Origin of the sequence: Actinomyces acetigenes (assembly GCF_031296635.1) — a bacterium.
Lineage (GTDB): Bacteria > Actinomycetota > Actinomycetes > Actinomycetales > Actinomycetaceae > Actinomyces > Actinomyces acetigenes.
On the sequence record NZ_JASPFC010000015.1, the window covers coordinates 1 to 57,671 of the forward strand.

Below are 57,671 nucleotides of genomic sequence, written 5' to 3' on the forward strand. Positions count from 1 at the left end.
GATGTCATGACTTCTCAAGACATCGGCGGGGTGGGTCTGCCGGAGGGGAGAGCTGCTGCTTGGGCCTGTCGGAGAGGGGCCGGCCCGGTCACTGTGATGGCTGCCGGTGTCGTCTGGATGTACTGCACGAGGGTGGGGTGCTACTGGAGGAGGGTTGGGGGTACTTCGGGTAGGTGGGGCCTTCGTGCAGTACGCACAACCATTGGCCAGTAGATCCCGACCCTCGTGGAGTAGGCCGACTCGGGGCAGGAGCGGGGCGGAGCCGGCTCGGTGCGGGCGGGGTCGGCGTTGAACCATGGCCTGCGGGCCTTCGTGTGGGCGCCGGATAGAGCTCGATGTTTGAGGTCATGACGTTGGTGACGTGTGATGGGCCCCGGGTGGCGGGGCTGGGCGCGGCAGACGACGCAGGGTCGGAGGCAACTGTGGCGGTGGTTCCACACCGCGACAGCGCCGGGCTGTGCCACCAAGAACCCCGCGGACTCACTCCCGCACAGCCCGGTGTCCACAGCGCTGACATCAACGATCCAGCCGCCGAAGCACCCCGTGGGGATCGTTGGAATCCTGCGGTTCTTCTTCGGCGCGCGGCGCCGGTGCGCCTGTGATGTCAGCACCATGGACACCCACACCCCGTCATGCCTCGCCTTGAGGCCACCCTCGCCTCCAGGACCACCAGCACCATCCCGGAATCTTGTCTGAGTGAGTGCCTCAGAAGTCATAACCCCCACATGTCTCAGAAGTGAGGAGACAGCACACCTCACCGGGGATTCGAGGCGGACGCAGATCGCGGGCGCCCTCGGACTCGAGGACGCCCGCGATCGGGAGGCGGGCGAAGAAGCCGTTCGCGCGGATCAGGAGGTCAGGACCGCCCCGCGGGTGTCGATTCCGGGGCTGAGTACGCTCCAGCCGTGGTTCTCCAGGGCGAAACGGGTCTGGTCGGCCAGCGTGGACAGGACCAGCACCGTGGGGCCCGCACCGGAGATGACGGCCGGGTAGCCCTGCTCGCGCAGGGAGTCCATGACCGCCATCGAGGCGGGCAGGACCCCGCGTCGGTACTCCTGGTGGAGCCGGTCCTCAGTGCCGGCCATGAGCAGGTCGGGGCGTCCGGCGAGCGCCAGCATGAGCACGGCGGCCCGGGAGGTGTTGAACAGGGCGTCCTCGCGCGGAACGGAGACCGGCAGGACCTGACGAGCCTCCTTGGTGGACAGGCGCGTCGTCGCCGGCGGGATGAGCAGGCTCACCCCGAGGGTGGCGTCCACGGGCATGGGCGCCATACGCGGATGCCCGCCGCGCTCGACCCAGGCGACGGTGGCGCCTCCGAACACGGCGGGAGCGACGTTGTCGGGGTGGCCCTCGAAGTCGGTGGCCAGGGCGAAGATCCGGTCGTCGCTGAGGGCCTCCGGCTCGGAGATGAGGCCGCGCGCCAGCATGAGTCCGGCCACGGCGGCGCTGGCGGACGATCCCATGCCCCCGCCGTGGGGGATCCGGTTGACGCAGCGCATCTCGAAGCCGGCCTGTGGGGCTCCGACGGCGTCGAGGCCGGCCCGCAGGGCCTGCACGACGAGGTTGTTGTCATCGGTGGGGACCGTCTCTGCGCCCACGCCCTCGACGATGACGCGGGTGGTGCCGGTGATCGGCCGCACCGAGACCTCGTCGTAGTAGCGGAAGGCCATGCCGAAGGAGTCGAAGCCTGGCCCCATGTTCGCCGTCGTGGCCGGGACCCGGACGGCCGCGCGCTCGTAGACGATGCGCATGTCACTCACCCTCGACACGTTGGATGGAGACGACCTCGGCGACCCGGTCCGAGACTCGTAGCCCCTCGACCGCGGCGTCGAGGTGGAAGACGGGGGCCGGGTGGGTCACGAAGGTGACGACGGCCTGGTCCTGGCTGCCGTCGGAGGTGACGTAGGCGCTCTGGCGCACCGAGTTGATGGAGACCCCGTTCTCGGCGAAGACGGAGGCCATTGCGGCCAGGGAGCCGACGGCGTCGTCGGAGCGCAGCTGGATCTGGTAGCGGGTGACGGCGGCCTCGGGGCCGAGGACCGGCAGGCTCGCGTAGGAGGACTCGCGGGGGGCCTGACCTCCGTGGACCCGGTGGGCGGCGGCGGCGACGACGTCGGACAGGACCGCGGAGGCCGTCGGGGCTCCCCCTGCTCCCTGACCGTAGAACATGAGGCGCCCGGCGCTCTCGGCCTCGACCAGGACGGCGTTGTAGGCGCCGTGAACGCTGGCCAGCGGGTGGTCGTTGGGCACGAGGGCGGGGTGGACCCGCACGGAGACGCCTTGTGCATGCTCGTCCTCGCGGCGCTGGGCGATGGCGAGCAGCTTGAGCTCGCAGCCCGAGGCGTGGGCCTCGCGGATGTCGTCGGCGGTGACCTTGCGGATGCCCTCGACGGAGACGTCGTCGAGGCCCACCCGGGTATGGAAGGCGAGGGAGGCGATGATGGCGGCCTTGGCGGCGGCGTCCAGGCCGTCGACGTCGGCGGTGGGGTCTGCCTCGGCGTAGCCGAGCTCCTGGGCGGTGGCCAGGGCGGTCTCGAAGGACAGGCCCTTGGTGCTCATCTCGTCGAGGATGTAGTTGGTGGTGCCGTTGACGATGCCGAGCACGCTGGTGACGCGGTCGCCGGCCATGGACTCGCGCAGCGCGTAGACCACGGGAATGGCGCCGGCGACGGCGGCCTCGTAGTAGAAGTCGGTGCCGGCGGCCGCCGCGGCGGTGTAGAGCTCGGGGCCGTGGGCCGCGATGAGGGCCTTGTTTCCGGTGATGACGCTGGCCCCGGCCTTGAAGGCGGCCAGGATGAGGGTGCGGGCCGGCTCGATCCCGCCGATGAGCTCGATGACCAGGTCGTTCCCGGTGGCGACAGCGGTGGCGTCATCGGTGAGGAGGTCCCGGGGGACGGCGAAGTCACGCGGCGCGTTGACATCGCGGACGGCGACGCCCGTGATCTCAAGACGCGCGCCGGAGCGGGCGGCGAAGTCGTCGGCCTGCTCGGTGAGGAGGCGAATGACCTGGCTGCCGACGGTCCCGGCGCCGAGGACGCCGACGGTGAGTGTGCGCTGGGCGGGTGAGAGGTCTTGAGCCACGGAATGACCACCTTGCTGTGTGTGCTGTGTTGCGTGCCGCGCGTGGGCACTTCGACTGCGTCATGCGATGGGCCGATCGGCAGGCGCGGTCAACCGACCGCTCACCGGCGATGACCATCGCCGCGGGCCAGCATAAGGGCCATCGACCGTGGAGCGCTTGCGTGTCCGCCTGTGGACACACGGCAGGTCCCGTGCTCCCCGGCTGATGGGCCCGGGCAGGTTGCTTCCGGCGCCCACCTGTGACGGTGCGCGAAGTAAAGGCGCTCAACGCCGCCAGATGATCTGCTTGAGCAGCCGAGTGATCACCCGGCCCAGGCCCATGGACGTCGGGGCGGCCGCGCTGTCGGAGTACCCCCAGGCCGGAGGCGGCTGCTCCAGGGAGGAGAGGAAGGAGGTCAGTGTGGACGGAGAGGAGGAGGTTGTTGCGCTCATGCCTTCAGGTTAGAAAGCAGCGCTGCGATAAGCGCCCCTCAGGAGAACGATTGGCGAGGAGGGCTCCTCCTCCCTACGGCTGAGACGATCGGACGAGGATCTCCTGCTTCCGGCAGGTACCTCGAGCGGAGCCTGCGGGATACCGACCGGCCCCCTGGGCACAGACGGCCAGTGGCCCCGACCCGGTTGAACCGGGTCGGGGCCACTGGATGGGCTCTGATGACAGAGCGTTCAGGCTCGAGAAGCGGTTACCCGCGTTCAGGAGGCGTTGCGGCGACGAGCCACCAGGAGGGCACCGCCACCCAGGCCGGCGCCGGCGAGCAGCACGAGCGCAACAGCGTTAGCACCGGTGTGCGCCAGCGGCGGAGTGCCACCGTTCGGCGTCTTCGGGGTGGAGGTGGGTGGCACCGGAGCACCCGGGGTGCTCGGCGGGGTCTGCGTGGTGGTCGGCGGGGTCGCAGGCGGCGTGGTCACCGCGGGCGGGGTCTGCGTGGTCGTCGGCGGGGTCGCAGGCGGCGTGGTCACCGCGGGCGGAGTCTGCGTGGTCGTCGGCGGCGTCGAGGTGGTCGTCGTCGTGTTGGTCAGGGAGACCTTGACGAGCTCCTGGTCGCGGATGGTGAAGGTGTTGGTCTTCTGGCTGTCGATGGTGAAGACCGGCTCACCCCAGCTGAAGCCGGAGGCGGCGGGCTGGGCCTTGGAGGTGTCCTCGGTGAGCGTGATCTTGGTGCCCACGGGGAAGGTGCCGTCGAAGGCGACCGGCTCACCGGGCTTGACCGTGACGGAGGAGGTTCCGGTGCGGCCCTCGCCAGTGGCCTTCTGGCCCTCGGGAGCCTTCCAGTCCGGGTAGGAGCTGGCAGCGGCCGGCAGCTCGTAGGCGACGTCGACGACGAAGCTGGAGCCGGCGGCCTTCGCGGCGGCCTCACCCTCGATGACCTTGGTCACGTTGAAGCTGCCGAAGCCGGGCTCCATCTGGACCGAGATGTCGAAGTACTGGACGTAGGACTGCTTCTGGGTGCTGGTCAGGTCCGTGCCGTTGAGGTTAACGGTGTTCTCGTAGGAGGTGCCCCGCGTGGCGGCGACGGCGTTGCCGTTGGCGTCCACGAAGGAGACGGGGTACTCCAGGGTGAAGTTGGTGCCGTTCTGGAACGGACCGGTCACCTCGTAGGTCGCAGTGCGTCCGTCCTGGGAGTAGGTGACCTTGACGTCGTAGTCACCGTACTGGGTGGTGGCGTCCTGGCCGGCGGCGTTGGTCAGCGGGATGGACTTGCCGTCAGCCGGGCGCAGGTTGAGGACCGTGCGGGTGGCGTCGGCCTGGTTGAAGGTCATGCCGCCACCGAGGGTGTCGGTGAAGACGATGCTCTGGCGGGAGCCGTCGAAGGTCTTGCCGAGCTTGCCACCAGTGGTCTGGTTGGTCCCGAAGTTCACACCCCAGGTCAGCTCCTTGTAGTTGTTGTAGAAGCTGGAGGCCCACTTGGTGAGCTCCCAGTCGCTCTCCTTGGGGCCGCCGATGCCGCCGCCACCGGGCAGGGTGACGGTGGTGGTGACGCCGTTGACGGTGAAGTCAACGGACTGCTCGTCGGTGGCCTTGGCGACGGACACCAGGGCGGAGCCGGAACCCTTGAAGTTGTGGAAGCCGGCGGCCTTGAGCTCGTCAACCTTGGAGTTGAAGGTGCAGGTGACGTCCTTGACGGTCAGGGTGCAGGTACCGACCTCGACATCCTTGCCGCCGTACTCGACGGTCATCGGGTGGGTCTCGCTGTTCTGCAGGTTGGTGAAGTACTCACCCAGACCGATCGTGAAGGAGTCGCCGCTCTTGAGGTTGGCGTCGACGCCGCTCCAGTCGAAGCTGAGGCGGGCGAGGTCGTAGGTGTTGAGCTTCCCTTCCTGCTCAATGTTGTTGCCGTCCACCCGTGTCAGAGACAGGTTGGTGACGTTGACGCTCTTGTTCTGCTCAGCGCTCGCCTGAGGAGCGAACTGAGACAGGATCGCGACAAGGAAGAGAGTGAGGATGGCGGCGGCCCCCCTCACCGCCCCTCGTGTGAGGGCCGGCCGAGAGGCGGCGCCCGTGGACATGGTGTTCATGGGTTCTCCGGATTCCTGGCATAGATGACAAGGGTCTGCCTTGTGAAGCATCACCGAACGTTCCCACTGTCTGTTCAGGAGAGGGAAAGCCGCCCCGTGATGACCAAGACCACTGTGTCACAAACCGACTGTTTGGGAATAGGGAACACTCAAAACACGCACGACGTCACAGTCTCATCACAACTGAAACTGACGTTCTAACCAACTTGACGCCATAATATTTGTAGATACTCTACAAAAAATGTGTCGCGAGACTGTGCTGACACTGTGCGTCCCCCACGAGGAGGGCCGCGCTTCGGTTGTGCTAGCCCTCCACACAGGGAGCCTTCAGGTCCCCTCCTGAGGCGCGACTCCGTTCAGAGTTCTCCCAGGTCAGCACGCTTCTGGCTCAGGCGCTTGAGGTTCTCCTGAGAGGTTGACACGTCCTGCTGAGCCTGCGGGGTTCCCATCAGGTCATCCAGCTCCCGCCGGATCTCCAGCGACTCCCGGTAAGCAGCCTCAGCCGCATCCCAGTCACCCCGCGCCCAAGCCACCCGACCCACATTGTCCAGCGAGACCGACAGGTCACGGCGAGCCTCCGGCGTCCCCAACGACTCCACCAAACCCCGAGCCAACCCCAGTGACTCCCGGTAAGCGGCCTCGGCCGCATCCCACTCACCCCGCGCCCAAGCCACCCGACCCACATTGTCCAGCGAGACTGACAGGTCACGGCGAGCCTCTGGAGTCCCCAACGACTCCACCAAACCCCGCCGAATCTCCAGTGACTCCTGGTAAGCAGCCTCAGCCGCATCCCACTCACCACGAGCCAGGGCCACCTGCCCCACATTGTCCAGCGAGATTGACAGGTCACGGCGAGCCTCTGGAGTCCCCAACGACTCCTCCAGCCCCCGAGCCAACCCCAGTGACTCCTGGTAAGCAGCCTCAGCCGCATCCCACTCACCACGAGCCAGGGCCACCCGACCCACATTGTTCAGCGAGACTGACAGGTCACGGCGAGCCTCCGGCGTCCCCAACGACTCCACCAAACCCCGAGCCGAGCGTTCGCGCTCCCGAGCGGCCGGTGCAGCGGCGTCGACAGCACCAAAGGTCATGGCAATGGCCAGAACCGCATCCGCCACCTGGGAACGGAGAGGGGCCGGAAAATCAGCAAGGGTCTCCAGGACGGCCTTGAGATTCACCTCCACAGTGACAGTGTCGTCCAGCAGCCCGCCGATCTCCGCGCGGGTCAGCCCCCTGAAAGCCACCGCCAGTGGGGACGGTTCCTCGGGCAGAGCATCTAGAATCTCTCTGGCCCTCCAAGGCTCAGTAGGCAGCAGACGCCGGGCCCGGTCCGTCTCTCGGATGGTAACAGCCAGCTCGGGGGTCCGTTGATCCGGTGGAACCGTGATGCTCCAGGTCGAGCGGTACCGAGAACCGTCACTTGCTCCCACGGAGCGAGACCGGTCGTCCTCTTCGCGGCGCTGCGGTCGGTCCACCAGATCGCTGGAACTGGAACCGATGACGCAAGTCAAGGACCGAATGGACCACAGGTCCGCTGCCTCACGGGCCGCGTCACTAAGTAGGGCGATAGGCCCGCAAACCATGACGCATCCGCCCCCGGGGCGAGCCAGGCGTATCCGCATCTCGTTGAGAATGTGCAGAACCCTGCGGCGCACCTCGTCATCCCACAGATCTAGGAAGAGAACGCCGGGAACGGGAAGATGGCGGCTCAGCCACAAGCTCAGAAGCTGTTCTGGCTCCGGTTCGCTCCAGGGCTCATGAGTCCGTCGGCACCACAGTGCGGCACGTTCCTTGAGGTCCTGGGTCTGGGCTCGGGTCTGTGCCGCAATCATCACGACGGTGGGCTCATTCCTGGTCCACTCCAGGTGGCGGCGCAGATCCGACCAAGCTTGGTCAATACTCACCGTCGAGGGGGCAGTCGGGACGCGCATGCTAGTCCTCGTCGAGGAGGGGCTCCAAAAGGGGATTCACACCCCACCAGTCAACGGTTCCGTTGCGGTAGCACAGCACGTACCCGAGGGCCTGGAGGGTCCAGGCCTCCGAGGTCAGCTCTCGCGGCACGATAAGCTGTTGGGTCTCCTTCACCTGGCGAAGGATCTCCCACTGCTCCTGAGTCAACCCGACGACAGCCTGCGAGCGCTGTTGGCGCTCCACCTGGTCGACATCCTCGGGTCTCACGGGAAGCGGGCCGTTCTTGAGTAGGAGGCCCGCAACCAGGCGGAACAGGTCACGGAACAGGCCACCCGAGGCCCGGATCACCCGGTCCGTCTCCGCACCCAGGAGTCGTTCCACATCGCCATTTGGGGCGCGTTGAGCCAGCACCTGACGCAGCAGGTCGATGCCCTCCTGGCAGTCCTCGCCGCTGCGCTCCCGCACCTTGACGTTGAGGACGGGCCAGACCTCCCCGCCCCATCCTGTAGGTTTGACGTACACCGGCACCGTGTAGACCACGTGCATCCCGGGCAGGGCCAGCTCTGAGGCGTAGTGGGAGAACAAGGTCTCCACGGAGTCGCGGACCTCGTCGAAGGTGGAGGACCGCCCCCGGTAGTGATCAATGGAGTCGACGATGAAGACCGGTGTCTTGTTCCCGGGCAGGCTGTTCGCCAGATCGTTGAAGAAGGCGTGCATCTCCTCCTTGAAGGTCTTGCGGTTGGAGTCGAGGGCGGCCTTGACCTGCGCCCGGAAGCTCTCGTCGTCACGGAACCTCGCCCTTAGGTCAAGAGAGGCCGGCCCCCCGCTGACGGAGGCACTGAGCTCGGCATCGATGTCGAGTCGCTGGAAGAATGTCTGAACCCGGCGGTACAGGCTCTGCTTGAGCCCGTCGATTTCCTCGCAGTTGTCAACGAAGCCGGCGGCGAGGCCGACGAGAAAAGTCGCCGCTTCGAGTGGAAGCTCAGGGTTGAAGTAGTCCTCGATGTCGAAGTAGACGGGGAGGTAAACCTCACGGTCGAGTTCCCGTTTGAGGCGCAGGAGCTCAGTGGTCTTTCCGGCGCCGCGATAGCCGGAGAGCAGCTGAACAGACCCTCCGGCGGTGAAGTCGATCGCCGTGGCGATCTCCGCGACCAGATCCGGCCCAGCCGGGCCGTCGGACTGGGCATAGATCGGGACGTAGTAGCGCTCGAACTCCTCTTCCTCGCTGAGCATCTGAGCGCCTTGATGGACGTTCAGCGCGCGGTAGAAGTCCCTGCGGCAGTCCCGGTCACTGTCACCCATGCCCGGAGTCTATACAGGGACTCAACCCTCAAGGCGCAGGAGGTCCTCGATGGTCTCAGGGCGCAGGACCCAGCCCGACTCGCGCTCTCGCACCCAGCGCACGCCGGGGCGGGTGAAGAGGTTGTAGTTGGAGGCCATGGAGCGCCCGTAGGCACCAGTGGCGGGAACGGCCAGCACGTCGCCGACGGCCAGGTCGGCGGGCAGGTCCACGTCACGCACGACGACGTCGCCGGACTCGCAGTGCTTGCCCACCACCCGGCTGCGCACCAGCCCGGCCTGCGGGTCGGGGCGGCGGTTGGCAACGAGGGCCGTGTAGGCGGCCTCGTAGAGGGCGGGGCGGATGTTGTCGCTCATGCCGCCGTCGATGCTGACGTAGAGGCGTGAGGCCCCCTCCTCCAGGTCGACGTGCTTGAGGCCGGTGACGGTGTAGAGGGTGACCGTCGTCGGGCCGGCGACTGCGCGGCCGGGCTCGATGGAGACGGTGGGGACCTCGTCTCCAAGGCGCTCGCAGGTCTCGCGCACGGCCTCGGCCAGGGTACGGGCGACCTGCGCCGGGCTGGGCGGCACCGGGTCGGCCCCGGTGTAGGCGATGCCGTAACCGCCGCCCAGGTCGACCTCCGGGCACAGGTGCCCGGTATCTGCGGCGACCTCGTGGCGCAGGGTGAGGACGATGCCGACGGCCTCCCGGAAGCCGGCCAGGTCCAGGATCTGGGAGCCGATGTGGGAGTGCAGCCCGTGCAGCTCAAGCTCGGGGGCGGCGATGATTGCGTCGATGGCCTGCCGGGCGGTACCGGCGTGGACGGAGAGGCCGAACTTCTGGTCCTCGTGACCGGTGGAGATGTACTCGTGGCCCCCGGCGTGCACACCGGTGGTCAGGCGCACCATGACCTTGCCGGTCTCCTCGGACCCGTAGACGCCGCTGGCGCGCAGCTCTCGCACGGCGCGGACGGCGAGGTCGACCTCCTCGAGGGAGTCGAGGACGAGGTGGCCCACGTGGTGGGTGAGGGCGACGGCGATCTCGGCCTGCGTCTTACCGTTGCCGTGCAGGCCCAGACGGGTGGCGTCCGTGGCGGCCTCCGCCCCGTCCACCTCCTGCAGGGCGGCCAGTCCCACGGCGAGCTCGCCGCGGCTGGCGGTGTCGATGCCCATGCCCTCCTCGAGGACCCACTGGGCGACCTTGGTGGTCAGGAAGGCCTTGCCTGCGTAGAAGGCCTCTCCCCCGGCCATGCCGTAGCTGGGCCAGAACTCCTCGTGCATGGCGGCGGCCCAGGAGGCGGCGCGGCCGCGCAGGTCGGCCTCGTCCAGGACGAAGACGGGGCTGGGGGCCCCGGCGAGAATCTCGGAGACGGTCAGCCCGCCCAGGGCGAGCTCGCCATCATCCGTGCGCCGCGCCGTGGTGGGCCACAGGTCGGGACGGTCCTCGGGCTCCGGACAGGCCAGCGCCCCCAGGGGCGGCTCACCGGCGGGAATCTGGTCGGTCATCGACTCTCACATCCTCTCGGGCGCGCTCACGCCCAGCAGGTCGAGCCCGTTGGCCAGGACCTGACCGACGGCGTCGTTGAGCCACAGGCGGGCCACGTGCCCGGCGCTCACGGCGTCGTCCCCACGGGGGGTGACGCGGGTGGCGCCGTACCAGGCGTGGTAGGCGGCGGCGAGCTGCTCGAGGTAGCGGGCTACTCGGTGCTGCTCGCGCAGCTGTGCGGCCTGGGCCACGGTGGCGGGGAACTGGGCCAGGACCCCCAGCAGGGCGGCGTCGGCCGGATCGTCCAGGGCACCGGGCTCGAAGGGCGCCTCGTTCGGGTCGCGGCTCACACCGTGCTCGGCGGCGTTGCGGGCCACGTTGCGGGTGCGAGCGTGGGCGTACTGGACGTAGTAGACGGGGTTGTCGGAGGTGGAGGAGGCCAGCAGGTCCAGGTCGATGTCGATCATGGAGTCCATGGAGGAACGGGCCAGGGCGTAGCGGGCGGCGTCCACGCCGACGGCGTCGACCAGGTCCTCCAGGGTGACGATGGTACCGGCGCGCTTGGACATGCGCACCGGGACACCGTTGCGCACGAGGTTGACGAGCTGGCCGATGAGGATCTGCATGTTGGTGCCGGGGGTGTCCCCGAAGGCCGCGCACATGGCCATCATCCGGCCGATGTAGCCGTGGTGGTCGGCCCCGAGCAGGTAGAGGGCGCAGTCGGCACCACGCTCGCGCTTGTCCAGGTAGTAGGCGAGGTCGGCGGCGAAGTAGGCGGCGTTGCCGTCGGACTTGATGAGGACGCGGTCCTTGTCGTCCCCGAAGTCGGTGGTGCGCAGCCAGGTGGCGCCGTCGCGCTCCTCGATGACGCCGCGCTCGCGCAGGCGGGCGATGGCGCGCTCGACGGCGCCAGAGGTGTGCAGGGAGTCCTCGTGGAAGAAGACGTCGAAGTCGGAGCGGAAGGCGTGCAGCTCGGCCTTGACGGCGGCGAACATGAGGTCGACGCCGCGGGAACGGAAGACCTCAGTGGCCTCGGCGTCGGGCAGGGTGGCCGGGTCGGGGCGGCCGGCGGCGAGCTCGTCGGCGGTCACCTGCTGGGCGATCTCGCTGATGTAGGCGCCGCCGTAGCCGTCCTCGGGGGTCTGCTCGCCGCGTGCGGAGGCCAGCAGGGAGCGGGCGAAGCGGTCGATCTGGGTGCCGTGGTCGTTGAAGTAGTACTCCCGGGTGACCTGGGCACCGCAGGCGGACAGGATTCGGGCCAGGGAGTCGCCGACGGCGGCCCAGCGGGCGCCGCCCAGGTGGACCGGCCCGGTGGGGTTGGCCGAGACGTACTCGAGGTTGATGTGCTGGCCGCTCAGGGAGTCGTTGCGGCCGTAGGCCTCTGCGGCCTCGACGATGGAGCGGGCGAGCTCGCCGGCGCTGGCGGCGTCGAGGCGGATGTTAAGGAAGCCGGGGCCGGCGACCTCCACGGAGGCGATGCCGTCGAGGGCCTCAAGGCGCGGGACGAGGAGCTCGGCGAGATCGCGCGGCTTGGTGCCGGCCTTCTTGGCCAGCTGCATAGCCACGTTGGTGGACCAGTCACCGTGGTCGCGGTTGCGAGGGCGCTCGACGCGGGGGACGGGAATCTCGGCGGAGGGCAGGGCGAGGGAGCCCTCGGCGGAGGCCTCCTCCAGGACGGTGCGGATGGCTGCGGCAAGCTCTTCTGGGGTCACGCGCGTCAGCGTACCGTCAACGGACGGGCCGGATCACGAGGGAGGCCGGCAGCTGCCGGGCATCGTGGGACATGTCGCAGTCTCGTGCCGGTTTCGCACCGGGACCGGGACGCTGGTACAGTCACGCCTCGGGCCCCGGTAGCTCAGTGGATAGAGCGTCTGCCTCCGGAGCAGAAGGTCGCAGGTTCGAATCCTGTCCGGGGCACCACCTCCGAGCCCCCGTCGCCACCCGCGGCGGGGGCTTGCTCATGTAATTCGAGGCATGACAACGGAACAGGAACAACGTGTGTCCATCGCTCAGACCGGTCATCATGCGGCTGGCGTGTTCTCATGGGAAAGATAAGCCTCAACGGCATCACGAATGACGGCACTGGCGGTAGTGCCGTGCTTCTCGATGTAGGCGTCAAGAGCCGCGTTGGTGTGCTCGGGTAGGCGGACCTGGCGGCGTGGGGAGCGTCCGCGACCGGTGGCGTGGGCCTGTCCGAGACCTGGGCGGCCACGGAGGATGGCATCAAGATCTGTGTCGCTGATGCGTGAGCCGTCACGGCCGGCTCCGCGTCCGACGGTGGGCACGCGGCCCGCGGTGACGTCCTCATCGAACTGGTTGTAATAGGCCTGCTCAGCATCAGTGAAAGGGGCGCGTGTGGAATCAGGAGACATAGCGGCTCTATCTGGTCGGTCAGTGGTCGACGGGTGGAACAAGGTGACGGTAGAGATCAGTGACCTCCATGACATGGAAGATGGTGCGTCGACCACGACCGTCAACGGCGACGCCGACTTCGAGGTAGCGCAGTGCCTGCGGGTGGGGCCGACCGACGAACATGAATGACTGCTCACCTGCACGGCGGGGTTGGAGGATCTCGTAGTCGACGTGATGCATGACGGCGTACTCCGCATCGGAGCGGGGCACGCCATGCTTGTCTGCAGAATCGCTGAACTCGAACCTCACCATATTATGGTAGTACCGAGGATAGAGGTGAGCAAGACTCCTTACACCGCTGCTCAGCGGTGCGACCCCTATCGCCCAACGTTATCCCAAAGTCTTCAGGGCGAGGCTGGGGACGTCGGTCATAATGGCGTCCACGTTGAGGTCGGCCAGGTGGCGCATCCGCTCGGGGTCGTCCACCGTCCAGACGTGGACCTCCAGGCCCGCGATGTGCGCGGAGGCGACGAAGCGGCGGGTGACCACCGGGACGCCGTGGTAGCTCTCCGGCACCTGGACGGCGTCGACCCTGCCGCGGGTCCAGCCCCAGCGGGTCTGGGGCAGGGGGACGGCCGCCTCGCTGCGCAGCATGAGGCCGAGCACGTCACTGACGCCCAGTGAGGTCATGGCCCGTGGCTCCTGGCGGCGCAGCACGGCCAGCCGACGAGCGGAGAAGGAGGCGAACCGGACTCGGTCGAGGGCCTGGGCGTCGCGCACCGTCTGCAGGGCGGCCTGGACAACGCTGGAGTCCTTCAGGTCAATGTTGAACTTCATCGCCGGCTGGGCGTACAGGGCGTCGTCGAGTCGGACGAAGCCGCGCCCGTCGCCGGAGTCGAGGTCGGCAAGCTCGGCCCACATGACCTCGCCGACGGTGCGGGGGTCGTTCGCGGTGCGGTACAGGTCCTCGTCATGGCTGAGCACGACGACGCCGTCGGCGGTCAACCGAAGGTCGGTCTCCATCCACTCCAGCCCGAGCGCGGCCACGTGCTCGACGGCGCTCCAGGTATTCTCAGGAACCTCGCGTCCGCCGCCGCGGTGGGCGATGACGGCAGGGCGGCGGGTTCGTGACGCGGCAGGCGGCACAGTGGGTCTCCCTCAGCTGCAGTTGGTGGTGAGCTCGACGGCGTTGTGCTGCTTGAGCCAGCCCCACGGCTCCACGGTGGACTCGTCGGCGGTGTCGTCCTTGGTGCGCACCTCGAAGTGCAGGTGAGAACCGGAGGACCGGCCTGTGTTACCCACTCCGGCGATCATCTGGCCGGCCGTGACGGTGTCACCGGCCTTGACGTAAATACCGTCCTCGTACATGTGCAGGTAGCTGGTGTACCAGACCTGGCCGTCGATCTCGTGCTTGATGGTGATGGTTCCGGTGCCGTCGACCATGCCGGCGGTGGTGACGGTGCCGGCGGCGGCCGCGTAGATGGGTGTCCCCACGGGAGCGGCCATGTCCTGCCCGGCGTGCAGCTTGCGGTAGCCGAGGGTGGGGTGGGTGCGGTAACCGTACTCGGAGGAGATCTCGTAGGTGCCCGGAAGCATCGGGTAGAACAGCTGCGGCTTGGAGCTGAAGGCGCTGGTGTCGCCGGAGGCGCCGGTGGCTGAGGAGCAGGTCTTGGCAGCGTTCTGGTAGGCCTCGCGGATCCTGGCCCGGGTGGCGGCGTCGGGCACGTTGGACAGCTGGGTGTCGGAGTCGTCGTCCAGGTCGTCGCTGCCGAGCACGGAGCTGGCCACGGAGGAGGCCTTCGTCCCGGCGACGGCCGGACTCTGCGTGGTGGAGCCGCTGGGGTGCATCTTCATGGCGGCCGAGGCCAGCGGGGTGTTGTCGAGGTGGCTGGACAAGGGGGCGAGCACTGTGGCCATGGCCAGGACCGACAGGACGGCGGTGCGCCCCAGGATCCCGGAGCCGGTGCGGCGGCGGACGGGACGGGCTGGGGCGGGGCCGGTTGAGGAGTCGCGGTGCGTGTCCGGCTTCGATGCTGCCTTGGCCCTGACCGACGACGTCGGGGCGGCGGCCTCGTCGGCTGCCTTGCCTCGCTTGGTCTGGGCGGCCGTCCGCACGGACTTGGTCTTCCTGGCGCTCCGGGCGGCCTTGATGGCGTGGATGGTCTCCTCGTCCGCGAGCGGCACCCCGGCTTTGCGGGCAGCCATGATCTTGCGGACCTCGGGGACCTCGATGGTCTCGGCGCCGCGGAAGTCCGTGATCCGCTGCGAGAACCGGATCTCATGGGGCGTCTCGGGTGCGGAGGGCGCCTGAGGAGCCAGCTCCACGGGCGCTGGCGCTTCGGTTCGCGGCGTCTGGGTGGCGGCGCCGTCCGTCTGCGTGCCGGGGACGCCGAAAGAGGCGGCGTGGTGGGGCGTGGAGGCAACGACAGGGTTGGTCGAGGCGGTCGAGGCGCCGGCGGGGGCTGCCGAGGCGCGTTGCCGGCGGCGGCCCGCGGGTCGGGAGGCAGGTTCGGAGGTCGCCCCGGCTTCCGGCTCGGCGGGGGCGGTCTGCGCGGCTGCGTGACGGTGACGCTGCGTGTCACTGGGCGAAGCTGAAGCCGTGTCGCTAGCGGCCCACCACGGCGTGGCGCCGGTGGGGTGAGCAGATGCCGGCTCAAGCCCTGAGGTGGACTCGGCCAGTGAGGCCGCGACCAGGGGCGACAACGCCGAGGGCGTTGATGGTGCCGCTGCGGGCGCGGCCTGGTGGGCACGATGAGAGCGGCGCTGGTTGTGGCGGCTCTCGGGGCGGTGAGCCTGGGGCTGCGCAGCACTCTCGACGGCGGGGTTCTCCCGCGTCTGCTGGGTATCCTCGAAGACCTGGGCGGTCCGCAGGTCTTTGCGGGAGCGCCGGGTGGGGCGAGTGTCGCCGGCGACCTGTGCTGAGGGGGAGAAGACGGACGGGGCCGCAGATGCGGAGCTGTACCCCTGAGGCGCCGAGGCCTGCGACTGCTCGGGCTGATGCGAGGTGGGCTCGGGCTGTTCAATGGCGCTCTGACGCCGACGAGCCATCCGGCTCATTGGTGCGACGGGCTGCGACGGCGCCGGGTCTCCGAAGACCGACGGCGCCGCATCGCTCCCTGGGCGCGCTCCCGTCCGCGTGTCTGACGCCGCTGCCGGCGCCACGGGCCGCTGCGGGTGGTTCTGCTTCTGCGGGGCAAGCGGAACGTCGGGGAGAGCCGACGGGTTCGGAGCGGTGAGGGGACTGGAGGCGGCGCCGTTCTCGGCGTGGAGGTCGCGACGTGAGCGGCGAGTGGCTCCGGCGACGTGAGTGGTGTGCGTCGTCGACGGTGACGACGGCGCGGCTGCGACCTGTGCCTCAGCGACCTGGCGAGCGGCTTCGGCAGCACGTTCCGCCTCGCGACGCTGGCGTCGACTCATGGGCTGCGGGGTCACGCGGGAAGCCTCCAGATGGCTGAGTGTCATAGGGAAGTCGTCGCTGCCGACAAACCGGCAGTCACGACGTGGCGGCTGCCAGGGCGACAGCCTGGGTTGTACTCGGTTAAAACAGTAGCGGTCTCCTGTGGGTCTTGCCAGGAGAACCAGCACACCTTTGTGTGACCTGCACTTCTTACGCAAACCCTGCAGTTCTATCCACGCAGCCGGCCCGACACGAGGATCCCGTGCCATACGAACGAATCAGCACCTGTGCACCGCTGTCTGCTCAGCGCTCGACAATGGTCGCCCGAGACGGCCCATGTTGTAAGTATCCGCCGACTCCACCCGTTAAATCACGATTTAGTCACGGCGCTGGTGCTCCTCGCGCTGCATGGCGTCGTTGACCTCGCCGACGAGCTCTTCGAGGATGTCCTCCAGGAAGAGGACCCCGATGAAGCGCCCTTGCGCGTTGCGCACGTGCCCGAGGTGGGCCCCTGAGCGCTGCATGGCCGCCAGCGCCTCCTCGACCTCGTCGTCGTAGCCGACGGGAACGAGTGCGCGAGCGCGCCAGGCGGGTACCGGCTCGGTGCGCTCGGCGCCGTCGGCGTAGAGGATGTCCTTGAGGTGCAGGTAGCCGGTGATGACGGGCTCCTCCCCCTGGTCAACCGCGGCCTGGTCGGCGACGAGCGGGAAGCGGGAGAAGCCGGTGGAGGCCACGGCCCGCTCCACGTCCTCCGGGGTGCAGTCCTGGGGCAGGGTGATGAGCTCGCTCAGGGGCACCATGACGCTGCCGGCGGTCTCCTCGGAGAACTCCAGGGCGCCGCTGAGCAGGCCGGTGGAGTCCTCCAGGACGCCTTCGGCGGTGGAGCGCTCGACGATGGAGGCGACCTCCTCGGCGTTGAAGGCGGCGGCGATCTCCTCCTTGGCCTCGATGCCCAGGACTTTGAGGGCCCCGTTGGCGAAGCCGTTGAGAGCGTTGACCACGGGGCTGAAGACGCGCGAGCACCACACCAGGGGCGGGGCGAGCCAGCGCACGGCCTTCTCCGGGGAGGCGATGGAGATGTTCTTGGGCACCATCTCCCCGGCGACGACGTGCAGGCCCACGACGATGACCAGGGCGATGACGACGGCGACGGCGTGGGAGCCGGCGTGCCCGACGCCGACGGTCGCCAGCAGGGGCTCCAGGGCGTGGGCGATGGCCGGCTCGGCGACAACGCCCAGTCCGGTAGAGCACAGGGTGACGCCGAGCTGGGCGGTGGCCAGCATGCGCGAGATGTTCTGCAGAGCCCATAGGGCGGTGGCGGCGCGGGCGTCGCCGGCCTCGGCCAGTGGCTCGAGCTGGCTGCGGCGCGAGGAGGTGACGGCGAACTCGGCGCCGACGAAGAAGGCGTTGCCGGCCAGGAGGATGACGGTGATCAAGAGGGCGATTGGCGTACTCATCGGCGCTCCCCCTCTGGTCCTTGGCTTCCGGGCGCGGTCTCAGGGTCCTTGGGGCGCACGTGGAGGCGGGTGACGCGGCGCCCGTCCATGGCGTCGACGGTCAGGGAGGCGTGGGGCAGGTCGACGACGTCGCCGACGGCGGGGATGCGGCCGAGCTCGGTCATGACCAGGCCGCCGAGGGTCTCGTAGGGGCCGTCGTCGGGGACCTGGATGGCGGCGCGGGTAGCGAGCTCGTCGGGGCGCATCCACCCGGGGACGACCCAGTGTCCGGAGGGGTCGAGGTGGGCGCCGGCGCGGCGGCGGTCGTGCTCGTCGGCGACGTCCCCGACGACCTCCTCGACGGCGTCCTCGAGGGTGACGACGCCGGCGGTGCCGCCGTACTCGTCGACGACGATCGCCATCTGGGAGCCCTGGGCACGCAGCTCGACGAGCAGGTCGGCCAGCGGCATGGTCTCGGGGACACGGGGGGCGGGCGTCATGAGGGAGGTGGAGGCGACCGGTACGTCGGCGCGCCGCTCGTAGGGGACGCCGATGGCACGGCGCAGGTGGACGATGCCCATGACGTCGTCGACGTCGCGGCCGATGACGGGGAAGCGGGAGTGGCCGGTGGCGCGGGCCAGGTGCACCACGTCCTCGGCGGAGTCATCGGCCTCAAGGGTGTGGAGGCGGCCGCGGTCGGTCATAACGTCCACGGCGGTCAGCGCCCCCAGTCCGATGGAGCGGGTGAGCAGGGTGGCGGTGGAGGCGTCGAGGGTGCCTTCCTCGGCGCTGTGGCGCACGAGGGAGGCGAGCTCGCCGGCGCTGCGGGTGCCGCTGAGCTCTTCGGCGGGTTCGATGCCCATGGCGTGCAGGACGGCGTTGGCGGCGCCGTTGAGCAGGACGATGAGGGGCTTGAGGAGGGTGGTGAAGCCCATGACGAAGGGGATCACGAGGCCTGCGGCGCGCATGGGGTCGGCCAGGGTGACGTTCTTGGGGATGAGCTCGCCGATGACCATGGAGAAGGCGTTGACGACGACGAGGGCGATGACCACTGCGGCGCCGGTGGCCACGGAGGCGGCCAGCCAGTGGCTCATGAGGCCGGTGAGCAGGTTCGCGAGGGCAGCCTGCATGGTGTAGCCCAGGAGCACGGTGGTCAGGGTGATGCCGACCTGGGCTCCGGACAGGAGGGTGGACAGGCGCCCCAGGGCTCGCTGGACGGTGGTGGCGCGCTTGTCGCCGGTGGCGGCGCGGGTCTCGACGGTGGAGGGGTCGAGGGCGACCAGGGAGAACTCGCCGGCAACGAACAGGGCGGTGCCCACGGTGAGGACCACGCCGACGGCGATCATGAGCCAGTCGGTCATGCGGGCCCCTCCCCCACGTGGAGTGCGGCGTGGGCGCCGGAGGCGGACGAGTCGGGGTGGGGGTGGTCAGAGGCGGGCGAGGAGGCGCGGTGCGTGCGGGTGCGGCGCCTTGAGGCCCGGCGGAAAGCCGATCGCATAGTGACCGAACGGTACCACCGCGGTGGTACTGCGGCCGAGGCAGACATCGGGTCTCACGTAACCATTACTGAAGTCACTGATTTCTCACGACTCAGGTAGCCTACGTCACAGACCGAGTGAGCACGGAGGTTGCGATGTCGTCACGGAAGCCACAGAAGGCGGTCCACTCAACTGATCCGAGCCAGTCCGGCTGGTGGCTCCTTGCGCCAGCTGGAGGCATCGTCGCTGGCGCCGCGATCCCGTACTTCGCAACACATAGCGCAGCATGGACAACAGGAGGAGGCGTTATCGGGGCCGCTGTTGGAGCCGCAGCGGCAGCGACACCCCAACTCCGTGACTGGGTCTCCATGCGCTCCCGCAGGCGACAAATCGCCGATTCAGCAGGAGTGGCAACTAACATAAGCGAGGAACCTTTAGAGTCACTGCGAGTACACAGCTCGGATCGTGATATCACCGAGTTCGTTCCTCGCGACATTCAGCACCAGCTGCTGGAGCACCTCAATAACGGAATACCCGTCCTCATTGAGGGACCATCCATGTCCGGGAAGACTCGCCTGGCATTAGAGACGATTCATTCCCACTGGCCGGAGACCCCGCTCTGGTTCCCAAGAGACGACGGCGACATCGAGAAGCTTCTCAACAGCGACCAACAGCCATCACCCAAGACCATCATCCTCCTGGATGACATCGACAGATTCCTATCCAATCAGAGCTTGACACTCGGACTGCTCAACCAGTGGACAAGTAGTTCCTGCACCATCATTGCTACGATAATGCGCTCCCAATACAACGAATACGGAGATCGCGCCAACGAGAAGGTTGTGGGGTGGGACACAATCAATCGCTTTAAAAAAATCACACTCAACCCCACGCTATCAAAAAACGAACTCAACGCAGTAAAGCTCACCTCTTACGCAAATCAACTATCACAGATCGAAAGTATCGGCTTAGGCCCCCTACTCGGGTGCGCCGAAGCAGTGCGCGCCACATTCGCCGACGAACTTGAGAAGCACTCATGGTGCGGGACACTGGTCAAAGCAGCAGCAGACTGGCGTCGCTTCGGCCTAGGAGCCGCCACAAAAAAGCAACTAATATCCTTCTCTTCAACATATCGAGACAACAGCGAAGAAATAGCCGATTGGGACAGCGTATGGTCACAAGCCATTAGGCCGATAAAAGGCTCCGTTCCACTCCTCAAGCAGGCAGGTGAAAATAAGTGGGAGGTGATCGACGTCATCGCAGACGACAAAACCACCTGGCCATTAACAATCGATACGTTATTAGAGTTAGGAAAAATGAGTCTTCCAGCACATCAACTATACCGAATGGCAATGATAATAGACCAAGACGCGCAACTATCGCCATCCCCTAAGCATATTTTTGAAGAAGCTCTCAAAAATAGCTCAAACGCCGCCTCGATTCTCGGCAGCTACGCCAACTACCTAGGGGACACATGTCATAGCATGGCTGATGTATTTCAAGCCCAAACGATATACGAGCAAGCCATCTCCGCAGAGCCCCATAACGCCCGATTTACAAAAGATTACGCGATATTTTTAGACGTGGTTGTCGGCGACACAAATCTAGCCATCACCATGTATGAGAAAGCTATTATCCTCGACCCTAACGACACATTCATCCTAGTATACTACGCTGAACTTTTAGCGAGCGCATCAGATAACACGCATCGCGTAAAGGAGGTGTACGAGCGAGCCATTACCCTCGACCCAAGTAACGTAAAAAACCTTCGTTCCTACGCACGCTTCCTGCACCAACAGGGAGACGAGATAAAATCACAGAAATTGTACAACCAAGCCAATTCCATAGACCCCAAAAGTGCACATCAATTATACGATTGACCACATTCCGTCCTCAACGGCACGAACAGACATTCGTCTTCAACCTCACCAGTCGATCGACAACTTCGAGCATAACTATCTATGAGCGCAGCCCCTGAAGCAGAAACATTAGGATCTTGCGGGAGACGGCGACACGTCCCGGCTCGATGCCTTCGAGGAGTGGCGAGACCTGTAGGTCGCCGCCATCGGGCCGGCCGCCGGGCCGGGGCCGCGAGCGTGTCACGCCCGGGACACGCATGTGTCTTTGGTCCCGTATTTGCTCGCATGAGACGCCCTTCACCTTCTAGGATGTCCGATGAACGCCGCCGTTCCTCCCCCGGGGTCCCGCTGAGGCTCCCAGTGTCGGAACGGGAGACTGACGAGCCCCGAGGAGACCCCGACGTGCCCACGCAGGACCAGATCAGCCCAGGTTTCGGTGCCAACGAGTGGATGGTGGAGGAGATGCGGGCCGCCTGGTCAGCGGATCCCTCCTCCGTGAGTCCCCAGTGGCGCGAGCTCTTCGAGACCGATCCCAGTGTCGGCCTGCATCAGCCGAGCCCCGCCACCTCCATGGGCTCTGCGTCGTCGGGCCCCGGTGGGCCGCGCCGGGCCACCATCACGCCCCAGGCAGCCTCCACCCTGCGCCGCTCCTCCGCCGTCCAGGACGTCACGCGCTCCGACCTCCCACCGGCGCCGCCGTCGGACACCGCACCCCCGACCTCCCCCTACGCCCAGCGCCAGGCCGCCCACCCCGCGCACGACCAGGACGGTGACGCCTGTGAGGACCGCACCACCAGGCTCAAGGGGGCGGCGGCCCGCACCGCCAAGAACATGGACGACTCCCTGTCCATGCCCACGGCCACCTCCGCCCGGGCCGTGCCCGCCAAGGTCCTCATCGAGAACCGCGCCGTCATCAACAGCCACCTGGCCCGCACCCGCGGCGGCAAGGTCTCCTTCACCCACCTCATCGGCTGGGCGGTGGTCGAGGCCCTTTCCGAGATGCCCTCGATGAACGTCTCCTACGGGGTTGACGAGGCCGGCAAGCCGGTCCTGCACGAGCCCGCCCACGTGGCCTTCGGCCTGGCCATCGACGTGCCCGGCGCTGACGGACAGCGCCGCCTGCTGGTGCCCTCCATCAAGCAGGCCGACCTTATGAACCTGTCCCAGTTCGTAGAGGCCTACGAGGCCCTCGTGGCCAAGGCCCGCGACAACAAGCTGGACCTTGACGACTTCCGCGGCACCACCGTGACCCTGACCAACCCGGGCATGATCGGCACCCTGCACTCGGTGCCGCGCCTCATGCCCGGCCAGGGGCTCATCGTGGGGGTCGGCGCCATGGACTACCCGGCCGCCTTCGCCGGCGCGAGCCCCGACACCCTGGCCCGCCACGGCATCGGCAAGGTCGTCACCCTGACCTCCACCTACGACCACCGCGTCATCCAGGGCGCCGCCTCCGGCGAGTTCCTGCGCCTGGTGGAGCGCAAGCTCCTGGGACTGGACGGCTTCTGGAACCGAGCCTTCGAGTCCCTGCGCATCCCCCTCGAGCCGGTCGCGTGGATGCGTGACACCACCTACGACCCCGAGCTGGAGACCGGCAAGCCGGCGCGCGTGGCCGAGCTCATCCACGCCTACCGTCAGCGCGGCCACCTGGCCGCCGACAACGACCCGCTCACCTACCGCCTGCGCCGCCACCCGGACCTGGACATCACCTCCTACGGGCTGAGCCTGTGGGACCTGGACCGCTCCTTCCCCACCCGGGGGCTGGGCGGGCGCGATCGGGCCACCCTGCGCGAGATCCTCAAGATGCTGCGCGACGCCTACTGCCGCACCGTGGGCGTGGAGTACATGCACATCCAGGACCCGGCCCAGCGCGTCTGGTGGCAGGAGCGCCTCGAGCGCGACTGGGAGGACATCGGTGACGAGGAGCGCCGTCGAATCCTCACCAAGCTGGAGCAGGCCGAGGCCTTCGAGACCTTCCTGCAGACCAAGTACGTGGGCCAGAAGCGCTTCAGCCTCGAGGGCGGGGAGTCCCTCATCGTGGCCCTGGACCGCCTGCTCGACGCCGCCGCCCACGACGGCCTCGACGAGGTCGTCATCGGCATGGCCCACCGCGGCCGCCTCAACGTGCTCACCAACATCGCCGGCAAGTCCTACGGCCAGGTCTTCGACGAGTTCGAGGGCAACGGCGTCATCGAGGGCGCCGGCACCGGGGACGTCAAGTACCACCTGGGCACCGTGGGCGTCTTCTCCGGGACCGACGGCGTGTCCACCCGCGTCTCCCTGGCCGCCAACCCCTCCCACCTGGAGACGGTCGACGGCGTCGTCGAGGGCATCGTGCGCGCCAAGCAGGACCGCATCGGCCTGGGCGAGAAGGGCTACACGGTCATGCCGGTCCTCGTCCACGGCGACGCCGCCTTCGCCGGCCAGGGCGTGGTCTACGAGACCCTCAACATGAGCCAGCTGCCCGCCTACCGCACCGGCGGCACCGTCCACATCGTCGTCAACAACCAGATCGGCTTCACCACCGGCTCAGCCTCGGCCCGTTCCACCATCTACGCCACCGACCTGGCCAAGGGCCTGCAGGTGCCGATCTTCCACGTCAACGCCGACGACCCCGAGACGGTGGCCCGCACCGCCCGCCACGCCTACGAGTACCGACGCACCTTCCACAAGGACGTCATCATCGACCTCATCTGCTACCGGCGCCGCGGCCACAACGAGGGAGACGACCCCTCGATGACTCAGCCGCTCATGTACCGGCTCATCGACTCACTGGACTCCACGCGCGGGGTCTACACCGCCGCCCTCGTGGGACGCGGCGACATCACCCCGCAGGAGGCCGGCGAGATCGCCAAGAGCTACCAGGACGAGCTGGAGCGGGTCTTCACCGAGGCCCGCGTCCAGGTCACCGGGGGCACGGGCTCCGGCGGCGCCGGGGACGCCACCGACACCTCCACGCAGGACCTGTCGGACCCCACGAAGGTCGGCGTGCCCCTGTCCTCCCTGGAGGTCCCCTACTCCCAGCGGGCGGGCACCGGCATGATGCTGGGCTGGGCCTCGGCCGTGCCGCGCGACGTCGTCGAGCGCATCGGCGACGCCCAGGTCGCCTGGCCCGAGTCCTTCACCGTCCACCCCAAGCTCCAGGCCATGCTCTCCAAGCGCCGCGAGGCCACGCGCGAAGGCGGCATCGACTGGGGGCTCGGAGAGCTCATCGCCCTGGGGAGCCTGCTCATGGAGGGCGTGCCGATCCGCCTGGCCGGCGAGGACGCCCGCCGCGCCACCTTCGCCCAGCGTCACGCCGTCCTGCACGACCACGCCTCCGGGCAGGAATGGACACCCCTGAGCTTCCTGACCCCGGACCAGGCGCCCCTGGAGATCTACGACTCCCTGCTCAGCGAGTACGCCGCCCTGGCCTTCGAGTACGGCTACTCCGTGGAGCGCCCCGAGGGACTGACCATGTGGGAGGCCCAGTTCGGCGACTTCGCCAACGGCGCCCAGTCCGTCGTCGACGAGTACGTCACCTCCGCCGCCCAGAAGTGGGGGCAGCGCTCCGGCCTGGTCATGCTGCTCCCCCACGGCCAGGAGGGGCAGGGACCCGACCACTCCTCGGCCCGCATCGAGCGCTACCTGCAGATGTGCGCCCAGGACAACATGCTGGTGGCCCAGCCCTCCACGCCCGCCAGCTACTTCCACCTGCTGCGCGAGCACACCTACACCCGTCCGCGCCGCCCGCTCATCGTCTTCACCCCCAAGCAGCTGCTGCGTCTGAAGGCCGCCTGCTCGCCGGTGGAGGACTTCACCTCCGGCACCTTCAAGCCGGTCATCGGGGAGACCGACGACGCCGTCCTGGCCGTAGCGCGCAAGCAAGACGTGGACCGGGTGCTGCTGTGCTCGGGGCGCGTCTACTACGACCTGCTGGCCCACCGGACCAAGACCGGGGACACCAGCACGGCCATCGTCCGCCTCGAGCAGCTCTACCCGCTTCAGACCCAGGACATCGCCGAGGCGCTGGCCCCCTTCAGTGGGGCCGAGCTCGTGTGGGTGCAGGACGAGCCCGCCAACCAGGGCATGTGGCCCTACCTGGCGCTCCACCTGCCGACCGACCTGACCGGTGGTGTCCTACCGACGCTGGTCTCCCGGCCCGAGGCCGCCGCCCCAGCGGTGGGCACCGCCGGCGTCCACCGCGCCCAGCAGGAGGAGATCCTCCGTCAGGCCTTCGCCCGCCACTGAGAACGGGCTGATCGTTTCCGACTCATTGCAGGCCAAAGCCTCCGAAATGCCGTCAGCCTCCACCGTTACAACCCAAGGTCACGATAATGTCAAGACAGCATGAGGGATCATGAGGCATGAGGAGGCGCTGCCATGCGTGAGACGAGGCTGAGCTTCATTGGCGACGAGCTGGTGGCCGGTCATGGTGACGGGCGCGCCCTGGGATGGACGGGCCGGGTCATGGCCCGCACGCCCCGGGACGCCGACATCCTGTGGACCTCGCTGGCGGTTCCCGGTGAGACGACGGCGCAGATGTCCGACCGCTGGGGCCCCGAGGTGGCCCGGCGCTCCACGCACACCGGCATCAACCGGCTCGTCGTGGGGCTGGGCGTGGCCGACGTGCTCGCCGGCATCTCCTACGCCCGCTCACGCCTGGCCCTGGCCAACATCCTCGACACTGCCGCCTCCGACCACCGCGAGTGCTTCGTGGTCGGGCCCCCTCCCCTGCCCGAGGCCGACCCCGACGCCACTGCCCAGCTCTCCCAGGCCGCCGAGGAGGTGTGCCTGAGGCGCAACGTGCCCTACGTGGACGCCTTCGAGCCGCTGCGCAACCACGAGCAGTGGACGGCCGACGTCGCCGCCGCCGGCGGCACGCACCCGGGCCAGGCCGGCTACGGTCTGCTGGCCTGGCTGGTGCTGCACCGCGGCTGGTACGAGTGGCTCGGCGTCGAGCGCCCCGAGTCCTGACGCCTCGATACCCGCCGGTCAGGCAGGCGCCGGAGAGCCTTCGTCAGACGACGACTCGAAGGCGGCGAAGATGTCGCCGCTGATCCCCACCAGGCGGTTGGAGACGTGGTTGTTGAAGAAACCGACGATAGGGCCGATGAAGAAGCCCATGATGACCGTGCCCAGGGCGACGATGCCCAGCGAGAGGTCGAACCTGATCAGGAGCAGGGCCAGGAAGATCGTGATGATGTCCTGGACCAGCCGGTAGGCGCGGTAGCTGTAGCGCGGGAAGTGCCGCCTGAGCGAGGGAGCGATCCCGTCATAGGGGCACTGGCCCAGGTCGCAGGTGATGTACATGGAGACTCCCAGGCAGAACAGCGGCAACCCGATCGCCAGGTGGAGGAGCATGCTGCCGACGGAGTACTCGACGTGGAAGAAGCTGCGGTAGATCGGGCGGAAGTAGTCCACGAGGACACCCACGACGGTGAAGTTGATGACCGTCCCCAGACCGAAGATGGACCGGTCGAAGGGGAAGACGAGGATCAGCATGATGATGTTGACGATCGGGACGATCGCCGCGAAGGAGATCCCGGAGACGTGGGAGATGCCCTGCAGGAAGGCGGTGAACGGGTCGACGCCGCTCTTGCCCTCCAGGCAGATCGCGATCCCGACTGCCGTAATCACCTCCCCCAGGAAGCACACGAGGATGCGCCGCAGGAGCGAGTTGTCAGAAAGTGTCCACTGGTCTGGTGCGGTCAGGTTCCTCAGGTTCATGTCACACCGCCGTCGTTGAGGAGGAGCCGGCAAGGCCATACCTACGAGACACCACCGGGTTCCTCGGTGAGAGGCTGGACAGTGCCCCTCACCACGAATCAGGCCGTGTTCCGCGGCTCACACCTCAGCGTCTCATCACCGTCAAGGCCATAGGACCCAAACTGCGAGCGCGAACCGGCGCCTGACCAGGGCGGTTCCGGAACGGCTCAAGAACGGCGTCGGCCGGTCACCGTGGCGGTAACCGGCCGACATCTGCTATGTCTCAGGGCGTTGCGCTCAGCGCGCCACCCGGCTCAGGCGTTGGGACGCTTGCCGTGGTTGGCGCTGGACTTGGCGCGTGCACGACGCTTACGACCGCGCTTGCTCATCACTGCCTCCTCGTGTCTTGACTCGCCCCACGAGGGGGCACGGAACGCCGCCGATTCTCGCACACGGCGGCGCGCCTGGGCCAGTCTCGTGCCGCCGACCAGCCGGTGAAGGCGACCACACGTCAGCGCACGTCACTGCCTGCGGGGCCCGGCCGCGTCCTCAGTCGCGTTCGAAGCGGACGGTCCGGGAGGACTCGACCCGGGACTCCACGACGCGCACGACCCGCCCGGAGGCGGAGGACTGGGTCCGGGTCGTGGTCGACGTCGTCGTCACACTCACCGCGGTGGCGCGCAGGGCCGACAGGCGCCCCAGGACGCGGGCGCGCAGCTCGGGAGGGGCCTGCTCGGCGCACCGCGAGCGCAGGATCTCCCGCAGGTGGGTCTCGGCGTCGGCGAGGCGGGAGCAGTGCGAGCAGGTGGCCACGTGCTGGGCGAGGCGCTCGGCCAGGTCGGCGGTGCACTCGCGGTCGAGGAAGGCCTCCAGGTGGGCGCGGGCCTCGGCGCAGGAGCAGTCCTGGGAGTCGTCCGCCGTCTTGGGGCTCTTGACCGGCTCGGCGCTCTTGTCGCCGTTGGTACCCGGTTCCATGTGGTCTGTCATTTCTCCTCCTCCCCGTATCCGTACTCTCGGGCGTAGTCGGCCAGCAGCTCGCGCAGCTGGCGGCGCCCTCGGTGCAGCCGGGACATGACGGTCCCGATGGGCGTGTCCATGATCTCGGCGATCTCCTTGTAGGAGAAGCCCTCCACGTCCGCCAGGTAGACGGCCAGGCGCCGGTCCTCGGTGAGCTGTCCCAGGGCGTCCTTGATGTCGGAGTCCGGCAGGGCGTCCAGGGCGAGGTTCTCCGCGCTGGGCAGCCCCACCGAGTCGTGGGAGGCGGCCCGGTGCAGCTGCCAGTCCTCGACCGCCTCCGCGTCGGACTGGAGCGGCTCGCGCTGCTTCTTGCGGTAGGAGTTGATGAAGGTGTTGGTCAGGATCCGGTAGAGCCAGGCCTTGAGGTTGGTGCCGGGCCGGTACTGGTGGAAGGAGCCGAAGGCCTTGGCGTAGGCGTCCTGCACAAGGTCCTCGGCGTCAGCCCGGTTACGGGTCATGCGCAGGGCGGCGCCGTAGAGCTGGTCCAGGTAGGGCAGGGCCTCGGCCTCGAAGCGGGCGGCCCGGGCGGCCTCGTCCTCACCGGCCGGCGCCCGGTCCAGATCGCGTACGTCATCGCCCGGATCGATCACCTCATCCAGGGCGAGCTCATCTGTGTGGTCGTCGATGTCCGTCATCAGCCACGAGCCTAACGTGCTCCTGGGGTCCTGGGCCTCACCGACGCCACGAGCCTCGGCCATTGTCTCGGTCATCATCTCGGTCATCCTGGCCGGCCGTCCCGACGGGACACGGTGCCGACGGCGCCGGTCCTGCCGGCCGGGCCGCTCACGGCGGCCTCGTGGCCCGCTCGGTAGTGCGCCCCGCCGGCGGGCGGTCCGTCTCGATGGCGGCGCGGTCGGCTGCTGAGTACTCATGTCCTGACCAACGCGATAGCGGCCAGGATTCATTCCCCGTCCGCGCCCAGCGAGGCACGCGCCACGTTCGAGCGGCGATATCGCTGGCCCGAGCCGCCCGTGTAGGTCAGGATGGGGGCATGAACATTCTGCGCTCCTTCGTCCGCCCCATGCTCGCTGCGCCCTTCATCGTCGATGGACTCGACGCCATGGTGCGCCCGTCGCGCCACGTGGAGAAGTTCGAGAAGGTCGCCCCCACGCTGGAGCGGGCCGGCCTGCCGCCGGTGCTGACCTCCGACGCCCGGCTGCTCACCCGAGCCTCGGGCGCCGTGAGCCTCGTGGCCGGGCTGGGGCTGGCCGCCGGCCGGGCGCCCCGCACGAACGCCACCATCCTGGCCGCCCTCAACGTGCCTCTCACCGTGGTCAACAACCCCGTCTGGGCGGTCAAGGGGACGCAGGCCCGCAAGGAGGCCCTCTCCGGGCTGCTGCGCGGGGCCGCCCTGGGAGCCGGGCTCGCGCTGGCCGCCGTCGACCGTCAGGGCAGGCCGTCCCTGGCCTGGCAGGTGCGCAACGCCCGCCAGCAGCGCGAGGCGATGCAGGCCGCCCAGCAGGCCGCCCAGCGGCGCTACGTGACCGCCTGAGTCACCCTCGCCGGCCCCATAGCCCGTTGGTTCCAGGCCCGGGCCCGACGTCGGCCCATCGCCGTCACCGCTCGGAGCGCCCCGGCACCTGTCACCTGGGCGACACAGGCGGCGGCTACGCTCGCCCCGGTCCACTTCCGACCGGTCGCGGCGCCCTGAGGCGCCCGCACCACCGACCACCACGCGCAGACACGTCATCGACACGCTAGGGAGCACTCATGACCGTCCAGTCCGCCCAGCCGGCTCAGGCAAGCCAGTCGCCCCAGTCGGAGCAGGCTGCACAGCCCGACATCGTCTACACCTGGACCGATGAGGCCCCGATGCTGGCGACCCACTCCTTCCTGCCGATCGTGCGCGGCTTCGCCCAGCGGGCGGGCGTGAGCGTGGGCACCGCGGACATCTCGTTGGCGGGACGCATCCTGGCGGCCTTCTCCCTGGCCGACGACGACCTGGCCCGCCTGGGTGAGCTCACCCAGTCCCCGGCGGCCACGATCATCAAGCTGCCCAACGTCTCGGCCTCCCTGCCCCAGCTCAAGGCCGCCATCGCCGAGCTCCAGGCCCTGGGATACGAGATCCCCGACTATCCCGACTCCCCCGCCACGCCCGCCGAGCAGGAGGCGCGCGCCGCCTATGACGCCGTCAAGGGCAGCGCCGTCAACCCCGTCCTGCGCGAGGGCAACTCGGACCGGCGCGCCCCGGCGGCCGTCAAGGCCTACGCCCGCTCCCACCCGCACTCGATGGGGGCCTGGTCACCCGAGTCGCGCACCCGCGTGGCCACGATGGGATCGGGCGACTTCCGGCGCAATGAGCGCAGCGTCGTCGTGCCCGAGGCCGGTACCCTGCAGATCCGGTTGCGCCCGGCCGACGGCGGCGAGCCGATCGTCCTGCGGGAGTCGCTGCCGGTGAGCGCCGGGGAGGTCGTGGACGCCACCTTCATGAGCGCCGCCGCCCTGGATGAGTTCCTCGCCGGGCAGGTGGCCGCCGCCAAGGACGAGGACCTGCTGCTGTCGGTGCACCTGAAGGCCACGATGATGAAGGTCTCCGACCCGATCATCTTCGGTCACGCGGTGCGCGCCGCCCTGCCGGGCGTCTTCTCCACCTATGGGCGGGTCCTGGCCGAGGCGGGCCTGCGGGCCGAGGACGGGCTGGCCTCGATCCTGGCGGGCCTGGACTCGCTGCCCCAGGGCGAGGAGATCCGCGCCGCCATCGAGGCCGAGCTGGCCGCCGGGCCGCGCCTGTCCATGGTGGACTCCGAGCGCGGCGTCACGAACCTGCACGTGCCCAGTGACGTCATCATCGACGCCTCCATGCCCGCCATGATCCGGGCCGGCGGGCACCTGTGGGGGCCGGACGGCCAGACCGCGGACACCCTCGCCGTCATCCCGGACTCCTCCTACGCCGGGGTCTACCAGGCCGTCATCGATGACTGCCGCACCCACGGCGCCCTGAACCCGGCCACCATGGGCTCGGTGCCCAATGTGGGCCTCATGGCCCGCAAGGCCGAGGAGTACGGCAGCCACGACAAGACCTTCCTCATCCCGGCCGACGGCACCGTGGAGGTCGTCGTGGTCGAGGGCGCGGGCGCCGAGCCCGGTGCGGTGCTGCTGTCCCACGAGGTGGCCGCCGGCGACATCTGGCGGGCCTGCACCACCCAGGACGCCCCCATCCGCGACTGGGTGCACCTGGCGGTCACGCGGGCCCGAGCCACCGGCGCCCCGGCCGTCTTCTGGCTGGACCCCGAGCGCGGGCACGACACCGTCCTCATCGACCTGGTGAACCGTTACCTGGCAGATGAGGACACCGAGGGCCTGGACATCCGCGTCCTGGACCCGGTGGCGGCCACGCGCCTGTCCCTGGAGCGCGCCCGCCGCGGCGAGGACACGATCTCGGTGACCGGCAACGTGCTGCGCGACTACAACACGGACCTCTTCCCCATCCTCGAGCTGGGCACGAGCGCCAAGATGCTCTCGGTGGTGCCGCTGATGAACGGCGGCGGCCTCTATGAGACCGGGGCCGGGGGCTCGGCCCCCAAGCATGTGCGCCAGCTGCTTGAGGAGGACTACCTGCGCTGGGACTCCCTGGGCGAGTTCCTGGCCCTGGCGGAGGCCTTCCACCACGTGGCCCAGGTCAGCGGCAACGAGCGCGCCGAGGTCCTGGCCGACGCCCTGGAGGCCGCCACGGCCCGGCTGCTGGAGGAGAACCGCTCCCCGGCACGCCGCCTGGGGCAGATCGACAACCGCGGCTCGCACGCCTGGCTGGCCCTGTACTGGGCCCGCGAGCTGGCCGCGCAGGAGACCAGTCCTGAGCTCGCCGCCGTCTTCTCCCCGATCGCCCAGCAGCTCGAGGCCTTCAATGACACGATCCAGGCCGAGCTGCTGGCCGTCCAGGGTTCCCCGGTGGACATCGGCGGCTACTACCGTCCCGATGAGGCCCTGACCGACGCCGTCATGCGTCCCTCGACGACCCTCAACGCGGTCATCGAGGCCCTCGCATGACCGACGCCCCCGGCGCCGGCGACCCTGGCGTCCCTGCGGCCCTCTCGGCCGGATCGGCCGAGCCGTGGCGGGCACCGGTGGCGGCGGGGGCGCCGGAGGCCGTCGTGGAGCTGCCGGGCTCGAAGTCGCTGAGTGCGCGGGCCCTGCTGCTGGCCGCGCTCGCTGACGCACCGACCACGCTCACCGGGCTCCTGCGCTCGCGCGACACCGAGCTCATGCTCGCCGCCCTGAGCGTGCTCGGTGCCCGCTTCGAGGACCTCGACGAGACCGGCACTCGCCTGCGCGTCACGCCCGCTCCCCTGCCGCTGCACGTGCAGGCCGGATCCGACGGCGTCGGACGCATCGACGTCGGCCTGGCCGGGACCGTCATGCGCTTCGTGCCCGCCCTGGCCGCGCTGGCCGACGCCCCGGTCGTCTTCGACGGGGACGAGGCCGCCCGGCGCCGCCCCATGGCGCCTCTGCTCGACGCGCTGGCCGCCCTGGGCGCCGAGGTCACCCACCTCGGTGAGCCCGGTTTCCTGCCCTTCCGAGTCGGCCCCGGCGGCGGCGCCCTCCTGCGAGCCGAGGGCGCCCGGGTGGCGATTGACGGCTCGGCCTCCTCCCAGTTCGTCTCCGCCCTCCTGCTCCTGGGCGCCATCCTGCCCGGCGGTTTGGAGGTTACCCCCACCGGGCCGGTGCCCTCGCTGACGCACGTGGCCATGACGGTGGCGACGCTGCGCGAGCGGGGCATCGCCGTCGACGAGCCCGCCCCCGGTGCCGGTGACGGCGAGCGCACCTGGCGGGTCCACCCCGGCCGCCCGCTCGGAGGGCAGGTGGCTATCGAGCCGGACCTGTCCAACGCCGGCCCCTTCCTGGCTGCCGCCCTCGTGGCCGGCGGCCGGGTGAGTATCCCCCACTGGCCGGCGGCCACGACCCAGGCCGGCGACGCCTGGCGCGAACTCCTCCCCCGCCTAGGCGGGGAGGTGACACTCACCGACGGGACCCTCACGGCCCGCGGCACCGGGCGGCTGACCGGGATCCACGCGGACCTGTCCGACGTCGGCGAGCTGGCCCCCACAGTGGCGGCCCTGGCAGCGCTTGCCGGAGCCCAGGGCCACACCAGCGCCCTCACCGGCATCGCGCACCTGCGCGGGCACGAGACCGACCGCCTGGCGGCCCTGGCCACCCAGATCCGCCTCCTGGGCGGGGACGCCGAGGAAACCACTGACGGGCTCATCATCCGCCCCGCACCGCTGCACGGCGCCGCCCTGCGCTCCTACGCCGACCACCGGATGGCGACCTTCGCCGCCATCATCGGCCTGAGCGTCGAGGGTGTGAGCCTGGACGACGTCGAGTGCACCTCCAAGACGCTGCCCGGCTTCACGGACCTGTGGGCCGCCATGCTCGCCACCGCCCGTGAGTGCGGTACCGGCCCCGCCACGGCGTCGCACCGCGATCCGGCGACCCCGGGAGATGGTGCCTGATGGTCCGCCGCGACATCGGCACCGACGACCCGCGCGTGAGAGTCCGCCCCGGCCGGGGCTCGCGCCCGCGCACCAAGCAACGCCCCAGCCACGCCGACGCGGCCCTGGGCATGGTCACCCGCATCGACCGCGGCCACTACCGGATCCGCCTGGACGACCCAAGTCTCACCGAGGACTCCAGCGGCAACATCACCGCCATGAAGGCCCGCGAGCTGGGTCGGGGCAAGGTCGTCGTCGGCGACCGGGTTGCCGTCGTCGGGGACACCAGCGGCCGCAAAGGCACCCTGGCGCGCATGGTCCGCATCGAGGAGCGCACCACCCTGCTGCGCCGCAGTGCCGAGGACGGGGACGGAGCCGGCACCGAGAGGGCGATCGTCGCCAACGCCGGCAAGCTCGTCATCGTCACCGCCGTGGCCGACCCCGAGCCGCGCCCGCGCATGATCGACCGATACCTCGTGGCCGCCTACGACGCCGGCATGGAGCCGCTCATTGTGCTCACCAAGACCGACCTGGCCGACGCCGCCCCGTTGACGGACCTTTACAGCCCCCTGGGCGTGCGCTGCCTGGCCACGCGACTGAGCCCCCACGGGCCCGAGGCCGCCCCCTCCCAGACCGGCGGCGAGCGGCCCGACGACGGCGTCGAGGCGGTCCGCCAGGTGCTCGACGGAGCCGTCTCAGTCCTCGTGGGCCACTCCGGGGTCGGCAAGTCCACGCTCATCAACGCGCTCGTGCCGGGCGCCGACCGCGCCACCGGGCACGTCAACGAGGTCACCGGCCGGGGTCGCCACACCTCCACCAGCCTTCAGGCCCTCGAGCTGCCCGGGGGCGGCTGGGTCATCGACACCCCCGGCGTGCGTTCTTTCGGGGTTTCCCACGTCGGCAGCGCCGACGTCCTGCGGGGCTTCCCGGACCTGGCTCGCGTGGCTGAGGACTGTCCACGCGGGTGCACCCACGAGGACGGCGTCGTCGACTGCGCCCTGGATAAGTGGGCGAGCACGGCGGACGGGCCGGACGCCCCGGGAGCCTTGGCCGCTCCCGAGGAGCGGAGCGCGCGGGTGGAGTCCTTCCGACGACTGCTGGCCCCCTCACTGGAGGCCGAGGACCCCACCCGTCCCTGATGCAATCCCGGCGGCGTGCGGAGCCCTTCCGGGCACGTCACAGTTTCGTCGACAGCGCGCCCCTTAACCCCGAGAGCCGTTTGCCCTGGTACAAGGCGATGACCCACCAGAAACGGCGTCAATACTGAGTTTTTTCACGTTTCACCGGAGCCGCTATTGGATGCTATGTGCCAAAACTCACATCACGCAGCCGTTGCAGGATTCAACTACACACCGATTTTGACGGTTCCCACAAGCGAAAGCGCGTTAGTCTCAGGACATGCACAACCGTCCGACCCCTTCGCTTCCACGTCCCGCTCTGGGCGACCTGTCCGCACGCGCTAACCTCTCTGCGGCGCGCCGGCGCGTCCTGGAGGTCGTGGAGGCTTCTAACGACGCAATGACGGCCGTCCAGGTCGCCAGCGCACTCAACCTGCACCACAACACCGTCCGTGAGCACCTCGACGCCCTGGTTGACGCCGGTTTCGTCACGGTGTCCACCAAGCCGACGGGCAAGCGGGGCCGCCCAGCCCTGCGCTACGCCTCAACGGCCCCCGACCCCCAGCAGATGGTCGACGCCTACCTGCTGCTGCTCGATGCGATCGCCGACACCCTGGGCGAGGGCGAGGATGCCCACGCCACCGCTCTGGAGATCGGTCGCCGCTGGGCCGAGCTGACCCCCGGCACCGTTGCCGAGCCGACGGTCGACGGCGAGCAGGTGGACCGGGTCACCGCCCTCATCCCCTACCTCGCGGTCATGGGCTTCGCCCCGGAGGTCTCCGGAGACACCGTCGTCCTGCGCTCCTGCCCGCTCATCACCCGCAACCACCAGCCGCGCGACCTGGTGTGCACCATGCACGAGGGTTTCCTCCGGGCCGTCGTCGGCCCCGACCCGGCCGCCTACGAGCGCCTCAAGTTCCTGCCCAACGGGCCTGACGGCTGCCAGATCAACTCGGCTCAGCCCGTCCACGAGGAGCCGGACCTCAAGATCGTCCACGCCGACGTCGCCTGAGCGCCCGACCTCGACCACACCACCAGTCCACCCGTCCACCACTTCTGATATCGCTAGGCTTCGGCCCCGGGTACAGTCCCCCGGGGCCGAAGCGGCGTTCGGGGGCACTCCAAGCCGTGGCCTGAGGCGCCCACGACTCAGGCGCTGACCTCCAGGACGCCGTGAGCGCCCTTCTCCATGTCGGCGAAGGAGTGCGTCACGAACACGTAGTGGCCCGGCTCGGAGGCGACGCACTCCACGAATCCGCCCTGGGCCGGCTGCAGGCCAAGGGCCTGGGAACCGCCGGACCAGGCGGCCCCGATGCGGCTCGGGCCGCCGAGGGTCCAGGCCCCCTCGAAGAAGACCTGGTCGAACTGCAGGCCGACGGTGTGGAAGGACGTCGGCAGGGAGGGCCCGGCGGCCATGACCCAGAAGCGCACGCGCTCGCCGACCTTGGCCTTGAGAGGCTGCTGGCGGTACTGGAAGGCCACCCCGTTGAAGGTCATGAGGTCGGGGGTCTTGGCGGCGATCTTGTCCGTGTTGGGCTCGCCGCCCTCGGGACCGAGGTAGACCTCGGAGGCGACGATGACGTACTCGCGGTCCACGGCCGCCAGCCCCGGCGGGTCGATGATGACGGCCCCGTGCATGCCGGAGGCCAGGTGCAGGCTCATCGGCGAGGTGGAGCAGTGGTAGAGCCAGATCCCCGAGTACTGGGCCTTGAAGGTGTAGACGAGGGACTCCCCGGGGTTGATCGAGCGCATCGCCTGATCGGGCGGGGTGATCCCGGCGTGGAAGTCCAGGGAGTGGCTCATCGTGCCGTCGTTGACCAGGGTGATCTCGAAGGTGTCCCCCACCTTGCCGCGCAGGACGGGGCCGGGGACCTGCCCGTTGAAAGTCATGCGCCGCTGGGTGACACCGGCGCCGACCTGCATGACCTGCTCCTTGACGGTGAAGGTGTGCCGGTGGGTCATGGGGCCGCCATCGGGGCTGGTGGGGGCGGGCGGCAGGGCGGCGTCGAAGGCCTTGAAGTCGGCAGGCAGACGGGCCGAGTAGTCGGGAACCGCGTCCTTGCCGGAGCCGGCCTGCTTGCTCTGACCGCTGCCGTGCTGGTGGGCACCGGCGACTGCCCCGCCGGCAGTGACGTGGAAGACCATGCCCTGGGCGCGGTGGCCGGCGATGGAGCACCAGCCCTCGATCGGCCCGGGGACGACATCGACCTCGAGCCTGCCCTTGGCGCCGGCGGCGATGCGCCCGGTGGTCTGGCCGGTGGCCAGGACGAGGTCGTGGACCTGGTCGGCGGTGTTGTCCAGGGTGATGACGAGCCGGTCACCGGGGGTGACGTCGACCGTGTCGGGCACGAACCGCATGCCCTGCACCTTGATGGTGGCGTTGACGGTGTTGCCGGTGGGCGCGACGTCCTGGGTGGTCCCGCCCTGGCCGCGGTTGCCGATGACGCTTCCGACGACGACGGCCGCTCCGGCGGTGAGCAGTCCCATGAGGATGCCGCGGCGGTCGGCGGACTGGAGCAGGCCGCCCGAGGGCGATGCGGCAGTCCCACCTCCCGCCGCCCGGCCGGCCCCGCCAGGCAGGAGGCGGCGGCCGCGGTCGATGGCGGGGGCCGTACCGGCCGTCACCGCTCGGCGGTGGGCGCCCTCAGGTTTGTCAGCGCCCGCCGCGGCGCGCCCGGCAGCAGTGCCGCCGGAGGTCTGAGCAGTGTCGCCGGCGTCGCTGTTCGCGGGGTCCTGGGCGGCAGTGTCCTGAGCAGGGGCGTTCTCGGAGCCAGCTGTCTCGGGAGCGGCGGCCTCGTCGGGGGATGGTGCCTGCGCGTCGGGCGTCTTCGTCATCGGGTTCCCCTTCGGGGCTGGGCGGACCGGTGGCCCGCGGGGTCGGAGGTGGGGGCGGCGTCGGCCGAGGTGCGTGGGGTACGCGGGGGGCGCTTGCGCTGGGAGAGCTCACGCAGGCTGAGGATCATGCCCACCAGCAGGTAGGAGGTCACCAGCGCGGCCAGGGCACCGGCGACGACGCGCACCCGCCAGGGCGCCCCCGGGCTGAGCGCCAGCAGGAGGCAGGCATTGGCGGCGGTGACCCGGTAGGCGGCGACGCGGTCCATGATCGCGTTGGTGGCCCGGGTGGCTGCGGGGCCGCCACCGAGCATCACCGGGGTGAGGTAGCTCAGGGCCGCCACGAGGATCTGCAGGGCGAAGCCCGCCGCCAGGGGCAGGCGCAGGGAGTGGATGACCTGGCGGGCAGCGGCGGCGTCGTCGGCCAGCGCCATGCGGGCCCCCAGGACGGCGACGCAGCCGATGAACCAGGCCACCGAGGCCGTGGCGGAGGCCGTAGCGAAGGAGATCGGCGGGACCCGGCGGGCGGTGCGGTACGCGGGCACGAGGACGGCGCAGGCGCCACCGAGGTAGACCAGGGTGCCCAGGCCCGCCAGGGGCGGCCACAGCCCGCAGGCGGCCACCAGCCCGGTGCCGCCCACGAGGTAGGGCAGGCCGCGGGTGGTCCAGCGCGGTGCGACCGGCTCCATGGGGGTGCGCAGCATCGTGGGCCACAGGACGGTGAGCGTGCCCAGGACCGTGGTGCCCACGAAGCCCAGCAGCATGGTGGTCGTGTGGGCCAGGTAGAAGCCGTCGGCCAGGGCGGAGCGCCCGTGGGCGTTGGACCAGGAGATGAGGAAGCCCAGGAGCGCACCGGTGGCCAGCAGGACCAAAGCGACGGCGTAGTGGAGGGCCAGGGACGCCAGACGCGGGGCAATGGCCCTGCGGTACTGCACAGTGATGGCCACGACGCCGGCGACGGCCTGGGCCATGACGACGGCCGCCCCGATGAGCGCGACCACCTGCTGGCCCATGGTGATGCCGGTGAGCACGACGGCGGTGCCGAGGCTGTGGGCGTAGAGGCGCACGTCCAGCAGGGCGGCGCCGCCCAGGGCCGGGCGGTGCAGGAGGGTGTCGGCGAAGTGGGCGGACCAGATGGTGATGGCGCTGCCGATCCCGCCCAGGAGCAGGGCGTGCAGGGGCAGCCAGGTGCCCCAGGAGACCAGCGGGCCCACGATGGTCAGGGCCGCCAGGACCGCGGCGATGAGCAGCCAGGCCATGACCAGGGCATTGCGACGCACCTGGATGGTGCGCCGGGAGGGCTTCTTGGCGGGGCGGCCTGGGCCACTCGCTCGTCCGGGGCCGGGAAGCGAGCCGGGGCGGGGGGCGGGCCCGGTACCGGGAGAACCGATGGACAGGCTCATGTGGGGCTCCCTGTCGCCGGCGACGTCGTCGCCCCGGATGCCGCGGCCGCAGCCGGCGGTCTTGCCCTCACCGGTTCGCGGATGCTGCCGGAGGCCAGGACGCGCCCCAGGGTGAGGACCATAAAGACGCCGATCGCCGCCACTCCCACGGCGCCGCCGACCTTCCAGGCCGCGGAGGCCTGCGCCAGCAGCCCCGCGACGCGCACCACCAGGCCGGCGTGCAGCAGAACGTAGGGCAGCCACATGAGTCGGTGGTAGGGCAGGGCGCGGTGGACGATCGCGGGGATGATGACCGGCGCATGGGCCAGGATCATGGAGAAGGCGAAGCCCACCGTGATGCAGTGGATGACGATCTCGTAGGCGGCCCCGTTCAGCCCCTGCAGGCCCCACAGCGACCAGACCGCCCCGGCGACGGCGAGCCACCCGTAGCCGGCGAGCATGGAGGCTGCCATGAAACGCACCCCGCCGCGCAGGCGGATCGTGCGTCGGGCGACGTCGTAGTAGGCCGTGACAACGGCCAGCCCCAGCAGGGCCGGGCCGACCACCAGGTGGGAGCCCGGTGCGATGAGCATCAGGCAGGCGCCCAGGACCACCGCACCGGACAGCGCCTCGACAACGGTCTCCACCATCTCGTCGAGGAAGGCGATACGGGCCAGCTCCAGGCGCTCACCGATGATGGTGAGCGCGGGGAAGAGCAGCCACAGCGGGACGACGTCCTCCATGCCGCGGCCCCCCAGCCACAGGACGTCCCCCAGCAGGAGGGCGGCCGCGCCCATGGCCTCGACGTCGACGGCTGCGCTGGGGGCGCGCCGGTGAACGCGCAGGTAGATGGCGCACAGGATGCCGGCGGCGCCGGTCATGAGTCCCCGACCGACGACGTCGGGGGCACCGGCCATGAGGGCCAGGCATCCCACGGCACTGCCCAGTGGGGCGAGGAAGGCCCAGGGGGCGCGGGCGGCGACCGCCCGCTCCAGGGCGATAACGGTCCCCAGGAAGCCGACGAGCATGAGGGGGCCGTGGAGAGCCGCCAGCTCGGCCCCGCCGACGGGTGCCGGCAGGTTGAGGCGCAGGAGGGCGGCGTTGAGTCCCATGAGGATGCAGGCGGCGCCCAGGGCCAGGGCCACCAGGCGCGGCGCCACCCGGCTGGTCAGCGCCCGGCTGAGTCGGTCCGTCTCCACGGTCCAACCGTATCCAACGGCGCCGCAAACGCCCGCACTCACATCGACAAAAACTTCATAGACGACACGGCTCCGCGTCGTTTATGAAGTTTCGGTAGGTTTGCCGAGCGTCGACCGGGCCTGCGGAGGTGGACGGTCGTTCCTGCGAGCCCTGCGGTGGTAGTAAGGTCACGCTCACCAGTACGAAACACTCCGAAGGAGAACCCTATGAGCGAGAGCCCCGAGCTGCTGCCCGTCACCGAGAAGAAGTCCAGCTGCGGCTGCCACGAGCACAGCGACGAGCGCCTCACCCTGGACGCGCGTGCCATCCCGCACCGCCTGCGCCACGCCGCGGTCATCGGAGCCGCCTCCTCCTTGAACCCCGGTGAGGGCTTCGACCTGGTGGCCCCGCACGTGCCCACCCCGCTGCTGGCTCAGATCGACCAGCTGCCCTTCACCTTCCAGCACACGCTGCTGGAGCAGTCCGAGGGCTTCGCGCGCGTCGAGATCCTGCGCACCGCCTGATCCGCGCCTCAGCGCGGCCGGTCGGCGGGAGGCGCCCGCGGGTCCAAGCCCTTGGCTTCGGCCACGAGCTCGGGGCCTCAGTGGGCCTGACTCCATGCCACCGACGCGCTCCCGATATGCTCACCGCATGACGCCAGCACCGCTCGATGCCGTGGTCGTCGGCCCGAGCAGGAGCCGTGGGACCTCCGCGGACCTGCCCATGCCGACGACCCGGCCGGTGCTACCCGACCTGTCTGAACGTCCCGGCACGTCGGCACCGGCTGCCGACGGAGTCCCCCAGCAGCTGGTCGACCGCTACGGGCGCACCGTGCGCGACCTGCGCCTGTCCATCACGGACCGCTGCAACCTGCGCTGCACCTACTGCATGCCCGCGCAGGGACTGCAGTGGCTGCCCACCCCGAATCTGCTGACCACCGCCGAGCTCACCCGCCTGGGGCGCATCGCCGTCGAGCGCCTGGGAGTCGAGCGCATCCGATTGACCGGGGGCGAGCCGCTGCTGCGGCGCGACCTGGAGGAGATCGTCGGGGCGCTGTCCGCGCTGCGGACGTCGAGCGGACTCAAGCCGGACATCGCCCTGACCACGAACGGCCTGGGCCTGGAGAAGCGGGCCGCCGGGCTGCGGGCGGCGGGCCTGGACCGCGTCAACGTCTCCATCGACTCCCTGGACCCGCGGGACTACGCCGCCATCACTCGCCGCGACCGGCTCCCCGACGTCCTGACCGGGATCGCCGGCGCCCAGGAGGCCGGCCTGGCCCCCATCAAGATCAATGCCGTGGCCGTGCCCGCCACCGTGGAGGAGCGGGCACCGCGACTCCTGGCCGAGTGCCTGCGCCGCGGCTGGCAGCTGCGGTTCATCGAGCACATGCCGCTGGGCCCCCGCGAGACCTGGAGCAGCCAGGACGTCGTCGGCGTCGATCAGATCCTGGGGGTGCTGCGGGAGGCCGGATTCATCCTCACCGAGGTGGGCCGCCCGGACCGTCGTCCGGCGGCGCTGTGGCGCGTCGCCGCCGGAAGCGCGGCGGGCCAGGACCATCCGGCCGGGACAGTGGGTGTCATCGCCTCGGTCACCGCCCCCTTCTGCTCGGACTGCGACCGTACCCGCATCACAGCCGACGGGCGCCTCATGACCTGCCTGTTCTCCAGCACCGAGACCGACCTGCGCGGCCCCATGCGCGCCGGGGCCGACGACGACGAGCTCATCCGCATCTGGGCCAGCGCCACCTGGGGCAAGCCCCGCGCGCACGGCTCGGACAGTCCCCAGACCGAGAGCGACGGCTTCGCCCGCCCGCAGCGCACCATGTCGGCCATCGGCGGCTGACCCGAGTTCTAAGGAGCCCCATGATGAGTCCCTCCCCTGAGATGTCCCCCCAGGCGGGCGCGCACGCGGGTCAGGCGCAGATCTCTGTGACCCTGCGCTACTTCGCCGCGGCCGCCGAGGCCGCAGGCCGCCCCGAGGAGCGCCTGGACCTGCCCGTCGGCACGACGCTGGCGGGTCTGCGCGAGCAGCTGTCGGGGCGGGGCCTGGAGATGGCGCGGGTCATCCCGATCTGCAGCTTCCTGGTCAACTCGGTCTCCACCCCGGCGGACTCGCTCACGCCCCTGGCCGACGGCGACGCCGTCGACGTGCTCCCGCCCTTCGCCGGCGGGTGAGTCTCGCCGCTCCCGCATCGAGCCGGGCATTTTTCGCGTAGCCCGACCGTTTTTCTGCCCGGCTACGCGAGAAATGCCCGGCTCGGTGAGAAGGAGGGGAGATCAGGCGATGTTGCTCCACTGGCTCGAGCCGTCGGTGAAGGTCTGGCGCTTCCACACGGGCAGGCGCTCCTTGACCTCCTCGACGATCTGGCCGCACACGGCGAAGGCCTCGGCGCGGTGGTCGGAGCTGACTGCGACCGCGAGCGCCGTCTCCCCGACGCTCAGGTCACCGACGCGGTGGACGACGCCCAGGGCCCGCACCCGACCCCGCTGGGCCACGTCCTGGGCGATCTGCTCGACGACCTGGCCGGCCGTGGGGTGGCAGGAGTAGCCGATGCCGGTGACGGCGCGCTCGGCGTCGTGGTTGCGGACCACGCCCTCAAAGGTGACGACGGCGCCGGCGGCGGCGTCCTGGACGGCGTCGGCGAGCTCGGTGACGCTGATGGGGGCCTCGGTGACCTCGGCGCGTACCACGCGGGCCGTGGGAGCCGGGAGCGGCCGGCTGGGCTGGTCGGGGCTGGGCGTCACGGGGGTCTCCTCGATCTGGGCGGCGGGCTGGGCGTGATCGGATGGTCGGCCGCGAGCATACCCACGTGGGCTTCCCCGGCTGGACGGGCATGATAGGCCCAGGACGTTCGGGCACTGACCCGCCTGCAGCCGTTGGCCCTGAGGTCACCACCCGCAGGGCACTCGCCAAAGGAAGGACCACTATGGCGCAGATGATCCCCTTGGAGGACTACGTCTCCCAGGTGCTGGAGGCCCTCTCACCCCTGGAGGGCGAGCGCTTGGAGCTGAGGCGGGCGCACGGCCGGGTGCTGGCCGAGGACGTGACCGCCGTCGTCCCGGTGCCGCCGTGGACGAACTCGGCGATGGACGGTTACGCGGTGCGCGCGAGGGACACGACCGGTGCCTGCCCGCAAACGCCTGTGGTTCTGCCGGTGAGCGGGGACGTCCCGGCTGGCGCCGCACCGTGCCCGCTTGTGGCGGGAACCGCTCAGCGGATCATGACCGGGGCGATGCTGCCTAAGGGAGCGGACGCCGTGGTCAAGGTGGAGGACACCGACCAGGCTCCCGGCCCGCACCCGATTCCTGCGCGTGTCGAGATCCGCACCGCAGCCAGCCCCGGTCTCAACGTGCGCCGTGCCGGGGAGAACGTGGCCGCGGGCGATCCGGTCATGGCGGCGGGGACGAGACTGTCCGCGGCGGCCATCTCCGCCCTGGCCTCCGTGGGGCTCGGCTCGGTGCTGGTGCGGCCGCAGGTGCGCGTGGCGGTGGTCTCCACCGGGGCAGAGCTGCGTGACGCCGGCCAGGCGCTGGAGCCCGGGACGATCCCCGACTCCAACTCCCTGCTGCTGGCTGGGCTGGTCGCCGAGCAGGGGGCCGCGTGCACGAGCGTGGCCCGCAGCGGTGACACGGCCGATGCCCTGGCTGAGGTGCTGCGGCAGGCCGCTGCCGGCGCCGATCTCATCGTCACCTCGGGGGGCGTGTCCGCGGGGGCCTTCGATCCTCTGACGATGCTGGCGCAGGCGCAGGCACAGCGGGGCGAGGAGGCCCCGGTGCACCTGGACTTCGTCAAGGTGGCCATGCAGCCGGGCAAGCCCCAGGGGCACGGCTGGGTGCTCGCCGACGACGGCCGGCGGGTGCCGATCATCTGCCTGCCGGGCAACCCGGTGAGCGTCCTGGTGTCCTTCACCACGATCGTGGCCCCGGCGCTGGCCCGTCTGGCCGGGCAGGATACGGCAGACGGCGCCGAGCCGCTCCCGGGGCGGCCGAGCCTGACGGCGCGTGCGGCAGTGGGCTGGCGGACCCCGCCGGGGCGGCGCCAGCACGTGCCGGTGCGTTTCACCGAGGCCCCCGCCGGCTCCGACGTCAGTTCCGGCCTCGGCGACGGTGCGGGCCTGCCCTGGGTGACACCCACCCACCGGCTGGGCTCCGGCTCGCACCTGGTGGCCTCGCTGCCCGCCGCGCAGGCCCTGGCGGTGGTGGCCGCCGAGGTCGAGGCGGTCGAGGTCGGCGACGAACTGCCCCTCATCCCGCTGCCCGCCTCGTAGAGCCCGCCGGCCGTCCTCAAGTCCGCCTGCGAGAATCCCGGACCGCGTCCACGGGGCGCGATCCCACGCACCATTGAAGGAGCCTCCCATGACTACCCGCCCCGAGATCACCCTCACCCACCTGGATGACGCGGGCGCCGCGTACATGGTGGATGTCACCGCCAAGACCCCGACTGTGCGCGAGGCCCGCGCCACCGCCTTCGTGGCCTGCTCGGAGGTGATCGTCGACGCCCTGCGCGACGGCGCGGTCCCCAAGGGCGACGTGCTCGCCGTGGCCCGCGTGGCCGGGATCGCGGCAACCAAGAAGGTCCCCGAGCTCCTCCCCCTGGCGCACGTCATCGGCGTGCACGGGGCGCGCGTGGACCTGGAGATCGTCGACGGCGGCGTGCGCATCGAGACCACGGTGCGCACGGCCGACCGCACAGGCGTGGAGATGGAGGCCCTCACCGCCGCCACCGTGGCGGGACTGGCGATCGTCGACATGGTCAAGGGAGTGGACCGGGCCGTCGAGCTGCGCGAGGCCAGGGTGGTGGCCAAGTCCGGGGGGCGCTCAGGGGACTGGGTGCGCGGTGACCGCGGTGACGAGGCCTGAGCAGACGGACCGCGCCGCCGTGAGCACCACGGATGCGGCCGAGGTCGCCGAGGTCGCCGACGTCATTGTGCTGGCCGGCGGGACTGGCGCTCGGTTGGACGGAGCCTCCAAGCCCGACGTCGTCGCCCGGGGGCGGCGCCTGCTCGACCATGTGCTGGCCGGCCTGGAGCAGCTGCGGACGCAGGGCCTTCCGCTCGGGGGCGTGTGCGTCGTCGCCCCGGCGGAGGTCGCGCTGCCCTGCGGCGTCCTGCGGGCGCTGGAGGACCCGCCTCTGGGAGGGCCCGTCGCCGGGATCGCGGCCGGGCTGGAGCTCCTGGGCAGGAGCCATCCGGTTGCGGGGCTCACCGGGATCCTCACCTGCGACGCGCCCTTGTCCTGGCAGGCGCTGCCGGCCCTGCACCGGGCGCTTGCGCAGGCCGGTCCGGAGCTGGACGGCGTCTGTGCCCGCGACGGCGAGCACACTCAGTACCTACTGGGCCTCTACCGCCGCCGGGCACTGGCCGCAGCCGTCGCCCCGGGCGGCGTGCCTCTGCGGGACACGGCCGTGCGCCGGGCCCTCGGGGCGCTCCGTGTCACAGCCATCCCCACGACCCACGATGTCGTGCGGGACCTGGACACCTGGGCCGAGGTCCGCGCCTGGGACTCGGGCCGCTGCGGGTAGCGGTCCCGCTCAGGCCAGCGAGTTGCCTCATAACCTGTGAGCTTCGGAGGTCATGGCACCTCAGGCCACCAGTGGGGCGGCCCGACCGGAGACCCCGCCAGTGCGCAGGGTGTCGTGGCGCCTTAAGACACCGGCGCGGGTGGACCGGGCCCTCTTGACCTGACGCGCCCCGCCGCCGGGGGCGGTTCGGCTACCCGCAGCCGCTGGGATGGCGCCCGGCCTGTACTGCACGAGGGTCGGGATCCACTGGAGGAGGGTTGGGGGTACTCCGGGTAGGTGGGGCCTTCGTGCAGTACGCACAACCCTCAACCAGTAGATCCCCATCCTCGTGGAGTAGACCGACTCAGGGCGGGTGCAGGCCGGAGACGGTGTCGCGTCGGCGCCACCAGCCCCCGGAGCAGGAGTCGGAAAGGGTAGGGCAGCGGATGGTGGGGCCGGCCCTGGGTTGAGAGCACCCCGCACGGCCGCCAAGGCCCCGCGGAGTCGATCCCGCCAGCCGATCCAGTGTCCACAGCGCTGACATGAGCGAGCCCGCCGTCGGAGCGCCCGGCGAGGATCGTTGGAATGCTGCGATTTCTCCTCGGCGTGCAGCGGCGGCGCAGAGTTGATGCCAGCACCATGGACACCCACGCTCCGCCGGCCATCTTCCAGCTCACCGTCGACTCCAGGACCACCAGTCTGCCCCGAGCTCCCACCTGAGCGAGTGCTTCAGGAGTGAGGAGAAGTGAGGAGACAGGACAGCCGCTCAGGCTAAGACCCCTGGTGGCACTCAGCGGCACTCAGTGGTCTCCGCCGCCGAGCTGCTCCAGGACATGGGGCACCAGGGGGCCGACGACGGCGACGGTGTCCTTGACCCCGCCGCGTGAGCCGGGGGCGTTGACGACCAGGGCGCCCTCAGCGCCGCGAGAGGTCACTCCCACCAGGCCGCGGGACAGTCCGGCCAGTGGCGTCTTGGTCAGCCCGTGGGCGCGGATCTGCGCCTCGATGCCCTCGATACGGGTCTCCAACAGCGGCGCGGTGGCCTCCGGGGTGAGGTCCCGGGGGGTGACGCCGGTGCCGCCCGTGGTCAGGACGACCCGCGCGCCGGCAGACACCGCCCGTCTGATCGCCTCACGCACCGGCTCGACGCCGTCGGGCACGAGGTCGACCTTCTCGACGACGACGTCGTGCTCGGCCAGGAGGCGCTGAGCCAGCGGACCGGAGAGGTCCTCTCGCTCACCGCTGACACAGCGGTCGGAGACAGTGATGACAGCGCCCTTGACGGGCTCGGACAGGGCCGCCAGGCCCTTCTGGACGATGGGGGTCTCACTCATGGCCTCACCGTAGTCCGCGTACGCTCCGCTCAGGCTCCTCCGGCTCCCGCCCGGTGTTTCAAGGGCAACACGTCCCGATTCAACCAGTAACCCCAATTAGGCAACTTTCACTTAACCTAATTCACCGCCCTTCGTCACCTCCAAGACGTCAGTTTCGCCTCGTATTGCTCGGACATTCGTCCCTTGCGTGAAGGCCCTGCCGAGGCCATGCATCATGTGGGTGGCGCGTGCCCGCACGCCCCTCCCACATCGTTACGACAGCCTCAGGTCCACGGCGCCGTCGCCCAGCTGACCAGGCCTTACACACAGCAGGAGCCCTATGTCCACGCTCGACACCTCCGGTCGCGTCCTCACAGGGTGGAACCCCGAGGAGCCGGAGAACTGGTCCGCGAAGATCGCCTGGACCACCCTGATCATCTCGACCTACTCGATGATCCTGGCCTTCTGCGTCTGGTTCCTCCCCAGTGCGATCGCCCCCAAGCTCACTGAGATCGGCTTCAAGCTCACCGATAGCCAGCTGTACTGGCTCGCTGCCATGCCCGGCCTGTCATGCGGCCTGATCCGCCTCGTCTACATGTTCCTGCCGCCGATCGTCGGCACGCGCAAGCTCGTCGCATGGTCATCCCTGCTCTACGCACTGCCGATGCTCGGCTGGTTCTTCGCGGTGCAGAGCACCAAGACGAGCTTCGGGACGCTGCTCGCTCTGGCCTTCGCCTGCGGGATCGGAGGCGGCTCGTTCTCCGGCTACATGCCCTCGACCGGGTACTTCTTCCCCAAGCGGCTGACCGGTACTGCCCTGGGGATCCAGGCGGGCGTCGGGAACCTGGGAATGAGCATCATCCAGCTGCTGAGCCCCTGGCTCATGGGTTTCGGACTGCTGGGCATCACCTGGATCGCCCCCCAGCACGCCAGCAGCGGCCAGGTCTGGGTACACAACGCGGCCGTCTTCTTCATCCCGTGGACCATCGTGGCCGCCCTCCTCGCCTTCGCCCTGCTCAAGGACGTCCCGGTCAAGGCCAACATCCGCCAGCAGATCGACATCTTCACCAACCCCGACACCTGGTACATGACACTCATGTACGTGGCGACCTTCGGCCTGTTCTCCGGGTTCGCCGCACAGTTCGGACTCCTCATCAAGAACACCTACGGACCTCAGTCCGCCCTGGCCGAGCACTTCGACAAGTCCCTGCTGCCCCTGGGTGCGACCTACGCCTTCCTCGGGCCACTGATCGGGTCGGTGGTCCGAATGCTGTGGGGGCCCCTGTGCGACCGCTTCGGCGGGGCCATCTGGACCTTCATCTCCATCGTCGGGATGGGGGCCACGCTGGCCGTCACCACCTTCTATCTCCACCCGACCGATCCGGCGCAGTTCCCTGGGTTCCTGTGGTCCATGCTGGCGATGTTCTTCTTCTCCGGCCTGGGCAACGCCGGCACCTTCAAGCAGATGCCGATGATCATGCCCAAGCGGCAGGCCGGCGGCGCCATCGGCTTCACGGCCGCCATTGCCAGCCTGGGGCCCTTCATCGTCGGCGTCGCCATCGCCTCCCTGGGCGCCACCGCCTGGTTCTGGATCTCGGTCGCCTACTGCGCCGTGTGCGCGGTCATCTGCTGGCTGCGCTACGCGCGACCGGGAGCCCCGTTCCCGGGCTGAGTTCCAGCATCCGGCGTCCGCCCGGGCCACCCACAACCGACTGACGGGCTCGGCGGCGCGGCGGCTCATGGCTCGCCCGCCGCCTGCCCCGTCGGGGGCATTCAACGCCCGCCGGTCGCCATCGGCCCACCGGGCCGCCGCCAGCCAGCCCCCCCCAAGCTGAACACCGATGAACACAGACACACCATTGACCACCTACCAGCTTCACGGACCAAAGGACCATTGATGAGCACCACCGGCTCCCAGACCACCGGCCCCGGGATCGTCCCTGGACCCGACCAGCAGGTCGAGAACGCCCCCGGACTGCTCACGCTGGGCTCGTACCTGCGTCGAGGACAAGCCTCTGCCGACGCCCGCCGCCTGTTCCTCACAGGAGGGCGCGAGGCCGATACCTTCTACCGCCACCGGTGGAGCCACGACAAGATGGTCCACTCCACCCACGGGGTCAACTGCACCGGGTCGTGCGCCTGGGAGGTCTACGTCTCTGACGGCATCATCACCTGGGAGAAGCAGATCACCGACTACCCCACCACGGGGCCGGACATGCCCGAGTACGAGCCCCGCGGCTGCCCGCGCGGCGCGGCCTTCTCCTGGTACACCTACTCCCCCACGCGCATCCGCTACCCCTACGTGCGCTCAGTCCTGCTGGACGCCTTCCGCGCCGCGAAGGCCGACAACGACGGCGACCCGGTCGCCGCCTGGGCGCAGGTCACCGGTGACCCCGCCACCGCCAAGGCCTACAAGTCCGCCCGAGGCAAGGGCGGCATGGTCCGCGTGGGCTGGGACGAGGCCATGGAGATCGTCGCGGCCGCCTACGTCCACACCATCCGCGCCTGGGGCCCGGACCGGATCGCCGGCTTCAGCGTCATCCCGGCCATGTCCCAGGTCTCCTACGGAGCCGGAGGCCGCCTCCATGAGCTCATCGGCGCCACGATGCTCTCCTTCTACGACTGGTACGCCGACCTGCCGCCGGCCTCACCGCAGGTCTTCGGGGACCAGACCGACGTCCCCGAGGCCGGTGACTGGTACAACTCCCAGTACCTCATGATGTGGGGCTCCAACCTGCCGCTGACCCGTACCCCGGACGCCCACTTCATGACCGAGGCCCGCTACCACGGGCAGAAGGTCGTGGCCGTCTCCCCCGACTACGCCGACAACACCAAGTTCGCCGACCAGTGGCTGCGCGTGGCCCCGGGCACCGACGGCGCCCTGGCGCAGGCGATGGGGCACGTCATCCTCTCCGAGTTCCACGTCAAGCGCGAGGAGTCCTTCTTCCTGGACTACATGCGCCGTCACACCGACTCCCCCTTCCTCATCGGCCTGGAGCCCTCCCCCGACGGTACCGCGTACGTGCCCGGACGCTTCGTGACGGCCTCCGACGTCAACGGCGTCGCCACCGGCGCGCCGAAGAACGAGTTCCGCCCCCTCGTGTGGGACCGCGAGCGCGGCCCGGCCGACCCCGGCGGTACCCTGGCCGACCGATTCACCCCCGAGGGTGAGGGCAAGTGGAACCTGCTCATGGACGGTGTCGACCCGGTCATGAGCATCCTAGACCTGCACGGACAGGGCCCCCAGGTGCAGGCCGCCGAGGTTCTCCTGCCCCGCTTCGACCTGCCCGGCTCCTCCACCCCCGAGGGTTCTGTGGGCGGCGGCGTCGTGCGTCGCGGCGTGCCGGTCACTCGCATCGGGGACCGCCTGGTCACCACCGTCTACGACCTGCTCCTGGCCCAGTACGCCGTCGAGCGCCCCTCCATGCCGGGCGAGTGGCCCGCGGACTACCAGGACGCCACCGTCCCGGGCACACCCGCCTGGGCCAGCGAGATCACCGGCGTTCCCGGCCCCGCCATCATCCAGGTGGCGCGCGACTTCGCCCTCAACGCCGTGGAGTCCGGCGGCCGCTCCCAGATCGTCATGGGCGCGGGCATCAACCACTACTACCACGCCGACCAGATTTACCGAACGATCCTGGCGCTGACCTCCATGTGCGCCACCCAGGGCGTCAACGGCGGTGGCTGGGCCCACTACGTGGGTCAGGAGAAGGTCCGCCCGCTCAGCGGCTTCCAGCAGTACGCCTTCGCCCTGGACTGGCACCGCCCGGCCCGGCAGATGATCGCCACCGGCTTCTGGTACATCACCACCGACCAGTGGCGCTACGACACCACCTCCGCCGAGCGCCTGGCCTCCCCGCTGGGGCCCGGCACCCTGGCGGGCAAGACGACCACCGACGCCATGGTCGAGGCCATGAAGCGCGGGTGGACGCCGTCCTACCCGACCTTCAACCGCAGCCCGCTGCTGCTGGGCCAGCAGGCCGCCGAGGCGGGCATGGACCCCAAGGACTACGTCGTCGAGCAGCTGCGCTCCGGTGAGCTGCGCTTCGCCTGCGAGGACCCCGACGCCCCCGAGAACTTCCCGCGCATCCTGTGCTCGTGGCGCACGAACCTGCTGGGCAGCTCGGCCAAGGGCACGGAGTTCTTCCTGCGCCACATGGTGGGCGCGGACAACGACGTCAACGCCGTCGAGGCCCCACCCGAGCAGCGTCCCGCCTCGGTGACCTGGCGCGACGAGGCCCCCGTGGGCAAGCTCGACCTCATGTGGACCGCGGACTTCCGCAACACCTCCACCACCCTGCACTCCGACGTCGTCCTGCCGGCGGCCACCTGGTACGAGAAGCACGACATCTCCTCGACCGACATGCACCCCTTCGTGCACTCCTTCAACGCGGCCATCGACCCACCCTGGGAGGCGCGCACCGACTTCCAGGTCTTCCAGACCCTGGCCGGGCTCATCTCCGCCTGGGCGCCGCGCTACCTGGGCACCCAGACCGACGTCGTCGCCGCGCCCCCTGACGCACGACACCCCCGACGCCCTGACGATGGCGCACGGTGACGTGTCCTGCCTCCCCCAGGAGTGGGTGCCGGGAGTGACGATGCCCAAGCTGGTGCCCACCGAGCGCGACTACACCCAGATCCGGGCCAAGTTCGACGCCCTGGGGCCCCTGGCCGAGAAGCTGGGGATTCCCTGCAAGGGCATCATGCTCAAGCCCGGCCCGGAGGTGGAGCGCCTGGCCCGCAACCACGGGGTCTCCTCCGACGGCGTGGCCGCCGGCCGGCCGCTGATCGACACCGACATCCGCGCCGCCGACGCGATCCTGACGCTGTCGGGCACCACCAACGGGCGCATCTCCACCGAGGGCTGGGACACGCTGTCCAAGCGCACCGGCACCCCGCTGGTCGAGCTCAGCGAGGAGGAGGCCGGCAAGCACATCTCCTTCGCCGACACCCAGGTCAAGCCCCAGGGAGTCATCACCTCCCCGGAGTGGTCCGGCTCCGAGCACGGCGGGCGGCGCTACTCGGCCTTCGTGGTCAACGTGGAGCACGCCAAGCCCTGGCACACCCTGACCGGGCGCATGCACTACTACCTCGACCACGACTGGATGCGGGACATGGGCGAGTCCCTGCCCATCTTCCGGCCGCCGCTAGACTTCCACGCCCTGTACGGGGAGGCCGCGCCGGGCTCGGTGTCCACGAGCCAGGCGGGCACGGCGGAGGTCGCGGTGCGCTACATCACCGCGCACAACAAGTGGGCGATCCACTCGCAGTACTTCGACAACCTGCACATGCTCACGCTGGGACGCGGAGGCCAGACCATCTGGATGAGCCCCCAGGACGCCGACAAGATCGGCGTCAAGGACAACGAGTGGGTCGAGGCCTACAACCGCAACGGCATCGTGGCGGCGCGTGCCGTCGTCTCCCACCGCATCCCCGAGGGCATGGTCTTCATGCACCACGCCCAGGAGCGCACCATGAACACCCCACTGACCGAGACCAGCGGCAGGCGCGGCGGGACGCATAACTCGCTGACCCGGATCGTGCTCAAGCCCAGCCACTTCGCCGGCGGCTACGGGCAGCTGTCCTACGCCTTCAACTACATCGGCCCCACGGGCAACAACCGCGACGAGGTCACGCTTATCCGTCGCCGCAGCAACCAGGAGGTGACGTTCTGATGAAGGTCATGGCCCAGATCGCAATGGTGATGAACCTCGACAAGTGCATCGGCTGCCACACCTGTTCAGTGACCTGCAAGCAGGCCTGGACCAACCGCGAGGGCACCGAGTACATGTGGTTCAACAACGTCGAGACCCGCCCCGGTGTCGGCTACCCCAAGGGGTGGGAGGACCAGGACACCTGGCGCGGCGGCTGGGAGCGCACCGCCTCGGGCCGCCTGCGGCCCCGCTCGGGCGGGCGCCTGCGCCGCCTGGCCAACATCTTCGCCAACCCGGAGATGCCCACGGTCGAGGACTACTACGAGCCGTGGACCTACGAGTACGACCGTCTGCTCTCGGCCCCCAAGGACTCCCCGGCGATTCCGGTGGCGCGCGCCAAGAGCCAGCTGACCGGCGAGTACATGCCCACCATCAAGTGGGGTCCCAACTGGGACGACGACCTGGGCGGCTCCATGGAGACCCTCCAGCAGGACCCGATCATCGAGGCGATGAGCACGAAGGTGCGCACCGACATCGAGTCGGCCTTCATGTTCTATCTGCCGCGCATCTGCGAGCACTGCCTCAACCCCACCTGCGTGTCCGCCTGCCCGTCGGGCGCCATGTACAAGCGCACCGAGGACGGCATCGTCCTGGTGGACCAGGACGCCTGCCGCGGCTGGCGCATGTGCGTGTCGGCCTGCCCCTACAAGAAGGTCTACTTCAACCACGCCACCGGCAAGGCCGAGAAGTGCACCCTGTGCTACCCGCGCCTGGAGGTCGGCGAGCCCACCGTGTGCTCGGAGACCTGCGTGGGCCGCCTGCGCTACCTGGGCGTCCTCCTCTACGACGCCGATCGCGTCTCGCAGGCCGCCGCCGTCAAGGACCCGCAGGACCTGTACATGGCCCAGCGCGAGATCCTCCTCAACCCCCACGATCCCGAGGTCGTGGCGGGCGCGCGCGCCGAGGGCGTCCCGGACAACTGGATCGAGGCGGCCCAGGCCTCCCCCGTCTGGGACCTCATCGACACCTACGAGGTGGCCCTGCCCCTGCACCCCGAGTACCGCACCATGCCGATGGTCTGGTACATCCCGCCGCTCTCCCCGGTCGTCGACGAGGTCGCGGCCGCCGGCCTGGACGGCGAGAACTACAAGGTGCTGCTCACGGCCGTCTCCGACATGCGCATTCCGCTGGAGTACCTGGCGGGCCTGTTCACGGCCGGTGAGACCAACACGGTCGAGCTCGTGCTGCGGCGCCTGGCCGCGATGCGCTCCCACATGCGCGACGTGCGCCTGGGCCGCGAGCCCGACCCGGCTATCGCCGCCGCCGTGGGACTGGACGGCAAGAAGCTGGAGGCCATGTACCGCCTGCTGGCCATCGCCAAGTACGACGACCGCTACGTCATCCCCACCACCAAGCCCGAGGTCCCCCGTGGTATGAAGTCCATGGGCAACGACGTCAAGACCCTCCTGGGTGAGGGCGCTCCGGCCGGGTGCCACCCCGACGTCGCCTCCTTCCACGGCCAGGGCGGCGGCACCATGAACGGCGGACCGGTGAGCCTGCCGCTGCCGACCGTGCGCCGCGAGCCGGTGCCTGCCGCCGGCCCGGGCATCCCGCAGGTCGGTGTGCCTGAGCCGGTGGGTCAGGCCCGGTCGGCTGACTCCTCCGCCCGGGCCGCCTCGACCGGCCCGGCGGTCGCAGCCCCCAGGGACCTCTGAAATGGTCTCCTTCGTTCGCGCCCCCCGGGTTCTTCAGAAGCCCGCCGAGGTGCACCTGACGCCCTCTCAGCGAGCCACCGTGCACATGGCGGCCTCGCTGCTGCTGGACTACCCGGCTGAGGGGACTTTGGAGACGCGTCTGAACGCCGTCGAGGCCGAGCTGGCCACGCTGCCGGCGGAGGTGGCCGTCCTCCTGGAGGAGTTCATCGCTCAGGCACGACGCCGCGGTGAGCGGGCCATGGCCGAGCACTACGTGGAGGTCTTCGACCGACGTCGGCGCTGCTGCCTGTACCTGACGTACTACACGGTGGGTGACACCCGGCACCGGGGCGCCGCGCTGCTGGCCTTCAAACAGGCACTGGCGGCGGCCGGCTACGAGATGGCCGCCGACGAGCTGCCCGACTACCTGCCGGTGGTCCTTGAGCTGTCCGCGCGCAGCGGCGACGAGGTGGCCAGCACGCTCCTGTCCTCCCATCGCGAGGGCATCGAGGTGCTGCGCAGCGCCCTGACCGACGCCGTCTCCCCCTACGCGGGGCTGGTGGAGGCCGTCTCCATGACCCTGCCGCAGATCGACGAGGCCACCGCCGAGCGCGTGCGCGCCCTCGTGGCGGCCGGGCCACCCACCGAGACCGTCGGTGTCACCGACACCCTGCCCTTCCCGACCATTCCCGTGCGCAACCCGAGCCTGTCCGGCACACCCGCTGTGCCGGGCTCGGTACCAGTCGCCGATCCTTCCCCCTTCACGAGCAGCCAGGAGAGCATGACATGAGCCCGATTCAGCAGAACCTCATGTGGGTGGCCCTGCCCTACGCCAGCCTGGTGCTGCTGGTGGCAGGCATGATCTGGCGGTGGCGCACCGACCAGTTCGGCTGGACCTCCCGCTCCTCGCAGTGGAACGAGTCCCGCATCCTGCGCCTGGCCTCCCCCCTGTTCCACCTGGGCTTCCTCATGGTGATGGCCGGTCACGTCGTCGGGCTCCTGGTGCCCAAGGACGTCACTGAGATGCTGGGCGTCTCCGAGCACATGTACCACCTGGGCGCCACCTACCTGGGATCCTTCGCGGCCATCCTGACGATCGTGGGCCTGGCCGGACTCATCTACCGGCGCATCGTCGTCAAGAGCGTGCGCCTGGCCACCACCCGCAACGACCTGGTCGCGTACTGCTTCCTCGTCGTCCCGATCCTGCTGGGCTCGGCAGCCACGGCCCTCAACCAGCTCGCCGACGCCCACGGCTACGACTACCGCGAGACGATCAGCCCCTGGCTGCGCTCGGTGCTGGTCCTCCAGCCGCGTCCCGAGCTCATGGCTGACGTGCCGGTCTCCTTCAAGCTCCACGTCATCGCGGGCTTCCTGCTCCTGGCAATCTGGCCCTTCACCCGCCTGGTTCATGCGGTCTCCGCACCCGTGGGCTACGTAACCCGCCCCTACGTGGTCTACCGTTCGCGCGAGGGGGCCACCTCCACTGCCCGGGCCTCCCGCGGCTGGACCCCGGTACGGACCCAGGGCACCGGCAACCAAGGAGCCAACGACGTCACCCCTTCTCAGGGCGCCTGATCCCGGTTGCCCCGCCCCAAAAGGACAACACATGGGTATCACTCGTCGAGCGGCCATCGCCGCCGTCAGCCTGCTCTCCGCCGTCTGTCTGGCCGCGTGCGGCGGCTCCGACTCCAACAGCTCCACCGGTGCCGCTTCGGACGCCGCCTCCGCGAGCGCCTCGGGCGGCGCGCAGAAGGCCACCGGCAAGGTCACGGTCCTGGCCGCCGCCTCCCTCCAGGGGGCCTTCGAGGAGATCGAGAAGACCGTGGAGAAGGACAACCCTGGCCTGGACGTCACCTTCGACTTCCAGGGCTCCCAGGACCTGGTGGCCTCTTTGGCGGGTGGCGACAGCGCCGACGTCCTGGCCACGGCCAACAACTCCACGATGAAGACCGCTGCGGACCAGAAGCTGGTCGGGAGCCAGACCGAGTTCGCCACCAACGTCCTGACCCTCATCGTCCCCAAGGGCAACCCCAAGAAGATCACCGGGCTGGACTCGTCGCTTGACGGCGCCAACCTGGTCATCTGCGCCCCCGAGGTGCCCTGCGGTGAGGCCGCCAAGAAGCTTGCCAACGCCCTGGGCGTCACCCTCAACCCGGTCTCCGAGGAGCAGAAGGTGACCGATGTGCGCGGCAAGGTCGAGTCCGGTGAGGCCGACGCCGGCATCGTCTACACCACCGACGCGGCGGCCGCCAAGGACAAGGCGGACAAGATCGACATCCCCGACGGCGGCGTCGTCAACCACTACCCGATCGCCCAGACGGCCGAGCCCGAGAACCCCGCGGGCGCACAGGTCTTCATCGATGCCGTCACCGGCAAGACCGGTCAGGAGATCCTGGCCAAGCACGGCTTCGGCAAACCCGGCAGCACCACTGCCGGAGCGAGTGCCGGGGCCTCCGCCGCAGGCAGCGCGGCGGCCAGCACCGGGGCCGGCTCCGAGGCCAGCACTGCCCCGTCCCAGGCCGCGACCGCTGAGGGGTCCTCCACCCCGGAGGCGAACAAGCCCACCGCGCAGACCACTGCTCCGTGACGGTTTGCCGGCCTGAATCGGTGGCCTGGTAGACATGAGTTTGTGAACCAGATGTCCCCCACTGCACGCTCCGAGCAGCAGTCGGTACGGCGGTCCGTCCGCGCCCTCCTGGGGCGTGGGCGGGCCGCTCGCTCACCTCTGCCCGTCCTCGTGACCGCGCTGGCCGTCCTGGGAGGCTGCGCAATCGTCCTGCCCCTGGTGGGGATGGGGACGCGCGTGTCCTGGGGGCAACTCCCCCAGCTGCTGGCAACGCCGTCGGCGCAGGCGGCCCTGTGGCTGTCGATCCGTACCTGCTTGAGCTCCACGGTCGTCTGCGTGGTGCTGGGCGTGCCGCTGGCGCTGCTGCTGGCCCGCAGCTGGCCGGGGGTGAGGATCGCGCGGATCCTCGCGGTGCTGCCGATGACGATGCCGCCGGTGGTGGCCGGTATCGCACTGCTGTCCACCTTGGGCAACCGCGGCCTGTTGGGGGCGCACCTGAAGGAGTGGGGGGTACCCATCGCTTTCTCCACCACCGCGGTGGTCATCGCCCAGGTGTTCGTCTCCATGCCTTTCCTGGTGGTCACCCTGGAAGCGGCCCTGCGCAGCCGCGACACTCATGCCGAGACCACGGCTCGAACCCTGGGGGCGGGGCCGTGGCGGGTTCTGGCACAGGTGACGCTGCCGTTGGCAACGCCGGCTCTGGCTCGGGGCACGGCCCTGGCGCTGGGCCGGAGCCTGGGTGAGTTCGGGGCGACGATCGCCTTCGCGGGTTCACGGGAGGGTGTCACCCGCACGATGCCGCTGGCCATCTACCTGGAGAAGGAGAGCGACACGGCCACGGCCCTGGCCCTTGCAGTGGTGCTCATCGGCCTGTCCTTCATCATCGTTGGCGCCACGACCGTGGACTGGTCCGGTCTGATCGGTGCGCTACTGACTGCTCGCCAGGAACGGGGCGGGCAGGAGGTCGTCCCAACATCCGAGCTCTCCTCTGACGAGGAATCCGACGGCGACCTGCCCTCTTCCGCGAGTACCGCCTCCGCCGAAGCGCCCCAGGAGAGCATCGGTCGCGGCCAGGACCTGCACGTCGCCTTCGAGCTGCCGCAGCGCGACGTCGTCGTCGACCTGAAGGTGGAGGCGGGTCGCACGACGGCACTCATCGGTCCTAATGGCTCGGGCAAGTCGACGGTCTGCTCCGTGGTGGCCGGCCTGCTGGACGCCGAGAACGGCCAGGTCGTACTCGGCGGACGAGTCCTGGACGGCCCCGGGGGCTTCGTGCGGGCGGGGCGGCGCCAAGTGGCTCTGCTCAGCCAGGAGCCGGGCGTCTTCACCCACATGTCCGTGCTGGGCAACGTGGTCTTCGCGCTGCGCTGCCAGGGGGTGAGCCGAGCGGAGGCCACGCGTCGGGCCCGAGCCGAGCTGGCCGCCGTCGGAGCCGATCACCTGGCCTCCCGCCCGGGAGGAGCGCTCTCAGGCGGGCAGGCGGCCCGCGTGGCCTTGGCCCGGGCGCT

45 protein-coding genes, 1 tRNA gene and 1 pseudogene (1 of these 47 running past the window's edge) are annotated in these 57,671 nt (G+C 69.8%); 23 read left to right on the top strand and 24 right to left on the bottom strand.

The features are described 5' to 3' along the window. Nucleotides 1–848 precede the first annotated feature (848 nt). The 8 genes from thrB to argS form a co-directional block, all read right to left on the bottom strand. A complete protein-coding gene (gene thrB, locus RIV14_RS07545; RefSeq protein WP_075371426.1) occupies nt 849–1,751 on the bottom strand; it encodes a homoserine kinase in 903 nt (300 codons plus the stop codon). A gap of 1 nt (nt 1,752) precedes the next feature. Further along, nucleotides 1,753–3,081, bottom strand: a complete 1,329-nt coding sequence (locus RIV14_RS07550; protein ID WP_075373665.1) for a homoserine dehydrogenase — start codon at nt 3,079–3,081, stop codon at nt 1,753–1,755. 264 nt (nt 3,082–3,345) lie between these two features. Further along, nucleotides 3,346–3,513 carry a hypothetical protein gene (locus tag RIV14_RS07555; RefSeq protein ID WP_178387936.1) on the bottom strand — a complete coding sequence of 56 codons (168 nt, stop codon included), beginning with the start codon at nt 3,511–3,513 and terminating at the stop codon, nt 3,346–3,348. Nucleotides 3,514–3,771: 258 nt separating this feature from the next. Next, the gene (locus RIV14_RS07560) at nt 3,772–5,595 is read right to left on the bottom strand and encodes a DUF7926 domain-containing protein (RefSeq protein WP_075403497.1); all 1,824 of its coding nucleotides are present in this window, start codon (nt 5,593–5,595) and stop codon (nt 3,772–3,774) included. 356 nt (nt 5,596–5,951) lie between these two features. After that, nucleotides 5,952–7,526 (bottom strand): tetratricopeptide repeat protein, encoded by a 1,575-nt coding sequence (locus tag RIV14_RS07565; protein ID WP_075372232.1) that lies wholly within the window; start codon nt 7,524–7,526, stop codon nt 5,952–5,954. Nucleotide 7,527: 1 nt separating this feature from the next. Next, on the bottom strand, nt 7,528–8,808 hold the full coding sequence (locus tag RIV14_RS07570) for a hypothetical protein (RefSeq protein ID WP_075372231.1): 1,281 nt from the start codon (nt 8,806–8,808) through the stop codon (nt 7,528–7,530). Between the two features lie 21 nt (nt 8,809–8,829). Then, on the bottom strand, nt 8,830–10,290 hold the full coding sequence (lysA, locus tag RIV14_RS07575) for a diaminopimelate decarboxylase (RefSeq protein WP_075372230.1): 1,461 nt from the start codon (nt 10,288–10,290) through the stop codon (nt 8,830–8,832). Nucleotides 10,291–10,296: 6 nt separating this feature from the next. Beyond that, nucleotides 10,297–11,982, bottom strand: coding sequence for an arginine--tRNA ligase (gene argS / locus RIV14_RS07580; RefSeq protein WP_075372229.1), 1,686 nt, complete (start codon nt 11,980–11,982; stop codon nt 10,297–10,299). Between the two features lie 132 nt (nt 11,983–12,114). On the opposite strand from argS, the gene RIV14_RS07585 reads away from it, so the two are divergent. Further along, nucleotides 12,115–12,190: transfer RNA gene (locus tag RIV14_RS07585), tRNA-Arg, on the top strand. A gap of 101 nt (nt 12,191–12,291) precedes the next feature. Here the strand turns inward: RIV14_RS07585 and RIV14_RS07590 are convergent. From RIV14_RS07590 to RIV14_RS07615, 6 genes are all read right to left on the bottom strand, one after another. Further along, nucleotides 12,292–12,642, bottom strand: a complete 351-nt coding sequence (locus tag RIV14_RS07590) for a ribbon-helix-helix domain-containing protein (protein ID WP_075372228.1) — start codon at nt 12,640–12,642, stop codon at nt 12,292–12,294. Nucleotides 12,643–12,661: 19 nt separating this feature from the next. Beyond that, entirely contained in the window at nt 12,662–12,934 is a 273-nt protein-coding gene (locus RIV14_RS07595; protein WP_256695086.1) for a hypothetical protein, read from the bottom strand. Between the two features lie 78 nt (nt 12,935–13,012). Further along, entirely contained in the window at nt 13,013–13,768 is a 756-nt protein-coding gene (locus RIV14_RS07600; protein WP_075372227.1) for a glycerophosphodiester phosphodiesterase family protein, read from the bottom strand. Nucleotides 13,769–13,780: 12 nt separating this feature from the next. Beyond that, nucleotides 13,781–16,054, bottom strand: a complete 2,274-nt coding sequence (locus RIV14_RS07605; protein ID WP_256699217.1) for a M23 family metallopeptidase — start codon at nt 16,052–16,054, stop codon at nt 13,781–13,783. A 342-nt stretch (nt 16,055–16,396) separates the two neighbouring features. Beyond that, on the bottom strand, nt 16,397–17,476 hold the full coding sequence (locus RIV14_RS07610) for a hemolysin family protein (protein WP_075372225.1): 1,080 nt from the start codon (nt 17,474–17,476) through the stop codon (nt 16,397–16,399). Then, nucleotides 17,473–18,816: a hemolysin family protein gene (locus RIV14_RS07615; protein ID WP_075372224.1), complete on the bottom strand. Its 1,344-nt coding sequence runs from the start codon at nt 18,814–18,816 to the stop codon at nt 17,473–17,475. Before RIV14_RS07615 ends, RIV14_RS07610 begins: the two co-directional genes overlap by 4 nt. Before the next feature lie 272 nt (nt 18,817–19,088). Here RIV14_RS07615 and RIV14_RS07620 point away from each other — a divergent pair, with 272 nt between their 5' ends. The 3 genes from RIV14_RS07620 to RIV14_RS07630 all read left to right on the top strand — a co-directional run bounded on the left by RIV14_RS07620 (nt 19,089) and on the right by RIV14_RS07630 (nt 25,748). After that, nucleotides 19,089–20,813, top strand: a complete 1,725-nt coding sequence (locus tag RIV14_RS07620) for a tetratricopeptide repeat protein (RefSeq protein ID WP_143223514.1) — start codon at nt 19,089–19,091, stop codon at nt 20,811–20,813. Between the two features lie 381 nt (nt 20,814–21,194). After that, nucleotides 21,195–25,022 carry a multifunctional oxoglutarate decarboxylase/oxoglutarate dehydrogenase thiamine pyrophosphate-binding subunit/dihydrolipoyllysine-residue succinyltransferase subunit gene (locus tag RIV14_RS07625; RefSeq protein ID WP_075372223.1) on the top strand — a complete coding sequence of 1,276 codons (3,828 nt, stop codon included), beginning with the start codon at nt 21,195–21,197 and terminating at the stop codon, nt 25,020–25,022. A gap of 132 nt (nt 25,023–25,154) precedes the next feature. After that, nucleotides 25,155–25,748: a GDSL-type esterase/lipase family protein gene (locus tag RIV14_RS07630; protein WP_003785741.1), complete on the top strand. Its 594-nt coding sequence runs from the start codon at nt 25,155–25,157 to the stop codon at nt 25,746–25,748. 18 nt (nt 25,749–25,766) lie between these two features. On the opposite strand, the gene RIV14_RS07635 is transcribed toward RIV14_RS07630, so the two are convergent. The 4 genes from RIV14_RS07635 to RIV14_RS07645 form a co-directional block, all read right to left on the bottom strand. Then, on the bottom strand, nt 25,767–26,501 hold the full coding sequence (locus tag RIV14_RS07635; RefSeq protein WP_075372222.1) for a YczE/YyaS/YitT family protein: 735 nt from the start codon (nt 26,499–26,501) through the stop codon (nt 25,767–25,769). Nucleotides 26,502–26,794: 293 nt separating this feature from the next. Then, on the bottom strand, nt 26,795–26,869 hold the full coding sequence (locus RIV14_RS13740) for a 50S ribosomal protein bL37 (protein WP_370538935.1): 75 nt from the start codon (nt 26,867–26,869) through the stop codon (nt 26,795–26,797). Nucleotides 26,870–27,029: 160 nt separating this feature from the next. Beyond that, the gene (gene rsrA / locus RIV14_RS07640) at nt 27,030–27,467 is read right to left on the bottom strand and encodes a mycothiol system anti-sigma-R factor (protein ID WP_070658072.1); all 438 of its coding nucleotides are present in this window, start codon (nt 27,465–27,467) and stop codon (nt 27,030–27,032) included. Next, nucleotides 27,464–28,132, bottom strand: coding sequence for a sigma-70 family RNA polymerase sigma factor (locus RIV14_RS07645; protein ID WP_070658076.1), 669 nt, complete (start codon nt 28,130–28,132; stop codon nt 27,464–27,466). Before RIV14_RS07645 ends, rsrA begins: the two co-directional genes overlap by 4 nt. A 356-nt stretch (nt 28,133–28,488) precedes the next feature. On the opposite strand from RIV14_RS07645, the gene RIV14_RS07650 reads away from it, so the two are divergent. From RIV14_RS07650 to RIV14_RS07670, 5 genes are all read left to right on the top strand, one after another. Continuing rightward, the gene (locus tag RIV14_RS07650; RefSeq protein WP_075372221.1) at nt 28,489–28,989 is read left to right on the top strand and encodes a DoxX family membrane protein; all 501 of its coding nucleotides are present in this window, start codon (nt 28,489–28,491) and stop codon (nt 28,987–28,989) included. A 218-nt stretch (nt 28,990–29,207) separates the two neighbouring features. Continuing rightward, nucleotides 29,208–31,484 (top strand): NADP-dependent isocitrate dehydrogenase, encoded by a 2,277-nt coding sequence (locus tag RIV14_RS07655; RefSeq protein ID WP_075372220.1) that lies wholly within the window; start codon nt 29,208–29,210, stop codon nt 31,482–31,484. Continuing rightward, complete coding sequence (gene aroA, locus RIV14_RS07660; RefSeq protein WP_081381820.1) at nt 31,481–32,947, top strand: 3-phosphoshikimate 1-carboxyvinyltransferase; 1,467 nt, start codon at nt 31,481–31,483, stop codon at nt 32,945–32,947. The genes RIV14_RS07655 and aroA overlap by 4 nt, the downstream gene beginning before the upstream one ends. Further along, complete coding sequence (gene rsgA, locus RIV14_RS07665) at nt 32,947–34,065, top strand: ribosome small subunit-dependent GTPase A (protein WP_075372219.1); 1,119 nt, start codon at nt 32,947–32,949, stop codon at nt 34,063–34,065. Before aroA ends, rsgA begins: the two co-directional genes overlap by 1 nt. A 259-nt stretch (nt 34,066–34,324) precedes the next feature. After that, on the top strand, nt 34,325–35,056 hold the full coding sequence (locus RIV14_RS07670) for a helix-turn-helix transcriptional regulator (RefSeq protein WP_070658833.1): 732 nt from the start codon (nt 34,325–34,327) through the stop codon (nt 35,054–35,056). A 137-nt stretch (nt 35,057–35,193) separates the two neighbouring features. Here RIV14_RS07670 and RIV14_RS07675 read toward each other — a convergent pair whose 3' ends face one another. Genes RIV14_RS07675 through RIV14_RS07685 form a run of 3 tightly spaced genes read right to left on the bottom strand, consistent with a single transcriptional unit; the run spans nt 35,194 to nt 39,457 of the window. Next, a complete protein-coding gene (locus RIV14_RS07675) occupies nt 35,194–36,879 on the bottom strand; it encodes a multicopper oxidase domain-containing protein (RefSeq protein WP_075372218.1) in 1,686 nt (561 codons plus the stop codon). Then, nucleotides 36,876–38,279, bottom strand: a complete 1,404-nt coding sequence (locus tag RIV14_RS07680) for a hypothetical protein (RefSeq protein WP_075372217.1) — start codon at nt 38,277–38,279, stop codon at nt 36,876–36,878. Before RIV14_RS07680 ends, RIV14_RS07675 begins: the two co-directional genes overlap by 4 nt. Then, the gene (locus tag RIV14_RS07685) at nt 38,276–39,457 is read right to left on the bottom strand and encodes a hypothetical protein (protein ID WP_075372216.1); all 1,182 of its coding nucleotides are present in this window, start codon (nt 39,455–39,457) and stop codon (nt 38,276–38,278) included. The genes RIV14_RS07680 and RIV14_RS07685 overlap by 4 nt, the downstream gene beginning before the upstream one ends. A 207-nt stretch (nt 39,458–39,664) precedes the next feature. On the opposite strand from RIV14_RS07685, the gene RIV14_RS07690 reads away from it, so the two are divergent. The 3 genes from RIV14_RS07690 to RIV14_RS07700 all read left to right on the top strand — a co-directional run bounded on the left by RIV14_RS07690 (nt 39,665) and on the right by RIV14_RS07700 (nt 41,611). Then, nucleotides 39,665–39,961 carry a DUF2249 domain-containing protein gene (locus RIV14_RS07690; protein ID WP_003785642.1) on the top strand — a complete coding sequence of 99 codons (297 nt, stop codon included), beginning with the start codon at nt 39,665–39,667 and terminating at the stop codon, nt 39,959–39,961. A 127-nt stretch (nt 39,962–40,088) separates the two neighbouring features. After that, the gene (moaA, locus tag RIV14_RS07695; RefSeq protein ID WP_075372215.1) at nt 40,089–41,279 is read left to right on the top strand and encodes a GTP 3',8-cyclase MoaA; all 1,191 of its coding nucleotides are present in this window, start codon (nt 40,089–40,091) and stop codon (nt 41,277–41,279) included. 23 nt (nt 41,280–41,302) lie between these two features. After that, nucleotides 41,303–41,611 (top strand): MoaD/ThiS family protein, encoded by a 309-nt coding sequence (locus tag RIV14_RS07700; RefSeq protein ID WP_176747124.1) that lies wholly within the window; start codon nt 41,303–41,305, stop codon nt 41,609–41,611. Between the two features lie 102 nt (nt 41,612–41,713). On the opposite strand, the gene RIV14_RS07705 is transcribed toward RIV14_RS07700, so the two are convergent. Further along, the gene (locus RIV14_RS07705; protein ID WP_178387852.1) at nt 41,714–42,181 is read right to left on the bottom strand and encodes a molybdenum cofactor biosynthesis protein MoaE; all 468 of its coding nucleotides are present in this window, start codon (nt 42,179–42,181) and stop codon (nt 41,714–41,716) included. A 182-nt stretch (nt 42,182–42,363) separates the two neighbouring features. Between RIV14_RS07705 and RIV14_RS07710 the strand changes: the two genes are divergently transcribed. From RIV14_RS07710 to mobA, 3 genes are all read left to right on the top strand, one after another. Further along, nucleotides 42,364–43,704 (top strand): molybdopterin molybdotransferase MoeA, encoded by a 1,341-nt coding sequence (locus tag RIV14_RS07710; protein ID WP_081381819.1) that lies wholly within the window; start codon nt 42,364–42,366, stop codon nt 43,702–43,704. Nucleotides 43,705–43,792: 88 nt separating this feature from the next. After that, entirely contained in the window at nt 43,793–44,296 is a 504-nt protein-coding gene (gene moaC, locus RIV14_RS07715; protein ID WP_075372214.1) for a cyclic pyranopterin monophosphate synthase MoaC, read from the top strand. Between the two features lie 19 nt (nt 44,297–44,315). Next, nucleotides 44,316–44,957 (top strand): molybdenum cofactor guanylyltransferase, encoded by a 642-nt coding sequence (gene mobA, locus RIV14_RS07720; protein WP_075372234.1) that lies wholly within the window; start codon nt 44,316–44,318, stop codon nt 44,955–44,957. A 60-nt stretch (nt 44,958–45,017) separates the two neighbouring features. Here the strand turns inward: mobA and RIV14_RS07725 are convergent, their stop codons facing one another. Further along, the gene (locus tag RIV14_RS07725) at nt 45,018–45,188 is read right to left on the bottom strand and encodes a hypothetical protein (RefSeq protein ID WP_178387851.1); all 171 of its coding nucleotides are present in this window, start codon (nt 45,186–45,188) and stop codon (nt 45,018–45,020) included. A 333-nt stretch (nt 45,189–45,521) separates the two neighbouring features. Here RIV14_RS07725 and RIV14_RS07730 point away from each other — a divergent pair, with 333 nt between their 5' ends. After that, entirely contained in the window at nt 45,522–45,656 is a 135-nt protein-coding gene (locus tag RIV14_RS07730; RefSeq protein ID WP_256695088.1) for a hypothetical protein, read from the top strand. 80 nt (nt 45,657–45,736) lie between these two features. On the opposite strand, the gene RIV14_RS07735 is transcribed toward RIV14_RS07730, so the two are convergent. Continuing rightward, nucleotides 45,737–46,270, bottom strand: coding sequence for a MogA/MoaB family molybdenum cofactor biosynthesis protein (locus tag RIV14_RS07735; RefSeq protein WP_075372212.1), 534 nt, complete (start codon nt 46,268–46,270; stop codon nt 45,737–45,739). Nucleotides 46,271–46,589: 319 nt separating this feature from the next. Here RIV14_RS07735 and RIV14_RS07740 point away from each other — a divergent pair, with 319 nt between their 5' ends. From RIV14_RS07740 to RIV14_RS07770, 7 genes and pseudogenes are all read left to right on the top strand, one after another. Next, nucleotides 46,590–47,921 carry an MFS transporter gene (locus RIV14_RS07740; RefSeq protein WP_075372211.1) on the top strand — a complete coding sequence of 444 codons (1,332 nt, stop codon included), beginning with the start codon at nt 46,590–46,592 and terminating at the stop codon, nt 47,919–47,921. Between the two features lie 225 nt (nt 47,922–48,146). Next, a pseudogene (locus RIV14_RS07745) lies at nt 48,147–51,924 on the top strand (nitrate reductase subunit alpha). After that, complete coding sequence (gene narH, locus RIV14_RS07750; protein ID WP_075372210.1) at nt 51,924–53,618, top strand: nitrate reductase subunit beta; 1,695 nt, start codon at nt 51,924–51,926, stop codon at nt 53,616–53,618. The pseudogene RIV14_RS07745 and the gene narH overlap by 1 nt, the downstream one beginning before the upstream one ends. 1 nt (nt 53,619) lies before the next feature. After that, on the top strand, nt 53,620–54,387 hold the full coding sequence (narJ, locus tag RIV14_RS07755) for a nitrate reductase molybdenum cofactor assembly chaperone (protein WP_075372209.1): 768 nt from the start codon (nt 53,620–53,622) through the stop codon (nt 54,385–54,387). Then, on the top strand, nt 54,384–55,172 hold the full coding sequence (gene narI / locus RIV14_RS07760) for a respiratory nitrate reductase subunit gamma (protein ID WP_075372208.1): 789 nt from the start codon (nt 54,384–54,386) through the stop codon (nt 55,170–55,172). The genes narJ and narI overlap by 4 nt, the downstream gene beginning before the upstream one ends. A 31-nt stretch (nt 55,173–55,203) precedes the next feature. Next, on the top strand, nt 55,204–56,184 hold the full coding sequence (gene modA, locus RIV14_RS07765; RefSeq protein WP_075372207.1) for a molybdate ABC transporter substrate-binding protein: 981 nt from the start codon (nt 55,204–55,206) through the stop codon (nt 56,182–56,184). A gap of 42 nt (nt 56,185–56,226) precedes the next feature. Next, nucleotides 56,227–57,671 carry the 5' portion of an ABC transporter permease gene (locus RIV14_RS07770; protein ID WP_075372206.1) on the top strand. 694 nt of this gene lie beyond the right edge of the window, so the window shows 1,445 of its 2,139 coding nt (coding positions 1–1,445); the start codon lies at nt 56,227–56,229; its stop codon lies off the right edge, out of view.

What these genes read in the sequence shown, in the direction of transcription:
- RIV14_RS07615 (WP_075372224.1), bottom strand. Translation starts at nt 18,816, where the DNA reads ATGACCGACTGGCTCATGATCGCCGTCGGCGTGGTCCTCACCGTGGGC.
- RIV14_RS07700 (WP_176747124.1), top strand. Translation starts at nt 41,303, where the DNA reads ATGAGTCCCTCCCCTGAGATGTCCCCCCAGGCGGGCGCGCACGCGGGT.
- RIV14_RS07595 (WP_256695086.1), bottom strand. Translation starts at nt 12,934, where the DNA reads ATGGTGAGGTTCGAGTTCAGCGATTCTGCAGACAAGCATGGCGTGCCC.
- RIV14_RS07610 (WP_075372225.1), bottom strand. Translation starts at nt 17,476, where the DNA reads ATGAGTACGCCAATCGCCCTCTTGATCACCGTCATCCTCCTGGCCGGC.
- rsgA (WP_075372219.1), top strand. Translation starts at nt 32,947, where the DNA reads ATGGTCCGCCGCGACATCGGCACCGACGACCCGCGCGTGAGAGTCCGC.
- modA (WP_075372207.1), top strand. Translation starts at nt 55,204, where the DNA reads ATGGGTATCACTCGTCGAGCGGCCATCGCCGCCGTCAGCCTGCTCTCC.
- narI (WP_075372208.1), top strand. Translation starts at nt 54,384, where the DNA reads ATGAGCCCGATTCAGCAGAACCTCATGTGGGTGGCCCTGCCCTACGCC.
- RIV14_RS07670 (WP_070658833.1), top strand. Translation starts at nt 34,325, where the DNA reads ATGCACAACCGTCCGACCCCTTCGCTTCCACGTCCCGCTCTGGGCGAC.
- RIV14_RS07690 (WP_003785642.1), top strand. Translation starts at nt 39,665, where the DNA reads ATGAGCGAGAGCCCCGAGCTGCTGCCCGTCACCGAGAAGAAGTCCAGC.
- RIV14_RS07645 (WP_070658076.1), bottom strand. Translation starts at nt 28,132, where the DNA reads ATGACGGACATCGACGACCACACAGATGAGCTCGCCCTGGATGAGGTG.
- lysA (WP_075372230.1), bottom strand. Translation starts at nt 10,290, where the DNA reads ATGACCGACCAGATTCCCGCCGGTGAGCCGCCCCTGGGGGCGCTGGCC.
- rsrA (WP_070658072.1), bottom strand. Translation starts at nt 27,467, where the DNA reads ATGACAGACCACATGGAACCGGGTACCAACGGCGACAAGAGCGCCGAG.
- narH (WP_075372210.1), top strand. Translation starts at nt 51,924, where the DNA reads ATGAAGGTCATGGCCCAGATCGCAATGGTGATGAACCTCGACAAGTGC.
- RIV14_RS07630 (WP_003785741.1), top strand. Translation starts at nt 25,155, where the DNA reads ATGCGTGAGACGAGGCTGAGCTTCATTGGCGACGAGCTGGTGGCCGGT.
- RIV14_RS07620 (WP_143223514.1), top strand. Translation starts at nt 19,089, where the DNA reads ATGTCGTCACGGAAGCCACAGAAGGCGGTCCACTCAACTGATCCGAGC.
- RIV14_RS07735 (WP_075372212.1), bottom strand. Translation starts at nt 46,270, where the DNA reads ATGAGTGAGACCCCCATCGTCCAGAAGGGCCTGGCGGCCCTGTCCGAG.
- narJ (WP_075372209.1), top strand. Translation starts at nt 53,620, where the DNA reads ATGGTCTCCTTCGTTCGCGCCCCCCGGGTTCTTCAGAAGCCCGCCGAG.
- RIV14_RS07680 (WP_075372217.1), bottom strand. Translation starts at nt 38,279, where the DNA reads ATGAGCCTGTCCATCGGTTCTCCCGGTACCGGGCCCGCCCCCCGCCCC.
- thrB (WP_075371426.1), bottom strand. Translation starts at nt 1,751, where the DNA reads ATGCGCATCGTCTACGAGCGCGCGGCCGTCCGGGTCCCGGCCACGACG.
- RIV14_RS07635 (WP_075372222.1), bottom strand. Translation starts at nt 26,501, where the DNA reads ATGAACCTGAGGAACCTGACCGCACCAGACCAGTGGACACTTTCTGAC.
- RIV14_RS07650 (WP_075372221.1), top strand. Translation starts at nt 28,489, where the DNA reads ATGAACATTCTGCGCTCCTTCGTCCGCCCCATGCTCGCTGCGCCCTTC.
- RIV14_RS07740 (WP_075372211.1), top strand. Translation starts at nt 46,590, where the DNA reads ATGTCCACGCTCGACACCTCCGGTCGCGTCCTCACAGGGTGGAACCCC.
- RIV14_RS07590 (WP_075372228.1), bottom strand. Translation starts at nt 12,642, where the DNA reads ATGTCTCCTGATTCCACACGCGCCCCTTTCACTGATGCTGAGCAGGCC.
- RIV14_RS07570 (WP_075372231.1), bottom strand. Translation starts at nt 8,808, where the DNA reads ATGGGTGACAGTGACCGGGACTGCCGCAGGGACTTCTACCGCGCGCTG.
- RIV14_RS07555 (WP_178387936.1), bottom strand. Translation starts at nt 3,513, where the DNA reads ATGAGCGCAACAACCTCCTCCTCTCCGTCCACACTGACCTCCTTCCTC.
- RIV14_RS07655 (WP_075372220.1), top strand. Translation starts at nt 29,208, where the DNA reads ATGACCGTCCAGTCCGCCCAGCCGGCTCAGGCAAGCCAGTCGCCCCAG.
- RIV14_RS07710 (WP_081381819.1), top strand. Translation starts at nt 42,364, where the DNA reads ATGGCGCAGATGATCCCCTTGGAGGACTACGTCTCCCAGGTGCTGGAG.
- RIV14_RS07565 (WP_075372232.1), bottom strand. Translation starts at nt 7,526, where the DNA reads ATGCGCGTCCCGACTGCCCCCTCGACGGTGAGTATTGACCAAGCTTGG.
- moaC (WP_075372214.1), top strand. Translation starts at nt 43,793, where the DNA reads ATGACTACCCGCCCCGAGATCACCCTCACCCACCTGGATGACGCGGGC.
- RIV14_RS07675 (WP_075372218.1), bottom strand. Translation starts at nt 36,879, where the DNA reads ATGACGAAGACGCCCGACGCGCAGGCACCATCCCCCGACGAGGCCGCC.
- aroA (WP_081381820.1), top strand. Translation starts at nt 31,481, where the DNA reads ATGACCGACGCCCCCGGCGCCGGCGACCCTGGCGTCCCTGCGGCCCTC.
- RIV14_RS07730 (WP_256695088.1), top strand. Translation starts at nt 45,522, where the DNA reads ATGCTGCGATTTCTCCTCGGCGTGCAGCGGCGGCGCAGAGTTGATGCC.
- RIV14_RS07560 (WP_075403497.1), bottom strand. Translation starts at nt 5,595, where the DNA reads ATGAACACCATGTCCACGGGCGCCGCCTCTCGGCCGGCCCTCACACGA.
- moaA (WP_075372215.1), top strand. Translation starts at nt 40,089, where the DNA reads ATGACGCCAGCACCGCTCGATGCCGTGGTCGTCGGCCCGAGCAGGAGC.